This is a genomic window from Lentilactobacillus buchneri (assembly GCF_018314255.1).
GTDB lineage: Bacteria > Bacillota > Bacilli > Lactobacillales > Lactobacillaceae > Lentilactobacillus > Lentilactobacillus buchneri.
The window spans coordinates 57672-115342 of the sequence record NZ_CP073066.1 but is presented as its reverse complement, the minus strand read 5'-3'; the positions used below and the strand labels follow the sequence as shown (position 1 = coordinate 115342).

The 57671-nt window shown below is 43.9% G+C and carries 54 protein-coding genes, 2 tRNA genes and 1 pseudogene (2 of these 57 cut by a window edge); 42 read left to right on the top strand and 15 right to left on the bottom strand.

Features of this window, described 5'->3' with window-relative positions; translation table 11 throughout:
- A protein-coding gene (locus KE627_RS00645; RefSeq protein ID WP_013728069.1) for an acyltransferase family protein crosses the window boundary here: on the bottom strand, positions 1–160 show its 5' portion. The gene continues 869 nt to the left of window position 1, outside the view; 160 of the gene's 1029 nt are visible here — the first part of the coding sequence; the start codon lies at positions 158–160; its stop codon lies beyond the left edge, outside the window.
- 204 nt (positions 161–364) lie between these two features.
- Between KE627_RS00645 and KE627_RS00640 the strand changes: the two genes are divergently transcribed.
- A complete protein-coding gene (locus KE627_RS00640) occupies positions 365–2014 on the top strand; it encodes a putative polysaccharide biosynthesis protein (RefSeq protein WP_013728068.1) in 1650 nt (549 codons plus the stop codon).
- A gap of 93 nt (positions 2015–2107) precedes the next feature.
- On the opposite strand, the gene KE627_RS00635 is transcribed toward KE627_RS00640, so the two are convergent.
- A complete protein-coding gene (locus KE627_RS00635; protein ID WP_013728067.1) occupies positions 2108–2950 on the bottom strand; it encodes an NAD(P)H-hydrate dehydratase in 843 nt (280 codons plus the stop codon).
- A gap of 123 nt (positions 2951–3073) precedes the next feature.
- Between KE627_RS00635 and pepV the strand changes: the two genes are divergently transcribed.
- Positions 3074–4477: a dipeptidase PepV gene (gene pepV, locus KE627_RS00630; RefSeq protein WP_056938746.1), complete on the top strand. Its 1404-nt coding sequence runs from the start codon at positions 3074–3076 to the stop codon at positions 4475–4477.
- 19 nt (positions 4478–4496) lie between these two features.
- Positions 4497–4961 carry a universal stress protein gene (locus KE627_RS00625; protein ID WP_013728065.1) on the top strand — a complete coding sequence of 155 codons (465 nt, stop codon included), beginning with the start codon at positions 4497–4499 and terminating at the stop codon, positions 4959–4961.
- Positions 4962–5049: 88 nt separating this feature from the next.
- Here KE627_RS00625 and KE627_RS00620 read toward each other — a convergent pair whose 3' ends face one another.
- The gene (locus tag KE627_RS00620) at positions 5050–5412 is read right to left on the bottom strand and encodes a hypothetical protein (RefSeq protein WP_013728064.1); all 363 of its coding nucleotides are present in this window, start codon (positions 5410–5412) and stop codon (positions 5050–5052) included.
- A 149-nt stretch (positions 5413–5561) separates the two neighbouring features.
- Between KE627_RS00620 and KE627_RS12490 the strand changes: the two are divergent.
- Positions 5562–5866: pseudogene (locus KE627_RS12490) on the top strand (DUF1835 domain-containing protein); the annotation flags it as partial.
- Positions 5867–5914: 48 nt separating this feature from the next.
- On the top strand, positions 5915–6349 hold the full coding sequence (locus KE627_RS12425) for a DUF3658 domain-containing protein (protein ID WP_375710776.1): 435 nt from the start codon (positions 5915–5917) through the stop codon (positions 6347–6349).
- Between the two features lie 99 nt (positions 6350–6448).
- Here the strand turns inward: KE627_RS12425 and KE627_RS00610 are convergent, their stop codons facing one another.
- A complete protein-coding gene (locus tag KE627_RS00610; RefSeq protein WP_013728062.1) occupies positions 6449–7102 on the bottom strand; it encodes a deoxynucleoside kinase in 654 nt (217 codons plus the stop codon).
- Between the two features lie 154 nt (positions 7103–7256).
- Here KE627_RS00610 and KE627_RS00605 point away from each other — a divergent pair, with 154 nt between their 5' ends.
- On the top strand, positions 7257–8027 hold the full coding sequence (locus KE627_RS00605) for a Cof-type HAD-IIB family hydrolase (RefSeq protein WP_013728061.1): 771 nt from the start codon (positions 7257–7259) through the stop codon (positions 8025–8027).
- Between the two features lie 111 nt (positions 8028–8138).
- Here the strand turns inward: KE627_RS00605 and pgmB are convergent, their stop codons facing one another.
- The 3 genes from pgmB to mscL all read right to left on the bottom strand — a co-directional run bounded on the left by pgmB (position 8139) and on the right by mscL (position 12034).
- The gene (gene pgmB / locus KE627_RS00600) at positions 8139–8810 is read right to left on the bottom strand and encodes a beta-phosphoglucomutase (RefSeq protein ID WP_013728060.1); all 672 of its coding nucleotides are present in this window, start codon (positions 8808–8810) and stop codon (positions 8139–8141) included.
- 16 nt (positions 8811–8826) lie between these two features.
- Positions 8827–11544 carry a glycoside hydrolase family 65 protein gene (locus KE627_RS00595; protein ID WP_013728059.1) on the bottom strand — a complete coding sequence of 906 codons (2718 nt, stop codon included), beginning with the start codon at positions 11542–11544 and terminating at the stop codon, positions 8827–8829.
- Positions 11545–11668: 124 nt separating this feature from the next.
- Positions 11669–12034, bottom strand: coding sequence for a large-conductance mechanosensitive channel protein MscL (gene mscL, locus KE627_RS00590; protein WP_013728058.1), 366 nt, complete (start codon positions 12032–12034; stop codon positions 11669–11671).
- A 153-nt stretch (positions 12035–12187) separates the two neighbouring features.
- Between mscL and KE627_RS00585 the strand changes: the two genes are divergently transcribed.
- The 9 genes from KE627_RS00585 (at position 12188) to KE627_RS00545 (ending at position 21332) form a co-directional block, all read left to right on the top strand.
- Positions 12188–12418, top strand: coding sequence for a hypothetical protein (locus KE627_RS00585; RefSeq protein ID WP_013728057.1), 231 nt, complete (start codon positions 12188–12190; stop codon positions 12416–12418).
- A 20-nt stretch (positions 12419–12438) separates the two neighbouring features.
- Positions 12439–14286, top strand: a complete 1848-nt coding sequence (locus KE627_RS00580; protein WP_056938748.1) for a S53 family peptidase — start codon at positions 12439–12441, stop codon at positions 14284–14286.
- Positions 14287–14297: 11 nt separating this feature from the next.
- Positions 14298–15011 (top strand): CPBP family intramembrane glutamic endopeptidase, encoded by a 714-nt coding sequence (locus KE627_RS00575; RefSeq protein ID WP_013728055.1) that lies wholly within the window; start codon positions 14298–14300, stop codon positions 15009–15011.
- A 22-nt stretch (positions 15012–15033) separates the two neighbouring features.
- Positions 15034–16143 (top strand): P1 family peptidase, encoded by a 1110-nt coding sequence (locus KE627_RS00570; protein ID WP_013728054.1) that lies wholly within the window; start codon positions 15034–15036, stop codon positions 16141–16143.
- Positions 16140–16691, top strand: coding sequence for a C39 family peptidase (locus tag KE627_RS00565; RefSeq protein WP_013728053.1), 552 nt, complete (start codon positions 16140–16142; stop codon positions 16689–16691). The genes KE627_RS00570 and KE627_RS00565 overlap by 4 nt, the downstream gene beginning before the upstream one ends.
- A 139-nt stretch (positions 16692–16830) precedes the next feature.
- On the top strand, positions 16831–18450 hold the full coding sequence (locus KE627_RS00560) for a peptide ABC transporter substrate-binding protein (RefSeq protein WP_056938750.1): 1620 nt from the start codon (positions 16831–16833) through the stop codon (positions 18448–18450).
- A gap of 20 nt (positions 18451–18470) precedes the next feature.
- Complete coding sequence (locus KE627_RS00555; RefSeq protein WP_013728051.1) at positions 18471–19544, top strand: dipeptide epimerase; 1074 nt, start codon at positions 18471–18473, stop codon at positions 19542–19544.
- A gap of 154 nt (positions 19545–19698) precedes the next feature.
- On the top strand, positions 19699–20589 hold the full coding sequence (locus tag KE627_RS00550; protein WP_013728050.1) for a C40 family peptidase: 891 nt from the start codon (positions 19699–19701) through the stop codon (positions 20587–20589).
- Positions 20586–21332 carry a serine hydrolase gene (locus KE627_RS00545; RefSeq protein ID WP_056938751.1) on the top strand — a complete coding sequence of 249 codons (747 nt, stop codon included), beginning with the start codon at positions 20586–20588 and terminating at the stop codon, positions 21330–21332. The genes KE627_RS00550 and KE627_RS00545 overlap by 4 nt, the downstream gene beginning before the upstream one ends.
- A 250-nt stretch (positions 21333–21582) precedes the next feature.
- On the opposite strand, the gene KE627_RS00540 is transcribed toward KE627_RS00545, so the two are convergent.
- Positions 21583–22035: a MarR family winged helix-turn-helix transcriptional regulator gene (locus KE627_RS00540; RefSeq protein ID WP_013728048.1), complete on the bottom strand. Its 453-nt coding sequence runs from the start codon at positions 22033–22035 to the stop codon at positions 21583–21585.
- Positions 22036–22212: 177 nt separating this feature from the next.
- Between KE627_RS00540 and KE627_RS00535 the strand changes: the two genes are divergently transcribed.
- Entirely contained in the window at positions 22213–22911 is a 699-nt protein-coding gene (locus tag KE627_RS00535; protein WP_056938753.1) for a DUF2238 domain-containing protein, read from the top strand.
- Between the two features lie 21 nt (positions 22912–22932).
- Positions 22933–23016 (top strand) — tRNA-Leu (locus KE627_RS00530).
- A 188-nt stretch (positions 23017–23204) separates the two neighbouring features.
- On the opposite strand, the gene KE627_RS00525 is transcribed toward KE627_RS00530, so the two are convergent.
- On the bottom strand, positions 23205–25088 hold the full coding sequence (locus tag KE627_RS00525) for a S53 family peptidase (RefSeq protein WP_056938754.1): 1884 nt from the start codon (positions 25086–25088) through the stop codon (positions 23205–23207).
- Positions 25089–25299: 211 nt separating this feature from the next.
- Between KE627_RS00525 and KE627_RS00520 the strand changes: the two genes are divergently transcribed.
- The gene (locus tag KE627_RS00520; RefSeq protein ID WP_013728045.1) at positions 25300–25740 is read left to right on the top strand and encodes a universal stress protein; all 441 of its coding nucleotides are present in this window, start codon (positions 25300–25302) and stop codon (positions 25738–25740) included.
- 86 nt (positions 25741–25826) lie between these two features.
- On the opposite strand, the gene KE627_RS00515 is transcribed toward KE627_RS00520, so the two are convergent.
- The gene (locus KE627_RS00515; RefSeq protein ID WP_013728044.1) at positions 25827–26060 is read right to left on the bottom strand and encodes a hypothetical protein; all 234 of its coding nucleotides are present in this window, start codon (positions 26058–26060) and stop codon (positions 25827–25829) included.
- A 214-nt stretch (positions 26061–26274) separates the two neighbouring features.
- On the opposite strand from KE627_RS00515, the gene asnB reads away from it, so the two are divergent.
- The 4 genes from asnB to KE627_RS00495 are packed head-to-tail and all read left to right on the top strand — an operon-like array spanning position 26275 to position 31697.
- Positions 26275–28155: an asparagine synthase (glutamine-hydrolyzing) gene (gene asnB / locus KE627_RS00510; protein WP_056938755.1), complete on the top strand. Its 1881-nt coding sequence runs from the start codon at positions 26275–26277 to the stop codon at positions 28153–28155.
- A 29-nt stretch (positions 28156–28184) separates the two neighbouring features.
- Positions 28185–29720, top strand: a complete 1536-nt coding sequence (locus KE627_RS00505; RefSeq protein WP_013728042.1) for a UDP-N-acetylmuramoyl-L-alanyl-D-glutamate--2,6-diaminopimelate ligase — start codon at positions 28185–28187, stop codon at positions 29718–29720.
- A gap of 2 nt (positions 29721–29722) precedes the next feature.
- Positions 29723–30973: a carboxylate--amine ligase gene (locus KE627_RS00500; protein WP_013728041.1), complete on the top strand. Its 1251-nt coding sequence runs from the start codon at positions 29723–29725 to the stop codon at positions 30971–30973.
- A 13-nt stretch (positions 30974–30986) separates the two neighbouring features.
- Positions 30987–31697 (top strand): aspartate/glutamate racemase family protein, encoded by a 711-nt coding sequence (locus tag KE627_RS00495; protein ID WP_211772859.1) that lies wholly within the window; start codon positions 30987–30989, stop codon positions 31695–31697.
- 13 nt (positions 31698–31710) lie between these two features.
- On the opposite strand, the gene KE627_RS00490 is transcribed toward KE627_RS00495, so the two are convergent.
- On the bottom strand, positions 31711–32049 hold the full coding sequence (locus tag KE627_RS00490) for a YisL family protein (RefSeq protein WP_013728039.1): 339 nt from the start codon (positions 32047–32049) through the stop codon (positions 31711–31713).
- 125 nt (positions 32050–32174) lie between these two features.
- Between KE627_RS00490 and KE627_RS00485 the strand changes: the two genes are divergently transcribed.
- The 7 genes from KE627_RS00485 to KE627_RS00455 all read left to right on the top strand — a co-directional run bounded on the left by KE627_RS00485 (position 32175) and on the right by KE627_RS00455 (position 41852).
- Positions 32175–32245 (top strand) — tRNA-Gly (locus tag KE627_RS00485).
- Positions 32246–32554: 309 nt separating this feature from the next.
- Positions 32555–34246 carry an arginine--tRNA ligase gene (gene argS / locus KE627_RS00480; protein WP_056938756.1) on the top strand — a complete coding sequence of 564 codons (1692 nt, stop codon included), beginning with the start codon at positions 32555–32557 and terminating at the stop codon, positions 34244–34246.
- Between the two features lie 189 nt (positions 34247–34435).
- Positions 34436–36523, top strand: a complete 2088-nt coding sequence (locus KE627_RS00475) for a PBP1A family penicillin-binding protein (protein ID WP_014940059.1) — start codon at positions 34436–34438, stop codon at positions 36521–36523.
- A 69-nt stretch (positions 36524–36592) separates the two neighbouring features.
- Positions 36593–36937 (top strand): YlbF family regulator, encoded by a 345-nt coding sequence (locus KE627_RS00470; protein WP_013728036.1) that lies wholly within the window; start codon positions 36593–36595, stop codon positions 36935–36937.
- A 96-nt stretch (positions 36938–37033) separates the two neighbouring features.
- On the top strand, positions 37034–38275 hold the full coding sequence (locus KE627_RS00465) for a metallophosphoesterase family protein (RefSeq protein WP_056938757.1): 1242 nt from the start codon (positions 37034–37036) through the stop codon (positions 38273–38275).
- Positions 38272–40854, top strand: coding sequence for an ATP-binding protein (locus tag KE627_RS00460; RefSeq protein ID WP_056938758.1), 2583 nt, complete (start codon positions 38272–38274; stop codon positions 40852–40854). Before KE627_RS00465 ends, KE627_RS00460 begins: the two co-directional genes overlap by 4 nt.
- Positions 40855–40865: 11 nt before the next feature.
- Entirely contained in the window at positions 40866–41852 is a 987-nt protein-coding gene (locus tag KE627_RS00455) for a 3'-5' exoribonuclease YhaM family protein (protein ID WP_056938759.1), read from the top strand.
- A 67-nt stretch (positions 41853–41919) separates the two neighbouring features.
- Here the strand turns inward: KE627_RS00455 and KE627_RS00450 are convergent, their stop codons facing one another.
- From KE627_RS00450 to KE627_RS00440, 3 genes are all read right to left on the bottom strand, one after another.
- Positions 41920–42804, bottom strand: coding sequence for a peptidylprolyl isomerase PrsA (locus KE627_RS00450; protein ID WP_041805668.1), 885 nt, complete (start codon positions 42802–42804; stop codon positions 41920–41922).
- Between the two features lie 121 nt (positions 42805–42925).
- Entirely contained in the window at positions 42926–43231 is a 306-nt protein-coding gene (locus KE627_RS00445; protein WP_013728031.1) for a hypothetical protein, read from the bottom strand.
- A 2-nt stretch (positions 43232–43233) separates the two neighbouring features.
- Positions 43234–43662, bottom strand: coding sequence for an HIT family protein (locus tag KE627_RS00440; protein ID WP_013728030.1), 429 nt, complete (start codon positions 43660–43662; stop codon positions 43234–43236).
- Positions 43663–43788: 126 nt separating this feature from the next.
- On the opposite strand from KE627_RS00440, the gene KE627_RS00435 reads away from it, so the two are divergent.
- Genes KE627_RS00435 through trmB form a run of 3 tightly spaced genes read left to right on the top strand, consistent with a single transcriptional unit; the run spans position 43789 to position 46415 of the window.
- Positions 43789–44526, top strand: a complete 738-nt coding sequence (locus tag KE627_RS00435) for an ABC transporter ATP-binding protein (RefSeq protein WP_013728029.1) — start codon at positions 43789–43791, stop codon at positions 44524–44526.
- Positions 44523–45746, top strand: a complete 1224-nt coding sequence (locus tag KE627_RS00430) for an ABC transporter permease (RefSeq protein WP_013728028.1) — start codon at positions 44523–44525, stop codon at positions 45744–45746. Before KE627_RS00435 ends, KE627_RS00430 begins: the two co-directional genes overlap by 4 nt.
- 24 nt (positions 45747–45770) lie before the next feature.
- The gene (gene trmB, locus KE627_RS00425) at positions 45771–46415 is read left to right on the top strand and encodes a tRNA (guanosine(46)-N7)-methyltransferase TrmB (RefSeq protein WP_014940053.1); all 645 of its coding nucleotides are present in this window, start codon (positions 45771–45773) and stop codon (positions 46413–46415) included.
- On the opposite strand, the gene KE627_RS00420 is transcribed toward trmB, so the two are convergent.
- Entirely contained in the window at positions 46402–46713 is a 312-nt protein-coding gene (locus KE627_RS00420; RefSeq protein WP_249291332.1) for a hypothetical protein, read from the bottom strand. The two genes, trmB and KE627_RS00420, sit on opposite strands and share 14 nt — an antisense overlap.
- Positions 46714–46837: 124 nt before the next feature.
- Here KE627_RS00420 and KE627_RS00415 point away from each other — a divergent pair, with 124 nt between their 5' ends.
- The 10 genes from KE627_RS00415 to KE627_RS00370 form a co-directional block, all read left to right on the top strand.
- On the top strand, positions 46838–47173 hold the full coding sequence (locus KE627_RS00415) for a thioredoxin family protein (protein WP_013728025.1): 336 nt from the start codon (positions 46838–46840) through the stop codon (positions 47171–47173).
- 24 nt (positions 47174–47197) lie between these two features.
- Positions 47198–47836 carry a YtpR family tRNA-binding protein gene (gene ytpR / locus KE627_RS00410; RefSeq protein ID WP_013728024.1) on the top strand — a complete coding sequence of 213 codons (639 nt, stop codon included), beginning with the start codon at positions 47198–47200 and terminating at the stop codon, positions 47834–47836.
- Between the two features lie 21 nt (positions 47837–47857).
- A complete protein-coding gene (locus KE627_RS00405; protein WP_056938761.1) occupies positions 47858–50038 on the top strand; it encodes a DNA translocase FtsK in 2181 nt (726 codons plus the stop codon).
- 24 nt (positions 50039–50062) lie between these two features.
- A complete protein-coding gene (murC, locus tag KE627_RS00400) occupies positions 50063–51394 on the top strand; it encodes a UDP-N-acetylmuramate--L-alanine ligase (protein WP_013728022.1) in 1332 nt (443 codons plus the stop codon).
- Between the two features lie 143 nt (positions 51395–51537).
- Complete coding sequence (locus KE627_RS00395) at positions 51538–52260, top strand: Bax inhibitor-1/YccA family protein (RefSeq protein WP_013728021.1); 723 nt, start codon at positions 51538–51540, stop codon at positions 52258–52260.
- Between the two features lie 101 nt (positions 52261–52361).
- Complete coding sequence (polA, locus tag KE627_RS00390) at positions 52362–55016, top strand: DNA polymerase I (protein ID WP_013728020.1); 2655 nt, start codon at positions 52362–52364, stop codon at positions 55014–55016.
- A 23-nt stretch (positions 55017–55039) separates the two neighbouring features.
- Positions 55040–55882, top strand: coding sequence for a DNA-formamidopyrimidine glycosylase (mutM, locus tag KE627_RS00385; RefSeq protein ID WP_056938762.1), 843 nt, complete (start codon positions 55040–55042; stop codon positions 55880–55882).
- On the top strand, positions 55875–56465 hold the full coding sequence (gene coaE / locus KE627_RS00380; RefSeq protein ID WP_013728018.1) for a dephospho-CoA kinase: 591 nt from the start codon (positions 55875–55877) through the stop codon (positions 56463–56465). Before mutM ends, coaE begins: the two co-directional genes overlap by 8 nt.
- A 14-nt stretch (positions 56466–56479) precedes the next feature.
- Positions 56480–56968, top strand: coding sequence for a transcriptional regulator NrdR (gene nrdR / locus KE627_RS00375; protein ID WP_013728017.1), 489 nt, complete (start codon positions 56480–56482; stop codon positions 56966–56968).
- Positions 56968–57671, top strand: partial view of a replication initiation and membrane attachment family protein gene (locus tag KE627_RS00370; RefSeq protein ID WP_013728016.1) — the 5' portion only. Its footprint extends 682 nt past the window's final position; 704 of the gene's 1386 nt are visible here — the first part of the coding sequence; the start codon lies at positions 56968–56970; the stop codon falls past the right edge of the window. The genes nrdR and KE627_RS00370 overlap by 1 nt, the downstream gene beginning before the upstream one ends.

The window sequence follows — 57671 nt, the reverse complement described above, 5'->3', positions numbered from 1 at the left end:
GCTTTAAGAAAAAGCCCCCCATGATGAAGAAGATCGGCATGTGCCACCAATAAAGAAAATGGAACATGGTGCCGTGTCGTGTCATGGCGTGACCGAAAACAACGGCGACAATTCCGACCGCTTTGGCAACGTCAATCCACTCGATTCTTTTTTTACTCACAAGTGTTTCACCTCGAAAATTATTAAGACCACATATAAAAATATTCTAGTGCATTTAGGGTGTTCATGACAATACTTTTTCATTACATCTCTATAAAACAATTGATGCTTAAGTAATTTTTAATATATCACCCCGTTATTGCTATTCATTAGCAACTTGATTAAAATGAAGCGAGTGTCAAAGTATACGAAAGTAGGAACAATCATGATTGATAATCATCAAAACCTGACGGAAAAGTCGCGTGACCAGATGTTATCCGGGTCAGCGTGGATGACGGCCGGTAGTATTTTGAGTCGATTTCTCGGTGCAGTCTATATTATTCCCTGGGGGATTTGGTTTGGCAATTATTTCTTCCAAGCCAACGCGCTGTACGGACTCGGGTATAACATTTACAGTTTCTTCTTGATTGCCGCCATTGCCGGGATTCCCTCGGCGATCGCCAAACAAGTGGCTCATTACAATGCCTTAAATGAGTATGGTGTCGGCGTTCGGCTTTATAAACGGGGCTTGGTGTTGGCCATTGCTACAGGAGTTATCTGTGCGGTGATCCTGTATTTTGGTGCGCCCTTAATTGACGGCGGCAATCCCAACGTCATTCCTGTTTTGCATTCATTGGCATGGGCAATTTTGATTATTCCGACGATGAGCCTCACCCGTGGTTATTTCCAAGGTTACCAACAAATGGCGCCATCAGCGATTTCCCAATTCGTGGAACAGTTGGCTCGAGTTGCCTACATGCTTTTGACAGCCTTCATTATGATGCGGGTGCTGCATGGCAGTTGGGTCAATGCTGTTTCTCAATCAACTTTTGCTGCTTTCATTGGTGCGGTTGCCGGCCTGGCGACCCTTGGCGTTTATTACTTCCGCCGCCGCGAAGATTTTCGACAGCTGGTTTTGTCCAGCAATAATGAGATCCACGTTGAAGCAAAACAATTATATCAGGAAATTATTGCGCAGGCAGTGCCCTTTATTATATTGGGTGCCGGAATCACGATTTTTATGCTGATTGACCAGTTTACTTTCTTCAAGATTATGCGGATGGCAACTGATTACAACTACGCGACCCTCTCCGATCTATATGCAATGTTTGCCGTTAACTCAAATAAATTGATTATGATTACTGTGTCGCTTTCCTCTGCTTTGGCGATTACCGCCGTGCCGATGCTCTCAGAAGCGCTGACCAGCGGGGACAACGTCGAAATTCGCAAACAAAACTCCAATGTGATGGCATTATTCATGTTTGTCATGATTCCCGCTGCCCTGGGAATGGCCGCAATTGCCGGACCGCTTAACCGGGTCTTCTATGGCACCACTCATCAGGCACTCGGCGCTAATATTCTAACGTTTTCATCCATTATTTCCATTCCGATGGGATTGTTTGTCGTTATTTCTGCCGTGATGCAGGGATTGTCTCAAAACAGACGGGCAGTTAAGTTCTTTGCTGTTGGAACAGTGGTTAAGTTTGTGCTTCAGTGGCCTTGTACCTATTTTTTGGGTTCGTTTGGGCCACTGCTTTCCACCGGGATTGGCTTGACCGTTGCCAACTGGTTGATTCTTATATATTTGAATCGCCATTTCGGTTTTGAAAAACGGATGTTGGACATTGCTTTTCGGAAGATTTCGAAATATTCATTGTTTATGTATGCTGCTGCATTGTTGACGGTTTATGGATTGAATTTTGTTGTTCAATTGGTTGGTAATCCATTTGGACGGGTTGTCAGTCTGATCGTGACCTTGGCGGCCGTTTTGGTTGGTGGGGTGATTTACCTATACTTAGCCTTGAAGAGTCGAATTGCCGATATGATTCTGGGCCCGCGAAGTGACAAGTTGCGACGGTTGCTTAAAATCCAATAACCAGCTGTTTTCATTCATATTTAGCCAAGATAAAATAAACAAGTCTCCATCACTGACAATTCAGCTGATGGAGACTTTTGTGATTCAATTTAGTTATTTAGCTTGATGCTTATACATAAATTTCGGCAGAGCCTCACTGATTTGGTGGGGCAGGACGACATATTGCTTTTCAGCCAATTTATCAGCAATGGCACTATGAGAATAAACCGCCGCCAACACAGCTTTTTGCGGATCTTTGAACTGGGCGGCAAAGCCCCCGACCATTCCGGCCAAGGTGTCACCCATTCCGCCCGTTGCCTGGGCAGGAGTGCCGCCAGTGTTTTCGTAGACGTGGTTGTCCGCATAAACTTGCGTTCGATGTGATTTAACCACCACAATTGCGTGGAGCTGTTTGGCGGCTGCCTGGTTTTTCTCTGGCGTCTGGTCGGCAATCTTAATGCCGGATACTCGCTGCCATTCCATTTGATGCGGCGTCAAAATATTGATCGAATCCTGTGGCAGCGGCAAGTTGTTGGCAGCAAGCAATGTCAGTGCCGAACCATCAATGACTAACTTTTGTTCGCTGCCGGCAATCCGAAAGACTTTTGTCAACAGGGTCAACGCACTGGGATCGGTTCCCAGGCCAGGCCCAATGACCACCACGTCGGCACTTTTAATGATTGGTTCTGCCTGATCAAAATTGTTCCAATCCACAAACATTGCTTCGGGCAGCCAGTCATGCAGACTGGTTTGATTACTGGGGTCCGTAATCGTGGTGACCAAGCCGGCTCCGGAATAAACTGCTGCCAGTGAGGCCATGATAATCGCACCGCCAAAGTTTTGGCTGCCGCCAATCAAAGCGATTTTGCCGTAAGTGCCTTTAAAACTATCTGCCGGTCGCTTACGAATGACATCTGTTAAAATTTGACTTGTGATTTTTTTGACATTTACCATCATCAGATCTCCCATCCGAATCTGTTTTTCACCCTAATTATAGCATTTCTGGAGTGGACAAATTGCCAACGCCAATTGAATAGTGTGATAAAATTGAACTATAAGAAATGGACAGGAGCGAGAAAAATGACAGTTGATTGGAAAAAGCGCGCACAAAGTTATCAAGACGAGTATTTGAACGATTTAAAGGAATTGATCAGTATTAACAGTGTTCGTGACGATGAGCACAAGACTGATGAATTTCCACTGGGCGAGGGGCCAACCCAAGCGATGCTCAAATTTTTATCATTTGGGGAGCGCGACGGCTTTAAGACGCAAAATATCGACAACATTGTTGGCTATATTGAGTATGGTTCCGGCGATCAGACAATGGCGATGCAGGCCCATGCGGACGTTATGCCTGCTGGAGACGGCTGGGAAACCAATCCATTTGAAATGGTGGAAAAAAATGGCAACGTCTATGGACGTGGAACGTCAGATGATAAGGGACCTGCGTTAGCCGCTTATTATGGGTTGAGAATGCTGAAGGACAATGGGATTATGCCCAAAATGAAGATTCGTTTGATTATTGGAACTGACGAGGAAAGTGACTGGACCGGGATGAAGCATTATTTCCAAGTTGAACCGCAACCGACCTTTGGTTTTTCCCCAGATGCTGAATTTCCTCTGATTAATGGTGAGAAGGGCAATGCCACTTATGTCACGACCTTTGGCCATACAAATGGTTCCGAATTCACTTTGAAGCGATTTGATTCCGGATTGCGATTGAACATGGTTCCCGGATCTGCGGATGCGCTGGTCGAAGTCGGTGATAACGAAAAATTTGTCGATGGCTTTACCGAATTTTTGGATCAAAACCCGATTGCCGGTGATGTCAAATCAACCGGTCAGGGCGTTGCTTTGCACATTACCGGTAAAGCTGCCCACGCGATGGAACCCAAGAACGGCGTCAATGCCGGCACGTATCTCGCCAAGTTTTTGAATGACTATGCATTTGACGGGGCCGCTAAGGAATTTATTTCCTACCTGGCTGAAGACCTGCATGACGATTCCCGGGCAACCAAAATCGGTGCTGCGCACGTCGACGACATCATGGGAGAGTTAACCATGAACGTTGGGATTATGAAATTTGACACGCAGCACGGCGGCAGCGTCAACACCAACTTCCGTTACCCGAAAGGAACTGATGATCAAGAAATTTTGGCTCACTTGCAACAGGCTGCCGATAAACGCCATGGAACCGTTAAGGAAATCAACAATATGGACACCCACTACGTTGATCCAAGTGATCCGATTGTCAGTACCTTGATGCACGTTTACCAGGAACAGACGGGCGATATGGATTCCAAACCGGAAGTCGTCGGCGGCGGTACTTATGCCCGTTTGATGAAACGTGGGGTGGCGTTTGGCGCATTGTTCCCAAACGCCCAAGATACCATGCATCAGGCAAATGAGTTTCAGCCGGTTGCCAATTTAATCAAGGCAATGGCAATTTATGGGCAATCAATTTATGAGTTGACAGCCAAGTAAAAACATTGAGGTGGTTAGTATGTTGGACTTTAATTATTCGAATATTCTGGTTGGGATTGATGGTTCAAAAACTGCCGCCAAGGCCGTTAGACAGGCAATCACGATTGCCGAGCACAACCATGCCAAGCTGACAATTGTGGCAATTATCAACGACCGTGAAATTCTGGGGGTGTCAAAAGCCGCCTTGATCGGTTTTGGCAACGTCAATCAATCAACGATCGATGAGGTCAAATCCAGATTTCAACGGCTCGTTCATAAATACGAATTGATGGCAAAAGACCGAGGACTTGCTGTCAGTGCCTTTGTAACTTCAGGCGATCCCAAAAATCAATTGGCTCACGAGTTGGTGGATGACGAACATGTGGATGCAATCGTTGTCGGGGCCACCGGGGCAAATTTTGTTGACCGGATGACAATGGGGTCAACAGCAGCTTTTGTTATTGCTCAAGCCCCCTGTGATGTGTTTGTGGTCCATCGCGACTAGCCGGTTTCAAGTCGGTTAGAACAACTGAAATGAAAAAAGAGGTGAGCCGGTATTTCGAGAATACCTGGTTCACCTCTTTTGCGGTCCATCATTCAATTTTGGTTGGCTGATTCTTCTGCGGATTGTTAACAATTAATCCCCAGATTCCGGGAATCACGTACAAGAAACTGCCCAAGACGCCCAGCACGATTAAAACAATCGGCCACACGTATCTTTCATTGTAGTGAAGTCGTTTAATACCAAAGAACGCAATGATTTGCTGGATTCCATACACCAGCAAAAGAAAAATGGCGATCATGTGATAGTTCCATGAGTTATGAACGCCTGCAGCATCCGTCGTTCTGGTCAGCATAAAGATTGCCAGCGCCAAAACGACAATGGTGATCACCCACCAGACGATCCAGCCGCAAATTTGAGCGGCAGATAATTTATGTTGTTTTGTATTTTGCAAATCTACATCTCCCCCAATATTGTTTATATCAAGCCTACCAAGAGTGGCCTGATTCAGTCAAATAAAAGTTGCATCCAGGCCACCAAAAAAGTTATACTTTTCGAAGCACGTCATTGAGAAATGACAATTTCGAAGGGTGAGGTTTGGTCATGATTGACATCGTATTCAGTGATAGTTTTGCATCAACATTGAAGTATTACTATCAGAAAAGACATCTTGACGGGCAGGTTTTGGCATTGCCAATGTATCTGAGCTTGGGGACATCAGTCAACGCTCGTTTATGGAAAGCCATCAAACCATTTATAAAATCGAATACGCTCATTATCAAGCCTCTGAACAATTAACTGTCGAAGCGGTAAATGCTTTACGGCAGGGGCTTGATCAACTGAGTCAAAGTGCTCAGGCTGGCGAATCGTTTCGTATTTGGTGGAGTGAGACGGCTGACGACTACTGCGGCTTTTTGTGGATTTGCGATTATTTAAAGGATTTTTCAGTTCAAACGATGAGTGTCAAGGTTCCAATGACCTTGGTCCGAGAAGACAGTTTAATGATTATTTCCAAATTAGGTGAAATCAGTGAAGACGCCATTGATGAATTTCAATTGGCATCACTACAAAGGGACCTGTCTGCTAATTCCCGGAGAGCCTTCAGTTACTATTGGCATGACTTAAGGAGTGAAAATAATCCGATCAGAACGGTGATTAACGGCACCGTTGTCAGTCAATCGATTGACTTTTACGATCGTTTTGTCCTTGCCAATCTCAGTCAACGGCGGTTTAGAAATATTCTGCGGGTAATTGGTGAGACTTTGGGCGATTATCCGTTCACGGCTGACTGGTGGTACCGCCACCGGATTGATTACTTGGTGTCAAAGGGAAGCGTCGATTATAAGGCGGATCCGGACGCAATCGTTGGGAAAATTAAATTGGCAAAATAAAAAGGGGCTGTTTAGCTGTGAAATTATCAGCTGAACATCTCCTTTTAACTCCGTGGCCTTTTCATCGTATCTGGTAGACCTGAAACTTATGACTGTCTGTTAGAGTGTCTCACTTTGTGGTTGGCGAATTTTAGCCAAAGCATCATCAATCTGTCCGAGAACGATTGTGACATTCTTGGGATCGGACAAGTCATACTTCTGCAAGTCGATTTTGATCTTGGGACTGACATCGTATTCTTGGAACCATTTCTTATATGCTGCCCACATCTTGAAGTAGTATTCCTGAAGGCCAGGGTTGTCGTCAAACTGTTCATAGTCGCGACCGCGTTTTTTGATCCGGTGCTTGATGGTGTCAAAGTCACTATCAGCATACACCAGCAAATCAGGAGCCTTTTTTGGCAACTCGTCGAGTTCTGCCATCATGTTATTCAATAACTTGAGGTAAACCGCCAATTCAGTGTCGGTGATGTTTCCCTGAGCATTATTTTCCCGGGTGAACAGTGCATCTTCATAGATTGAGCGATCCAAGACGTTATTATCATCACTCAATGCTTGTTTGATCATTGAGAAACGCTTGTTTAAAAAGTAAATTTGAAGTAGAAATCCGTATTGTTTTGGATTGGAGTAGTAAAGCGGTAAAACGGGATTATCGCCAACGGGTTCAAAAAACGCTTTTGTCCCGAGATGTTCCGCAATTTTTCCGGTTAAAGTGGTCTTTCCGACCCCAATCATTCCTGCAGTTATTATCACCATGGTAGCCCCTCTTTATAATAAAATGACAATATATAGTGTACCACAAAATGTGGTAACACAATATATATAATTTCCCGATTCGGAAGTTAAAATTGGGAATGCCGCACATATTAAGTAGTACAATATAGTTAATAAGTTAAATGGAGGGAATTTAATGTATAAAGCGGTTGTGTTCTTTGACTTAGACGGGACACTTTTTGATAATGAAAAAAACGTGTCCGACGAAAATGTAGCGGCAATCAATGAATTACGTGCCAATAATATTTTACCGGTGATCTCCACTGGTCGAAATATTTTTGAAATTCAGTATGTGATTGATGCCACTGGGATTAACTCGTTAGTCAGCGCTAATGGGAGTTATGTTCAGTATGAAGGCAAAAAACTCAAAGCAGAACAAATTAGTGATGATGTGATTGAGGAAATCCTTGCCTTTGCAAAACAGCAGGGGGATGTCATTTCCTTTTACAACAATAAGGAATTTGCGTTGACTTTTGAAAATGACATGACGAAAGTGAACTATCGTCTGTTGCGATTAACACCACATGTTGACCCAGAATTTTACAAGCATCATGAAGTTAATTTCTTAAACGTCTTTAATTACGATAAGGATAAGCTCTACCAAGACAAGTTCAAAGGGAAGTTGTCTTTGGTCCGTAACAACCCGCGTTGTTTGGATACCATGAAGTGGGGTGTTTCCAAACAAACGGGAATTCAGGCTTTGATGAAGAAACTGAACCTCGGTGACGTTCCATCATACGCGTTTGGGGATCAAATGAATGATTTGCAAATGTTTTCCGAAGTTAAATTTCCAATTGCCATGGGTAATGGTGTCCCAGAAGTTAAGGAAAAGGCGTCCTTTGTCACTAAATCAAATATTAACGGTGGGATTGTGAACGGCCTTAAACATTATGGGCTGATTGATTAATATCTCGTCAAAGGTTGTTCTCGACCATTTAACGACGAAAGGCAACTACCCCGAAACAGAGGTAGTTGCCTTTCGTCGTTAATCATCAGAATTAGGGGGTGAAACGAACCCTTAATTCATTTGCTTTTCAATATTAGCCAACGTCATTTCTGAAGTATCGGCAAAATTAATGTCGGCATCCTTTAAGATATTTTTGTCGCCGATGCCAATCGAGGTTTCGCCAGCTGCGTTAATTGATTCAACACCAGCTGCCGCGTCTTCAACGCCGATGCACTGTTCCGGCTTGAGATCAATCAATTCAGCACCCTTTAAATAAATTTCTGGGTCGGGCTTGCCTTTACTCAATGTTTTTGGATCAACAATCTTTGGGAAATAATCGGTTAAATTCAGCTTTTGCAAGACTTTGGGCGCGTTTTTAGATGCTGAAGCCAATGACAATAGGTAGCCGCCATTTTTGATTTCGTCCAAGAATGCTTTAATCCCCGGTAAGATATTGTCAGGGGTCATTTGATCAACCAACTTCAAGTAGTTGGTATTTTTTTCAGTTGCCAAATCAACCTTTTGCTCATCAGTGTATTTATCTTGAAGATTTCCAGCTTTCAAAATCATTTCCAATGAGTCCATTCGACTGATGCCTTTTAGACCGTCTTCAAGTTCTTTGGACCATGGAGCGCCGACTTTATCGGCAACTTGATGCCATGCCTGGCTGTGAAAAACCGAGGTATCGGTAATCACACCATCTAAATCGAACACGAAGCCTTTAATATCGGAAAATTTTGCCATTATCATTCACTCCTTATTATTTATAGGTAATTGTTGCCATCTTGTTCTTAGTCAGTGAATAAGCCTTTTTCGCAACACTGACGTGAGTATCGGCATCTGCGGTCACATCGATCCGATGATGACCGATGACGAAGTGGTAATTGATTCCTTGGTAAGTTTCTTTAAATGAAATTTTAGACCAAGTGCTTGGCAGGTGAGGATTAATCGTGACCTCGTCGGTATCAAATCGGACACCGCCATAGCATTTCGTTTCAATTTGAAGGGTCGCACCCATTACACCCAGGTGGATTCCTTCGGCAGTCGTCCCGCCTTGAATGTCGTAGTAATCTGAGAACAGGGCAGTTGAAAACAGCTGCCATGACTGGTCCATGTTGCCGTCAATTTCGTCCAGAACCGAATAAACAATTCTGGAAAGAGTTGATCCATGAGTCGTCCGGTCAAGATAGAACCGTAAGTTGCTGGTAAAGAAGTTGGCGGGCAGCTTGTACCCCAGACGGTTGATGACTTCTTGCACTTCGTCAAACGGCAGTTCATAGTAGGCCATCAATGTATCAGCCTGTTTGGCAACTTGGTAGGCGTCCGGTGACTTGCCTTCGCCTTTGAGCAGTCGATCTATTCTGGAAATATCACCATACTTCTTCCGGTATGAATCGAAATTCAGTTTGGATAGGTTGAAGTACCCTGAGAACTGGCCGATAATACCTTCTTCGTTGATGTCCAATCGCAGTTTATGGGCGATATCGTTCATCTTGGCGAGAAGTGCGTCGTCAAAGCCGGCTTTTTCACTGGCTTGCTTTAAAACGGCGCTGTCTTCCTGCGATACCAGGGTATTGACCTTGTCAAACAGCCAGGAAACCATGATATTCGTATAGGCATTATTGGTTAAGCCATGATCGTTGGAGTTAGGGTACTCTTCGTGAAATTCGTCAGGCCCCATGACATGATGGATGTCATAACGGTCGGTTGATTGATCGTAGTCGGTCATGCTGACCCAGAACTTGGAAATCGACAGCAGCATTTCCAATCCGTATTGATCCATGAATTCTTTATCGCCCGTGATGTGGACATAATTGATAATGTCATAGGCAACTGAAATGGAAACGTGCCGTTGTAGGCGGCTGTTATCGGGATCCCATTTGCCGCTAACCGGATTCAAGTGAACAAATTGTGATTGCTCATCGCCATACATCCCTGACTGCCAAGGGTACATTGCACCTTGTTTGTCCTCTGAGGCAGCATACTTTCGCGCCTCAGCTAACCGGTTGTAACGGTAAAGTAGGCACTGTTTGGCAATCGCAGGGTAATGAATTGCATAGAATGGCAAATCAAACGTGACATCCCAAAAAATGTGTCCACGGTAAGCTTCACCATGCAGCCCACGAGCACCAACGGATGCATCCAATTTACCGGACGACAAAGCAGCACTGGTAACTAACATGTGGAAAATATTGACCCTGGTCAACTTTTGGCTGGTAAGATCATTATCGATAATAATGTCGGAGTGTTGCCAAACATTGCTCCAGAATTTTTCACTATCGCTTAACGTATCTTCAAATGAGGAGTCATCAAGTTCTTTTTGTGCATCGGCTTCCAAATGGTTATTTTCGTCTTGGGAAGTAAAGACGGTGACATTCTTTTTGAATTCGTATTCCTTGCCGGGCTCAACGTTAATGCTCAAAGCCTGTTGGACTTTACCTTCCTCAGTCGTGGTATCGATCAATTTTTTGGTATCGAAATCTGGACTGCTGAGTTTGGAGTTGATCACAAATTGAACGTGTGAGGTCTTGGTTTGACCGGTCATCGAGACTTGATTGTCATGAGCTGACATGCCGATGACATCAATGTGGTGCTGATCAAAGTCTTGATAACGTTCCACGTTGCCGTTAATAACGTTGCCATCAATGCCGGCATAGATTTGTAAACTGCCGGAGAAATTGATGGGCTTTAATTCATATTTGATTGCGTAACGGTGCCACTGATCCATGTTGGCAACTTTCGTAGCCCGGACTTGGATGATATGGCCGGTTGAAAGCTGAACGTGCAGGGTGGTTGTCAAAGTACCGGTCTTCAGATCCAAGCTTCGGTAAATATCTTGAATATCGGCTTTCTTAATGGTAAATGGCAGTTGATGGTCAACACCGAAACTAATGTATTGGGCATTCGGTAAGTTCACCAAATCCTCGTTCACAACGTCGCGGTCATTAATCTTAGTCGTCAATTGGTTGTAAACACCGGCAACGTACATACCCGGGTAATTATCCTGATCAGCGTGGGACTCAACGTAGGCCCCCCGGAGACCAAAGTAACCGTTCCCGATTGTCAGCATGGCTTCTTGGCCGTAGTTCCGTTTACCGGCATATTCACCATAGTAATCCAGATGCCACTTAAGGTATTCTTCCTTATCGGCAACGGCTTTTTTCAGCCCAACTTCTTTGATCTTTTGCAGATTAACAACCGGAATATTCATCATGTTGGCAATTGCCAATCCGATATCAATCTTTTGGTGATTAATGCCAATAATCGTATCTGAAAACTCATAGTTTAACGAATTTTCGATAATGGCGGCGTCGATCGGCAGGCCGGTCAGCGCTGCTTTGATATTTTCAAGATTATCGCCAATTGAAAATTTGGGGTTATATGTGATCATAAACTTTCGAAACGGCGGTTTGTTGGAATCTTCTGAATAATTTAATTCCATGACCCCATCGCGGGCCCTAATAGCAAACGTTCTCATAACAAAACCTCTTCTCAATTTTTGGGAAATAAATTAAACCTTCACACTTTTAATTCTAGCCCAGACATCATGCAATCGCAATCAATTACCGTTTTGGAATGGTCTGCGGTGCGTCATTGACGGTTCATTGTTTATTTTTTAACAGATCCCGGATCTCGGAAAGTAGTACTTCTTTGTTATCGATTGCAGGCTTTGTCGGCTGACGCTTGAGGACCTTGTTAATGAGTTTGATTAAGATAAAAACGACAAAGGCAACAATTAGAAAATTGATCAGTGAATTGATAAAGGCCCCGTAACGAAAAGTCGCATCACCGACTTTGAAAATCAGGTTTGACAAGTCAATTTTTCCTAAGAAGATCCCAATTAACGGGTTGATCAAATTATTTGTGAGGGAGGTGACAATTCCAGTAAAGGCGCCACCAATAATCACCCCGACAGCCAGGTCGATGACATTTCCTCTGGCAATAAAAGCCTTAAATTCTTTGAGCATGGTTTTTCTCCTTTCAACTATCTTATTTCCATGATGTATTTATTATATCGACTTTAAATACCCGAAGACAAACTCTAACTTTCCCAATTCAAACGTGAACTCCATTGGCAAAGTATGATAGTATGAAATAAGAAATTTTACAGGAGAATTCATTTGAAAAAGTCTAAATTATTCTTAATCGTCGGCGCCGTCGTATTAGTGTTAGCAGTGGCGTTTTTCATCACAAAGTTCTGGCATTTGTCAGTTCTGTCGTTCGCGCTGATTTGGCTGATTGCAATTATTGTCATTCGCCTGATTTTGACGCCGTTGGTGGTGATGATTGTTCGCCAACGCGATGAAAGAAAAGCCCAACGAGAAGCAGACGACAATAGTCGTGACAAATAAGATTGTTTGAAGGGGATTGTATGAACAAGGATTGGCTCCACAGGATTTTCATAACCGCAGGATTGATCTTGCTTGCCATTGGTGGCTTTGCGGCAACCAGCGGACAGGCAGCTGCCAAGACGACCAACGTCGCTGATTCCAAACAGCAATTGGTTGATATTGTGCTGCGGCCAAAAAGTCAGTCGGCGCTTCACCAATTTGTTTACAACACAGTGACGCCGAGTTCGCCGACTTATCGCAAATTTGTTTCCCCAAGTACTTTTGCCAAACGATTCAGTCAGAGCCCAAAGCAGATTAAAGCTTTGCAGACATATCTCAGACACCATCATTTGAGGGCTCAGACTTACAAAGGTAATTTGATTATGGTGGTCAAGGGATCAACCAAAAACGTCGAGAAGGCGTTTAAAGTTAACCTGGTGAACGTAAATAACGGTGAGGTCAAATATCAAAAGGCCAGCCGAAATCCTCAACTACCCAAGAAACTTTCCAAGGTCGTTTATACCGTCTTTGGGTTATCAAATTACTCACCGTTTTCCTCATACAAAACCAAATTTCAGCCCTCATCGCTGCATACCAGAACTGCCAGCGGGACGACAACCACCAAAAAGTATTCGCCGACGCGATTTGTCCGTCGCTACAATCTGCAGTCCCTATACGATAATGGGTCGACTGGCCGCAGTAAAACCATTGGGATCATTTCATTTGCCAACTTCCATCCTAATGATGTGTACCGCTACTGGGATGATGAGGGCATCAATGTGAAATCTAATCGACTAAGCGTTTATCGGACTAACGGCTTTAAGGGTACCTGGGATGGCTATGATGAAACGACCATCGATGTTGAACAGGCCGGCGCAATCGCACCGGACAGCAACATTCGGACCTACATTGCCCGTCCAAACATTTTGGGAATGGTGAATTCAATTGCTGCCGCAGTTGGTCAAAACGTGGCCGATAGTTTGTCACTCAGTTGGGGCCAAAGTGAAGCCCAAGTGGCCTATGAAATGAAACAGGGGATTACCCCGAAAAAATATAATCAAATCATGAACTTATTATTTGAGCAGGCAGCTGCCCAAGGAATGAGTGTCTTCACCGCGACTGGTGATAATGGTGCCTATGATGGGATTACCACCGGGTTAACGTCAGGATTGTCCGTTGATACGCCGTCTAATTTTCCATATGTGACCGCAGTCGGCGGCACGACACTGCCGAAAACCTATACTGTCAATAAGAAAAAAGTCACCATTCACCAGGAACGCACCTGGGGGGCTGACTTTTTATACCCCAACTATAAACACCAACGATTTTTCGGAACTTTGGACATGCTTCAAAGCTTCTTTGCCGGAGGTGGCGGCGGTTTTAGTAAATATAATGCCAGACCCGCCTATCAAAAAGGGATCAGCGGTGTCGGGACGTATGATGCGACTAATCTGTGGAAATTTAAATATGGTCGGCCGGAATTGTTGAAAAAGCCGATTAATCTTAGCGGCAAATCCAGCGGCAGAAACCTGCCCGACATTTCAGCGAATGCCGACCCCAATACCGGTTACAGCATGTTCATTACGCCGAAGAACAATCGAAATTCCAAGGGGCAATGGCTGATTACCGGTGGGACCAGTGTCGTCGCCCCACAGATGGCCGCAGCCAGTGTTTTAATGTCTGATTTCACTACCAATGGCCGCTTGGGCTTTTGGAATCCACAGATCTATCGATTTGCCAAACGATCAACTTCGCCGTTCAAACCGTTGGACAGTCGGACAAATAACACCAACTTGTACTATACCGGACAACCGGGGAAGATTTATAACCAGGCGACCGGACTTGGAACCGTTGATTTTACAGCTTTGAACAAAGCTTTTAATAGTTAAGGAGACGCTGCATGGAAGAGCAAAGAAAGTTAACTTTTGGTGACTACTTTGAACGATTAATGATCTTTTTTGGGCTGATTATTTTGGTCGGCTCAGTTCAGCTGCCACTGATGTTCATTGTCCAAGGCAAGCTGTCAGCAGTTGCCAATTACGCTGTTGGAGCCTTGTACTTGTTGGGCTTTCTAATCGCCATTTGGCTGGCACAGTATGCCTACCGGAAGTATGGCCGCTACGAAGTCAAAAAAATGACCTGGCAAAATGTCAAAACAATTGTCATTGCTTGGATTGCCTTTTTGGTAATTGAGTTCTTATTGGGAAACCTTAATAAACTGGTCTACCACGTCACTCAAACGGACAACAATCAGGAAATTCAATCATTGTTGTCCAGCAATCATCTTACCCTGATTTTGATGGGATTTACGGCAATCTTCTGTTCGCCGATTCTTGAGGAAACCATTTTTCGGGGATATTTGATGACTGCGTTCTTTCGGTCGACCGAAAAATGGGCACCGATTATTGTCAGTGGGATGGCTTTTGCCCTGCCGCATATGGATCCTGATCTTTCCCATTTTAATATCATCAGTTTTTTGACGTATGCGATCTTGGGTTGTATTTTGGCCTATTTGTATGTAACAACTAAAAATTTGAAGGTATCAATTGGCCTCCATTTTTTGAATAATTTAATCGCAGTCGGCGGAATGATTGCGATGATTTTTGCCGTGTAATTAATTGTGAGAGGTGTTAATCATGGGATTATCGGTTGAATTGATGAATGATCTTTCGGATGGCGTCAAGGGTCGGCGAAATCTGATTACAGATGTTGGCGGCGTCAAGGTCGGGCAGGTGACTATTGATGATGGTGACGTTCATAGTGGTGTGACCGCAATTCTGCCCCATACCGGCAACCTTTTCCGGCACAAGGTACCAGCTGCCTCTTGTGTGCTTAACGGCTTCGGTAAAAGCGTCGGCCTCGTCCAAATTGATGAATTGGGAACCATTGAAACTCCGATTGTGATGACGAATACCTTTGGCGTGGGCACGGCCCTAAATGCCCTCACCAAACAAATGCTGGCTGCTAATCCCGAAATTGGGGATACCACCAGTACAGTTAATCCGATTGTTGCTGAGTGTAACGATGGCGACGTGTCCAATATCCGCAAAATGGCGATTACTGAACAGAATGTGTCCGATGCTTTGGCAGCTGTTAACGATGACTTTGAAGAAGGTGCCGTCGGTAGTGGCCGGGGGATGATGTGCTATGACCTCAAGGGCGGTATTGGCTCTTCCTCGCGGATTGTGACCGTTGATAAGAAGCACCAATACACTGTTGGTGCACTCGTCATGACCAACTATGGTTATTTAACCGACTTTATTGTCAATGGGATGCCTATTGGAGCCCCCTTGGCCAAAATGTTGGCCAAGGATAAGCAAAAAGAAGAAAAGGGGTCCATTATCACGATCCTGGCCACCGATGCGCCATTGAATGCCCGCCAACTCAAACGAATGGCTAAGCGGGCAACGGTTGGGATTAATCGTTCCGGTGGCTACATTGGCAACGGCAGCGGAGAAATCGTTTTGGCATTTTCAACCGCCAATCAGGTGGACCATTTCGAAACCAGCGAGTTTGATACTGTTACTCGGTTTAACGATAACCAAATTGATTTATTCTTCAGAGCTACGGCAGCGGTTGTCGATGAGTCGATCTTAAGTTCAATGGTCCATGCCGAATCAGTCGTTGATCGAAAGGGACGGCTTCGGTTAAATTTAGTTGATGCATGCAAGAAGTTGATTTCTCAGCAACCTGATTATACCGATATGGTTGAGCAGGTCTTTTCACAGCTTGGGGTGGTTAAATGAGTGCGAAGATTTTATTAGGTGCTGAAAACATTCGCCAACTTGCTTGGGGTGCCATTAACGGCTGTGAGGCAGCCAGCTTGCTGGAGGGGCTCCATTATCAGGGCCGAGCTTTAGACCTGAATTATGGCCAATTTCTCCTTCAGATGCCAATTTCACCAGATAGCAATCCTTACCACGGCTTTGGTGGTTCACCTTTCACCAATCGGCCCGGCAAGTTTGAGGCAATCTTTACCCGACCCCTGATGTGGTGGGGAAATCGTTATGGTAATCTGCAAGAACTGAGTGGGGCAGATCCCCAGTGGTTGTATGACTTTGTGGCAAAAGGGGAGCCGGTGTTAACCTCTGTGACCGTTCATTTTGAACAACCTGAGTGGGATTCGTATCCATTTGGTCAGGTTCCGGCTAATAATCACGCGGTTCTGTTGGACGGGATCGATGACCACCAGGTCCACGTGAGTGATCCGATTGACGGTCAATACTGGCTGCCAAAAACCAAATTTGAGCCGATTTATTTGTCTCGTAAGATGGCAATCGCAATTACTAAGTAAAATTCACAGCAAAATCGCATATTCTAACAGGCTTTCTGAACTCAATATTAGAAAAGGCCTGTTTTTTTGACACTTTTATGCTAAATTAGAACCAAGATGAGTTTGTTACGCGTCTTACATATTAGAGGAGGATTATATCATGCATTTATCTCGAGGAGTGGCTGCACTCGCAGGTGTAGCAAGCATTGCATTAATTCTGGCAGGTTGTGGTCAAAAGTCTGGTCAAGCTAACAAGACGATTAAGACTTCAACCGATTCTGAACTGACGACTGTTGATCCATCGAAGACCACGGCTGTTGGAACTTTCAACGTTTTAAACAACGTCGATGAAGGGTTGGTTCGTCTAGGCAAGAATAGTAAAGTTGAACCGGGAATCGCCAAGTCATGGACGGTTTCAAAGGATGGTAAGACTTACACTTACAACTTGCGTAAAGGTGCCAAATGGAGTAATGGCGATCCGGTGACTGCCAAAGACTTCGTTTATTCATGGCAGCGAACCTTAAATCCTAAGACGGCTTCACAGTATGGTTACCTGTTCTCAGGAATTAAGAACGCTGACAAGATTCAAAACAAAAAAGCCAAAGTTTCTTCATTGGGAATTAAAGCAGGTGGTAATTATAAACTGACTGTGACCTTGGAACAGCGAATCCCATACTTTAATTTGCTGATGGGCTTTCCTGTCTTCTTCCCACAAGATGCCAAGGCAGTCAATAAATACGGCAACGATTACGGCACTTCGGCCAAGACTCAAGTTTATAACGGACCGTTTACGCTGACTGGCTGGACTGGAACCAATAACAAGTGGACTTTGAAGAAGAACACCGATTATTGGGACAAGAAGGCTGTTAAGCTTGATGACATCAAGTTTAGTGTCCAACCAGATTCTTCAACGTCGTTGAACCTTTACAACCAAGGTAAACTTGATATGTCGCAACTGTCAGCTACCCAGGCCAAACAAATGGGTAACAAGAAAGATATGATTTCACGAAAGCAGTCTTCCAACTACTACATTGCTGTTAACCAAAAGAACAAGGTCTTCAAAAACCTGAAAATTCGCCAAGCAATGTCAATGATCATTAATCGAAAGACATTAGCCAACAAAGTCATGGGTGGCGGCGCAATCGATAACAATAGCTTTGTTTCAGAGGGATTGGCCGTTTCACCGAAGAACGGAACTGACTTTACGAAAGACACAACCGCTCCCGCATCAATGACTTATAACCCAACCAAGGCTAAACAGCTCTTTAAGGAAGGCCTTCAAGAAGTTGGTCGTTCGTCATTACACTTTACTTTGTTGAACTCTGATGGCAGTGACCAAAAGCAATTGAGTGAGTATCTGCAAAGTGCCTTACAAAAGTTACCTGGCTTAACGGTTACTTTGAACAACATTCCTGGTCGTTCAATTTTATCTCGACAAGCTGATGGTCAATTTACTGTGACCGTTGCCAATTGGTTTGCCGACTTCTCCGATCCAATCACATTCTTGAACATTTTGACTTCCAATAACCCAAGCAACATTTCCGGTTGGAAGAATTCAGAGTATGATTCGTTAATCAAAGCCAGCAACGCTGACGATGGCAGCAATGCCAACGCTCGTTGGGATGACATGGTTAAGGCTCAGAATTTGGCCTTGAAAGATCAAGCAATCATTCCACTTTACCAATCTGGTGAAAAATGGATGGTTAATTCAAAAGTTAAGGGAATTGTTTACAACACTGCTGGTGCCAACTACAATTTCAAAGAGGCTTACGTTAAATAATTAATGAGGAGTGACACTTATTGGAACCCGTGATTAAAAAGATTGATGTCCAGGAAGCTGCTGTGCCACTCAAACGGCCGTTCAAAACTGCATTAAGAACTGTCACCACTGCCCAGACGCTGATTGTTAAAATAACTGCCAGTGATGGTAAAGTCGGTTATGGCGAGGCAGCACCGACGCCGGTGATTACCGGAGATACCCTCCCAAGCATTGAAAGTGCCGTTAACGATGTGATTGGCCCGAAATTGATTGGCAAACCATTGTTTGACTCAGCGGATATTAAGGCGACTATCGATCAGTCAATGGTCCATAATTCGAGTCCGAAGGCTGCTTTGAATATTGCCGTTAACGATTTACTGGCTCAATCGTATGGGGTGCCACTATATCAACTGTTGGGTGGCCACTCGGATCACATCACGACCGATTATACTGTCAGTGTCGGGACGATTGAGGATATGATCACCCAAGCTCAAGACTTGATTACCAAAGGATTTACCACTTTGAAAATCAAGGTGGGGGATGATTCTGAAGAAGCCGACCTCGATAAAATTGTGGCCATCAGAAAAGCAGTTGGGCCAGCCATTCAAATTCGTTTGGATGCCAACCAGGGCTGGCATCCAAAACAGGCTGTGGCCGTTATTAATCGGATGCGGGAACTGAATCTGAACGTTCAACTGGTTGAACAGCCGGTTAAAGCCACTGACTTTGATGGTCTGGCTTACGTGACCGCCAACACCACGACGATGATTATGGCTGATGAGAGCATCTTTTCAATTGAAGATGCCGCTCGCATCATTAGTATGCGTGGTTGTGATATTATCAACCTTAAGTTGATGAAGGCGGGCGGGATTGATAATGCGGTTAAAATCAATACCCTTGCCGAGGCTGCCGGAATTCCCTGCATGGTGGGTAGTATGATTGAATCGTCGGTTTCCGTTACTGCTGCGGCTCACTTGGCCGCTGCCAAACGAAATATTCAGTATGTAGATTTGGACGCATCGATGATGTTCTCCAGCAACCCAATTGCCGGTGGGATCATCAATCAAAAAAACGAAATCTCTTTTCCAGATTTACCGGGATTAGGATTTAAGTAACCCAAGAGGCTCGGACATAAGGATTCCTCATGTTCCGGCCTTTTTTGAGTAGGGTGAACAAGCCAGCAATGCTTTTTATGCTATCTGGCAGGTAGTTGGTGGCTAATGAGGTATAATATATGTATACTAAAATTTAACGAATGGAGGTGCCCAGATGGAAACAAGACGAGTCAAAGTTCCAGTGGCAACTATTTGGAAGTCTAAAGAATCACCAAGAAAAGTTGATCAACCAGCCTTAGACGGCGATGGTAAAAAATGGGTTGAACAAATGAGTGATGAGCAATCAGTTGCGCTTTCCGATGATGACTTATTAGAAACGCAGGCTTTGTTTAACGATGAAGTCATTATTGATCATTTCGACGGTGACTGGGCCAAAGTCTATATTCCCAGTCAACGAGATGATTCTGATTCAAGGGGCTATCCTGGTTGGGTGCCAAGTAAATTATTAAGCGATCAGCAGATTAGTTATCCACCGGTTACCTCAATTGTGAGAATTGCTGTTCGGACAGCCAATTTGTATGATGAAAACAAAAAGCCGGTCCTCGAAATCAGCTTGGGAACTGTGCTGCCACAAACAGGCACCAGTGGTGACTACATTGCCGTCGTGACCCCGCTTGGAAAGGGTTTCATTGACAAATCAGCAGCAGTACTGCCATTCGTTGGTAGCAATGCTGGTGAAACGATGGTTGAGATGGGACGCCAATTTTTAGGCGAGCGTTATCTCTGGGGCGGAACCAGTTCCTATGGTTTTGACTGCTCTGGATTTGCGTACACGCTTCATCGGGTACTTGGATTTGATATTCCCCGGGACGCTGACGATCAACAAGAAAACGGTTTACCTTTAGCACCGGAAGAAATCCTACCGGGTGACTTGGTATTTTTCGCGTATGATCACGGCAAGGGCTACGTGCATCACGTTGGCATGTACATTGGTAATGGAAAGATGATTGAATCAAGAACGCCAGGCGCCAAAGTCGATATTGCAGAACTGACTGAACCAAAATTTGCGGCCGAGTTCGCCGGCTTTAGGAGATATTGGCGATGAGTGAGTTTTCTGAAACAATTGAACGGGTGATGGCTGACAGTTCGTTTAAGTATGGCTTGTTAATTCAAAGCAACGGTCAGACCTTGGTGGACCATGATAGCCACGAGGCCTTCCCATCGGCTTCTTTGATCAAATTGGCCATCTTAAACGATGTTTTGGACAGCAACGTTGATCTGGATCAATCCGTTGATGTTTCGACGGATGAGTTGGTAGGCGGTGCCGGAATCTTACAATTGATGTCTGTTCGGCCATGGAAGCTTCGGGACTTGTTGGCGTTGATGATTAGTGTGTCCGATAATTCGGCTACTAATGTGGTGATCTCCTTGATGGGAATGAATCATATTCAGCATTATCTTCAAACCCATGATTTCCACGAGACCGGGCTGGAACGTTATCTGATGGACGGTCGGGCACTTGCCAGTGGCAAAAATAACTATACCAGTGCTGCTGAAAGTTTGCGGCTGCTTCAGCAAGCACTTCATAATGGTTCCGAAGTCCAGAGCTGGTTCGCCAATCAGCAGTTCCGATACAAACTACCAGGTAATTTTGATGAATCAGGCGAGAATGTTGCTGTATACAATAAGACTGGTGAGGGCAATTTGATTGACCATGATGTCGCTCAAATTGTATATAACAACCATTCTGTTGACATTGCCATGTTGACTGCTGGATCCTTGAACCGAATGGAAACGATCCAAAAATTTAATCAAGTTGGCCAGTCAGTGGTTGATTGGTTGGCATGAACAAAAAGTGAGCGTGAACCAATAAGTGGTTTGGCTCTATAAGGGGATTACCCGAATTCCAGTTGGATATTTCGATAATCCCCCTTATACGGTCGGAAGCTGCTTATTGGCCCACAATTATACTAGGTAACATTCAAACACAAATCGAGGCTGGGACAAAATCTTTCATTTTGTCCCAGCCTCGATTTTAAATTGGATTTATGATTAGATTATACTCTGCACCAAAATCTTAACATTTTGGTCAGAGCGTTTAGATCTGTGTTTGATTGTACAAATCAAGCTTTTGTTCAATGGTCGCCATCGTCTGAGAACAAGTTTCTTTTTCAGCTGGGGTTAATCCCAAAACATCAAAGCAGCTGTTCACACGACTGAAGACATTGTCCTGTTGCTCTTTGGCTTTATCGGTTAACTGGATGACAACGGTTCGCTCGTCTGCTTCGCAACGGGAGCGGGTGATCCAGCCATGATTTTCCAGCCGCTTGAGTAATGGGGTTAACGTGCCGCTGTCCAGGTGGAGGTATTCGCCCAATTGCTTCACTGAGAGCGGTGCATATTGCCACAGAGTCAGCATCGCAATATACTGTGGGTAAGTTAAATCAAAAGGCTTCAGTGCCTGCTGATAAAAATGATTAAATTTTTTGTTCGCTGAGTAGACTTGGAAACACAATTGGCTGTCCAAGCGAATTGGTTGGGTTTGAGGCATAATTTCAACTCCTATTATTTTTGCACATACTGCCGTGAAACACGGACAGCACTAGTCGAATCAATTTAAATACTTTATGTTATTATTGTAATGTATTTATATTTAAAAGCAAGACTTAACACAGGGAGTCAATTTAATTGCGGACAATTAATTTGACATAAAAGGGGATTGTTACATATGAAAATTGGTAAACTTAGATTTAGTACTTGGTTATTTTGGATTACGGTGGTCTCAATGGCTGCTTATATTGGTTACTATGGTTATTGGTTAATGAAAGGACAACCAAAATTTCACGGGCAGACGTTGCTCTTGGTGGAGGTCTTTATTGGGATCCTCATTGCCAGCTTGCCATTTTTAATCGAGAAGTTGGGCCGGTTTTATTTTCCACAGATTGAATTGGTTTTCTTCTATATTTTCCTATACATGTCCATTTTCCTTGGATCCGGATTGCAATTTTACAGTGTACCGTTTTGGGATAAGTATGAACACGTTTTTTCCGCAATGATGTTGGCTGGACTGGGGTTTTCAATTTTTCAAGGATTGATGAGTGCCAGAGATAATGCAACCCACAAACCATTTTTGATGAGTCTGTTTGCCTTTACGTTTGGAACGACTTGTGGTGTTTTCTGGGAAATGTATGAGTTTACCGCTGATGGACTGGGTGGTTTGAACCTGCAACGGTACGAAGAAGCTGGCAAGTTGTTGCTCGGCCGAGCAGCCTTGATGGACACGATGACTGACCTGATCGCCGATTTGGCGGGGGCTTTCCTCATGGCTTTGATTGGTTACCTGATGATGAAACATGATCCAAGTTCCAGTCGATATCTGGTTTTCAAAACAAAACGACAAAACTTCTTTTCAAGTTACTACTTTTAGTGTAAAATAAAACATGTTGTTGCCCTCGTGGCGGAACTGGCAGACGCGCAGCGTTCAGGTCGCTGTTTGAGCAATCAAGTACAGGTTCGAATCCTGCCGAGGGCATCATATAAAGTTAAGAGGTTGAGATCACTATTGCACGATAGCGATCTCAACCTCTTTTTTGATCCGTTTTTTTTAAAAATTAGTCGGCCGATTATCCATAAGCAGGATTGGCCGACTAATTTTAAGTTATCAACATGTTAAAGCTTGAGTGTTTCGTTGGCGAATCTCGAGTTAAAACAACGATTGTCTTAATGGGCACCCTCTGACGAGAACTTGGTATACAATTTGGCGAAGTTGACGGTTCCTAGTCCAGTGGCTTGATTGTAAAGTTTACCAGGTTGGCCGGTGTAATACAGGTTATTATTGTTGTCAGCATCGTCAAGCACAGTAAAGGGTGAATCAGCTTGCACCGCAAATTGATAGATTTGTGGGTTCCAAAAGCCGATTGGCGAAGTTGTCCCGCTGTTCATCACCGCGTTGGCACCAGCCATTTGTGGCGATACAAAGCTGGTGCCGCCGTTGACTGTCCATTGTTTGACTGGAACGCTGATGACCGTTTTGCCATCCTTGGCATAGGCGAGGTCTTGCCCGGAGACGTAGGTCGCGTAACCAGTGTAACTGTCGGCATTGGCTGAAACATCGGGAACGTTTCGACCAGACCCCTTGCCAATGATAATTTGCGGATCTTTATTCACTAAGAAACCACCGCGCTTATATTTGAGCAGATCGATTGCCCGGAAGGTGTTAACGCCGGAAAATCCTTGCTGGTAGCGGGGAGTCGGGTTCAAAATTGAAAATCCGCCGCCGCTGCCGCCATAATTCGCCGGTTTGGTTTGTGGATTGCTGTATGTGTCGCCCCAAGCCCGTTCCTTATCAATGGTGATTAAGCGGCCATCGGTAATTCTAGTATAGGGTAATGTGGTGCCGCCGGTAATGACTTGATATGGCGAAGTTGAGAAAACGTGGTTGAATTGTTTAAGGGCCAATTCACGCGGACCATAGTCGCCACTTGCCCGAAAGACTGAGATGCCCTGAACAGCTGCTTGTTCCAACAGCAGATTAAAGGCGTCGTTGTACTCACCCAAAGAGGCACTGGCACCTTGTTCCCATTGACTGGCAAGCTCCGTGTTGGGTGAAAAGCTGGTTGAAATTTGTTTATCACGATCATCCGAAACGGCCTGCATAAAGGCGGTGTAATAAGATGATGTCGTTGAAGTGACGTTTTTTAATGATAGGCCGATATAAGCATCGATTTTGGCATCGGGTGCGACGGCCCCAGACTGGTTAACATCCAGCGTTGATTCAATTTGAGCTGGGTTCAATCCCATCGACAGGATCAAGTGACCAGTCTTGGCACCGTCAATTGAATAAATTTTATTAATCCGGCTGGGGTCGGCGTTGACACCGGTTTGCTGCCAATATTTGAGCACGTCTTTGGCATTAAAGTCGTCCATGGCAATAATGCCAATTCGCTGTCCTTGACCGGTCAAACCTTGTTTATATAAATCACTAACCTGATAATGATCAGCAAATTTTAAAGCACCATACTTTTTAGCAAAACTGGTTTTACTCAAATCGGTATTTGGAGGAGTCGGGTTTTGTGGGAGAGATGGTGTTACTGCAAGACTTGTCTTCTTACTTTTTGGTTTCGTTGCGTACACACCGATGACACTGACTGTTTGGGCCGAAAGCTTTGCCGGTAATTTAACTTTGGTTCGATAATCTTTTTTACTGACCTTCACTTGTTTGGCGTTAAATGCCCGAATCAAATTCTTCCGAGTGCCAACGACTTTGATGGCCAAGTTTCCCGGATAGACGGATGCCTTGAGATGATATTTCCCTAAGTAACTTTTAAAATCGTTGATGTCTGTCGTCGGGCGGCCAAATTGACTGGCAAATTCGCCCGGCGTTAAGTATTGATGATAATTTGGTGAACTTGGATCGACGGTGTCATAGACATAATCCGTCAGTTGGGATGAGCTTTGTGGTTTTAAAGCAATATTTGCCACAACTGTTTTCGATAGTGAAACTTTTGGCATCGTGTACGTGTTGGATTTTGCACTGGTCGACACACTGCCAGCAATCACAAAAATCCCGCTCAATATGCCCACAACTAATCTTTTGCCCCTCATGAAAACCACTTCCTCCATAATTTGATAACATTTAAATTATAACATTAATTAGTCCATTGACTGAATTGGAAAGCGGTCATACCGGAAAATTGTACCTGCTTGTGATTAAAAATATATCTTCAGACTTATTAATTGCTTTTCGGATATAAACGTAGCATTATAGTGGTGTAGACAGTAATGTGTCCGCTTACAAGAAAGAAGGGTGATATTTATGTATGACAACATTTTGGTACCACTTGATGGAAGTAAAAATTCTCAACAGGCACTGGAAGAAGCTTGCAAGTTGGCCAAACAATTTGATTCAAAGCTCCAGTTGGTAACGGTTATTAACAACACCAACTTCTACTATGGTGCAGGGGCAGCCGGCATGCCGCCAAGCATGTATGACGACCAGCACAAGATCGCCGAGAACATTATTGACGAAGCCAAGAAGTATGCTGATTCACAAGGTGTTAAATATGAAACAGCCATTGATATCGGCAACCCAAAGAACATTATCGCGCACGTTTACCCGGATGAGCACGATGTAGATTTGATTGTGATTGGTAAGTCAGGTGTCGATGCGATTAACCGACTGTTGATTGGTTCTACCACGGCCTTTGTTGTTCGAAACGCAACAACGAAAGTTTTGGTTGTTAATACTAAAGGCTAAAGATAAATTTATCTATAAACTAAAAGGGATTCAAAATTGTTGGAAGCAATTTTGAATCCCTTTTTCTGATGAAATTTACATAATTACTAAATCCGATCAGAAATCTTATAAGGCTTTTGAATCGCGTTTCTTTCATTGTCGTGACTAATGATGTCGTCGGCCATAAAAATATCGAAGTTCTTGTTGTCGACACCATGAACAACTAAAACCTTTTTGTTGTGTTCTTTTTCCTTGTAAATTTGAGCGGTTTTGACAGCTTCATTGTGATCATGGAAGTTGCCGATAGAATCTCCCGGGTTGAAAAATACGATCTCGTCCATTTGTATCTCTCCCTTCAAAAACAATTTGATACTCTATCTAAAGTATAACTTAAAAGAATGGTAAAATGAAATTCGAAAGTGTTTTAATTTCCTTTAGGCAAGCCGTTCTTTAAGAAAGGTTTATACTACTGGTAGCAATCTATGTAATCTGATAAAATATAAAACGTTATTAATTTCAGACTAACCAAGAAGATTTGATAAAGGGGTATAAAATATGTGCGGATTTGTTGGTTACGTTAACCAAAAAGATGTTCCAGAAGGTACCATTAACAGCATGGCTGATCGGATCAAGCATCGTGGCCCCGATGACGAAGCTTATTTCTCCGACGACAATGTTTCAATGGGATTTCGTCGACTTTCAATCATTGATTTAGCACATGGCCGTCAGCCAATGTTCAACGCTGACCAAACTAAAGTACTGACTTTTAATGGTGAAATTTACAATTATAAAGAAATTCGTGAAGAACTTCGCGATTTGGGATATGTTTTCAAGACTGATGTTGATTCAGAAGTTTTGGTATACGGCTACGAAGAATGGGGCCCAGCCTTATTAGACAAGCTTCGCGGCATGTTTGCATTTGTGATTTATGATAAGAAGAACAATGAGGTCTTCGGTGCCCGGGATCACTTCGGAATTAAGCCACTGTACTATTACGATGATGGTGATACGTTCCTTTGGGGATCTGAAATCAAAGCATTTCTGGAGCATCCCAACTTCAAAAAGGAACTGAATTTGCGCTTACTGCCAATTCACTTGAGCTTTGAATTTATTCCTTCCAGAGAAACCATGTTCAAGCACGTCTACAAACTTTTGCCAGGCCAATATTTCCTTCATAAAAACGGCAAAACTGAAACCCATCGTTACTACAAATTCAACTACGATCATATTGACAATAGCCAAACCATTGAAGGAGACGCCGACAAAATTGGTAAGTTGATTGATGATTCTGTTAAGGCCCACATGATTGCCGATGTCGAAGTTGGTAGTTTTCTGTCCAGTGGAATTGATTCAAGCTACGTATTAAACGAAGCTGCCAAATTAAAGCCGATCCAGTCCTTCTCGATTGGTTTCCACCACTCCAAATATAGTGAGTTGGCTTGGTCGACTGAGTTTGCCAAGACCATTAACCAAAAGAATACGCCAATCTACATGAATGGCGATGATTACTTCAATTTCCTGCCAACTATGATGTACTACATGGATGAGCCGCTTTCTAATCCAGCGGCCATTCAGCTGTATTATTTATCAAAGGACACTTCTAAGCACGTCAAGGTTGCTTTGTCCGGTGAAGGGGCCGACGAATTCTTTGGTGGCTACAACACCTATCTGGAAGCTATCCCATTCGATCGTTATCAGAAGTATGTGCCAAAGCCGGTTCGTAAGGGGCTGGCTGCAGTTGCCAAACGGCTGCCTCGTTTCCACGGTAAACGCTTCTTGGTTCGTGGTGCCCAGCCGTTGAGTGAACGGTACTATCGTGTGAACTACGTCTTTAATTACGACGACCGCAATCGCGTGTTAAAAGATCCTTCAATTAACACAGATTCAGGCGCCTACACCAAGCACATCTTTGATGATGTCAAGGGCAAAGACGAAATGACCCAAATGGAGTACTTTGATATTAACACTTGGCTGCCATTCGACATTCTCCACAAGGCAGACCGGATGAGTATGTGTAATTCATTGGAAGTTCGGGTGCCATTCGTTGATAAGGAAGTTGCCAAATTTGCTGAAACCATGCCAGTCAAGACACGAATTACACCGGATGAGACCAAAATTGCGTTGAGAACTTCAGCAGAACGGGAAATGCCTAAGAAGACTGCTCTTAAAGAGAAGCTCGGATTCCCATCTCCAATTGCCAGCTGGATTAATGATCCTAAGTATCACGAACGAATTGTGAATGCTTTCCATTCTGATACAGGTAAAAAGTTCTTCAATACCAACGAATTGGATCGTCTGTTGAAGGAGCATGCTGAAGGTAAGTCCAACATGCAGAAGATTTTCACCATCTATACCTTTATCCTCTGGTATCAAGTTTACTTCCCAGAAGATACAACTGAGAACACGGTCAGCTTGGTTCATCGTACCCAGATTTAGAAATATGCAAAGAATGGAAGGTGCACATATTGGCACAAATTACTGTTGCTGAGGTTTTAGTTTTACTCAAAGAACATAATTTATTGCTTGAAAGTCAATTGAGCAGCTCAAGTCATCCCTTTGACCAGATTTCATATAACTCTAAATCGGTCACTGACAACTGTTTGTTCTTCTGTAAGGGGAACTTCAAATCTGCGTATCTGGATGATGCCAGACAGAATGGCGCCACCGCGTACATGTCCGAAAAGACATACCAAAATGCCGGCATTCCAGGCATTATTGTTAAGAATATCCAAAAAGCAATGTCGCTCGTAAGTGCGGCATTTTTTGGGTTTCCACAAGATCAATTGCCAACGATTGCCTACACTGGGACAAAGGGGAAAACGACATCTGCTTACTTTACCAAAGCAATTCTGGATCAAACTTATCAGCGAAAGGTTGCTTTATCCTCAACCATCAATACGGTTGTCGGATTAAAGCCCGAAGATGTTGTTAAATCAAATTTAACGACTCCTGAATCGTTGGATTTGTTTACCATGATGCGAAAAGCCGCTGATAATGGCATGAGTCATTTAGTGATGGAAGTTTCATCTCAAGCCTACAAGAAGAATCGGGTTTATGGTCTGCATTACGATGTTGGGGTTTTTCTCAACATTTCACCTGACCATATTGGTCGCAACGAGCACCCAACTTTTGCTGACTATTTGCACTGCAAAGAACAGTTGTTGGTTAATTCCGACGTTTGTGTGCTTAACGCTGACGGGACACATTTAACCGACATCTTTTACGCGGCTAAAGCAACCACCCAACCTGAAAATATCTTTATTTATGGACGGGCTGGGCAGAATCAGGAAACTGAATTTCCAGTAGATGTCGAGTATCGATCGTTAAAGGATTCGCTGACGGAAAATCAAATCCAAGTGACTGCCCGAACCGCCAAGGCGAAGCAATTGAACATTGACGGTGTATACCGGATTGGAATTCCTGGAGATTATAACGAAGGCAATGCAGTTGCCGCTGCGATTACCAGCGCCTTGATGGGGGCCAAACCGACCGAGATCGCTTATGGTCTGGCCAATACCACGGTTCCCGGGCGAATGGAAATTTATCAGACCCATGATCACGGAACGGTTTACGTTGACTATGCCCACAACTATGGCAGTTTACATTCCGTTCTCGATTTCTTGAAAAAACAGGCTCCTAACGGTAAAGTGACGGTTATCACCGGCAGCACGGGTGATAAGGGAATTGATCGTCGCGAGGGCCTTGGCAAAGCAATCAACGAGGCTGCCGATCAGGCTTATTTAACGACCGATGACCCGGCAACCGAGGATCCGCAACAAATCGCCAAAGAAATTGCTGCTCATATCGATACCTCAAAAGTGGCTACAACCTACATCCCCGACCGCAAGCAAGCCATTACCAAGGCCGTTTCCGAAAGTCAGAAGGGTGACTTGGTAGTGGTTGCCGGTAAAGGTCATGATCAATATCAAAAGATTAATGGCAAAAACGTTCCGTATGAAGGCGATGCGGCAATTGTTAAAAATCTTGTGAAAGGACTCTAGTAATGAAAAATAAGCAGCTTGATTTTACGCCCGTTCTGTTAGGCAGTGACTTTAACGCCTACGGGATGGCCAGAAGTTTATACGAAATTTATGGCAAGCCGGTCAAAGCATTTGCCCAAACCCAGTTGGCACCGACGCGCTTCACCAAAATTGTTGATTTGGAACTGATTCCCGGTTTTAGTGAGGATCCAGTCTGGATTGATACGATGAAGCAGCTTAAGAAACGTTATGCCAATCATCAAGAACCGGTGATTTTAATTGGTTGTGGGGATGGCTATGCGGAACTCATTGCCAAACATAAAGCAGAATTAGAAGATGTCTTCATTTGTCCATACATTGACTATGATTTACTTAAGAAGCTCAACGACAAGGAAAACTTCTACAAGATGTGTGATCAATACGACCTGCCATACCCGAAAACGAAGATCATTTCCAAAGCCATGTATGCTTCGGGCGAGCCGATTGAACAGCCATTTGGCTATCCGGTTGCGCTGAAGCCGGCCAATAGTGTTGAGTGGCTTGATATTCACTTTGAAGGACGCAAAAAGGCGTTTATCATTAAGAGTGAAGCAGAATTTCAGGAGATTGTTGCCAAGAGTTATGATAACGGTTATACATCCGACTTCATTCTCCAAGACTTCATCCCTGGTGACGACAGTAATATGCGCACTTTAAACGTCTATGTCGATAAGAATCATCAAGTTAAATTGATGTGTCTGGGTCATCCACTACTGGAAGATCCAGCGCCGGCAGCGATTGGGAATTATGTCGCAATCATTCCTGAATTTAATCAGGAAATCTACAACAAAGTTCAGGCGTTCCTCGAAAAAATTAATTTCCACGGTTATGCCAATTTTGATTTGAAATTTGACCACCGAGACAATTCTTACAAATTGTTTGAAATCAATTTGCGGACTGGCCGGAGCAGTTTCTTCGTAACCTTGAACGGCCATCATTTAGCTGATTGGGTGATTCAAGATTACGTCTTCGATTCACTGAAGGACCAGTCGACCTTGTATGCCAACAAGGACCCACGCCAATATTTCCTGTGGCTTGGTGTCACGCCAAAGATCTTTGAAAAGTACGCCAAAGACAATGCTGCCAAAAAGCAAGCCATGGAAATGATCAACGAAGGCCGTTATGGCGACACTTTCTGGTACGCCAAGGACAAAAATATCAAACGTTTTGCATTATATAAGTGGATGATGCACAATTATGCCAAGAGCTTTAAGACATACTTTGTCGAAAAATAAGGGACTGATTTAGTTGAAAAATTTCTTTACACTTATTGGTGGTATGGGCACCGAAGCAACTGAAACCTTCATTCATATTTTAAATGAGCGGACTCAGGCAACCAAGGATCAGGACTATCTGAACTATATTTTGGTCAATCATTCGACCGTTCCCGATCGGACAGACTACATTTTGGATCACTCAAAGCCCAACCCATTGATTCCGCTGGCAGAAGACGTCAAGCAGCAGAGTGCCCTACATCCCGATTTTTTTGCGATTCCTTGCAATACTGCTCATTACTTCTATGATGAGCTCCAGAAACTCACGGATGTGCCGATCTTGCATATGCCAAAGGAAACCGTTGCAGCCATTAAGGATTACGCGCCGAATGCCAAACGGGTCGGTTTAATCGCCACAGAAGGCACCTTACATGATCAAATTTATGATCATGAAATTATTAATGCCGGCTATGAATTAGTTAAGCCAACCGACAAGATTGCTGATCAGACGATGACCTTAATCTATGATGATATCAAGGCCAAAAACGAGGTCGATGAGGGATTGTATCACCTGATTCTTTCTCAAATGGTTGAATCGTTAAAATGTGACATCGTTATTTTAGGCTGTACTGAACTGTCAGTTGCCCAGCAGCGGGCGGGTAATCACGATTATCCAGTGATTGACGCCCAGACGGTTTTGGCTGATAAGTGTATTGAGTTGGCCGAGGCAAATCGGGCAAAATAAATAGCCAACTAACTTAATAGTTGACCAAAGTTTGTAGGCATACGGCGATTAGCGTGGCGAGCATCAATAACCACAGCAGTTTGGGGCTGTAGTTGACGTCTTGCTTTCGGCCATAAGCGGTTTCGGTTAATGCAATCACTGCCAGCGTCACCACTGCACCAATGATAACCAGCAGTGGATGACGGTGAAATGAACGAAGTGAAATGACGACTTGGCTAATCATGATGAGCCAGTAGAAGACGCGGGCGATCATCATCGAATCGATGACGTGCTTTTTCATGGATCGGGTCAATCCCCAGATAAAATTGACGAATAGAATTGCCCAACAGCTGTAGTTCAATATGATCCACATTCAAATCACCTCTTAAGTTAAGTATCTGTATTTTGGGACGAAAAAGCAATCTTTTCCAAAATTCTTTAGAGATTTCAAATCTTTATGACAAAGATAATTTAAAATGATATAATTGTTTTTGTTATGCGGGTATAGTTTAGTGGTAAAACACAAGCTTCCCAAGCTTGCGTCGCGGGTCCGATTCCCGTTACCCGCTTAGTGTTGGTTGTCTCAGCACTCCGGTGTGGTGATAAATGTTGACATATACCGGGTCAACAAGTTATTATACACATTGAACGTTATAAATATTCAACAATAAAAGAACAGTAGCTGGTCACTGAATTGTCAGCGATTTCGGGATGGTGGGAGCCGAAAAATTGAGTCAGCGAAGCGCGCTTTTTAGAATATCAATTTAATACTTTGAGCGGATATTTTTATCAAATAGAGTGGTACCGCGGGTTTACTCGTCTCTTACAATTATTTTTGTAAGAGTTTTTTTGTATATTTATAGATGGAGGGAACATTAATGGACTACAAAGCACAGGTTACGAACTCAATTTTAAGTGTTTTAAATGACGAATTGTCGTCAGCTGAGGTTTATGAAAAGCTCGAAAAGCCTAAGACCTTAGCAATGGGTGATTTGGCATTTCCAGCATTCTCATTGGCTAAAGTTTTCCATAAGGCACCAAACGCCATTGCGCAAGAATTGGTTGAGAAAATCGATCAATCCTCTTATGAGAAGGTTGAGGCAAAGGGCGCCTATCTGAACTTCTTCTTGGATAAAGGAAACTTCAGTAATGAAATTTTGAATGAGGTTTTGGAAGAAGGCTCAGCCTATGGTCAAAACGACAGTGGTAAGGGTGGCAATGTCCCAATCGACATGTCATCACCTAACATTGCCAAGCCAATTTCAATGGGACACCTGCGTTCAACTGTGATCGGGAACTCAATTGCCAAGTTATTGGTTAAAAACGGCTATCATCCAATCAAAGATAACCATTTAGGTGACTGGGGAACCCAATTTGGTAAGCTGATCGTTGCCTACAAGAAGTGGGGTAACGAAGAAGACGTCAAGAAAGATCCCATCAACAACCTGGTGAAGTATTACGTTAAGTTCCATAAGGAAGATAAAGAACATCCTGAATTGGATGATGAAGCCCGTGAAACTTTCAAGAAGCTGGAAGACGGCAATGAAGAAGAAGTCTTTCTGTGGAAGTGGTTCCGTAAAGTTTCCCTGGAATCATTTAACAAGATCTACGAAAAATTAGGCGTGACTTTTGATACCTACAACGGTGAAGCCTTCTATAACGATAAGATGGACGAAGGAATTCAAATTCTCAAAGACAAGGGTCTGCTCGTAGAATCCCAGGGTGCTCAAGTCGTTAAGCTCGATAAATATAATTTGAATCCAGCCCTTATCTTGAAGAGTGATGGCGCCACATTGTATATTACCCGTGATATCGCCACTGCCATTTACCGTGATCGAACTTACAAACCAGCCATGAACTTATACGTTGTGGGTGCCGAACAGACTTATTACTTCCAGCAGTTGAAGGCCGTTTTACTTGAAATGGGCTTACCATCTGCCGAAAACCTGCATCATATTCCATTTGGTCTGATTACGGTTAATGGTAAGAAACTGTCAACTCGTTCCGGCCGGATCATCTTGTTGGATGAAGTGCTGGATGATGCGATTGACTTGGCCAAGAAGCAAATCGAAGCGAAGAACCCTGATTTGCCTAACAAGGATGAAGTTGCCAAAGAAGTCGGGGTTGGCGCAATTATCTTCGGTGATTTGAAGAATGAGCGAACTAACAACATTGACTTTGTGCTTGAAGACCAACTTCGCTTTGAAGGCGAAACCGGTCCTTACGTTCAATATTCACACGCCCGTGCCGAAAGTATTTTGAGAAAAGCCGGGGACATTGATCTCCACGGTGCCAACAAGCAGCTTGATGATCCAGCGGCTTGGGAAACGGTCACCGCTTTGAAGGACTTCCCAGACGTCGTTAAGAGTGCCTGCAAGGACTTTGAGCCATCAGAAATTGCCAAGTATGCCTTGAGACTTGCTAAATCCTTTAACAAGTATTATGCGCACTCAAAGATCTTGGTGGAAGACGATCAATTGGCAGCTCGTTTGTCACTGGTCAAGGCGGTTTCAATTGTTCTCAAAGAATCATTGAACTTATTGGGCGTCAAAGCACCGGACGCAATGTAATCTAATTGTATTTGAAACCAAGGCTCTCTACCAACCAGGTAGGGGGTCTTTTTATTTCGAAAAATTTCAGATTGATCAATAGCTTGTGGCGGGCACTCTTTTTTAAATCCTCGTTAAATTTTTCCACCCTGAATTTCGCCACTTTTCAGATATGATACAATATTGAGGTATTCACAAAAGGAGTATCGCATGAATAAGAATTCTACCAACTCATTTAGAAAATCGGTCGGGACCTTTTTGAAACGTTTCAACCGATTTTGTCGAAGATTCCACTTGGTTAAGTGGCTTGTGGTCATTTTTCTGAGTATTTCACTTGTGACCAGCACCTATTTGGTGTTCCTTGCCAAAACCGCCCACGTCCAGAACTTGGAATCCTCGCTCTCGAAGACAACTGAAATTTTTGACGTTAATAATAAAAAAGCCGGCGAATTATACGCTCAAAAGGGGACTTATGTTCATTTAAATCAAGTCTCGGCAAACATTCCAAAGGCCGTGCTATCCACCGAAGACCGTAACTTTTATCATGAATACGGTTTCTCGTTCAAGGGAATCGCCCGGGCAATGTTTTTACTTGTTAAGAACAAGCTGCTTCATCGCAATTATATTAGTGGTGGTGGAAGTACCTTGACCCAACAACTGGTCAAGAATGCTTACCTGTCTCAAGAGCAGACGATGACTCGAAAACTGAAAGAATTATTCCTCTCAATTCAAGTCGAAAATGTATACTCGAAGAACGAAATCCTGACCATGTACCTGAACAATGCCTACTTTGGTAACGGCGTTTGGGGGGTTCAGGATGCTGCCAGAAAATATTTTGGTGAAAATGCTGTCAATTTATCTGTGCCTGACTCTGCCGTCTTGGCGGGGATGCTGACATCACCAAGTGCCTTTAACCCGATTGATCATCCAAAGGCCGCCAAGTGGCGACGAAACGTCGTCTTACAGCTGATGGTTGAAAATAATAAGCTGACCCAGGCGCAAGCAAATTACTACAAGAAAACGCCAATCACACTGCGGGATACCTATGTTCGAAAAGACGGTTACAAGTATCCATATTACTTTGATGCCGTCATTGATGAAGCCATCAGTAAGTATGGGATGACGGAATCTGAGATCATGAACCGTGGCTATCGGATTTACACCAATTTGAACCAGGCTCAGCAGCAGGCGATGCAGAACAACTTTAATAACAATGCTATGTTTCCGGCCAACGCGGCTGATGGCACCGAAGTTCAAGCAGCATCAATTGGCGTTTCACCGACCACTGGTGGCGTGACTGCCGTTGTCGGTGGTCGTGGTAAGCACGTCTTTCGGGGTTACAACCGGGCCACTCAGATTACCCGCCAGCCTGGATCGACAATGAAACCGCTGGCTGTCTACACGCCGGCACTTGAAGCCGGCTACAAGTTCGATTCGGAGCTGGTTGATAAGAAGAAATCTTATGGCACCAATCATTACACACCGAAGAACTATAACAATGTTTATCAAGGAAAAGTGCCGATGTATGAAGCCTTAGCGCAAAGTATGAACGCACCGGCGGTTTGGCTGCTGAATCAGATTGGCGTCAACCGCGGTTATCAATCAGTCAAAGACTTTAACATTCCGGTCACCAAGAAGGACAAGAACCTGGCGCTCGCTTTGGGCGGAATGTCCGGCGGCGTCTCGCCTCAACAAATGGCCGGAGCCTATACGGCCTTTGCCAACGGCGGAAAGATTGTTAAACCATTTTACATTCGCAAGATTGTTGATTCTACGGGTAAAGTGGTGGTTGATAACACGGCCAAGCAGGAAGGCCGTCAAATTATGTCCAGTTCGGTTGCCAAACAGATGACCAGCATGATGCTTGGGGTATTTAACAATGGAACCGGTGCTGACGCCAAGCCGTATGGGTATCAGGTTGCGGGTAAGACCGGAAGTACCGAAGCCGATAATACCGGCTCTGCTGACGCCACAAAAGATAAATGGATCATTGGCTATACGCCAGATTTGGTGGTGGCGACTTGGGAAGGATTTGATAATACCAGTCAGGCCCACCATTTGGAAAACTTGAGTGGGACTGGTGTCGGGCCACTGTTCAAAAACGAAATGCAGACCATGTTGCCATATACCAAGAATTCCAGCTTTAACACCAAGGATGCCCAATCCATTGTTCAAGGTGAAAGCAGTAATGACAATCTTTGGGATACCATTCAAAAGAAAACGAACCAATATGGTAATCAAATCGAACAAAAAGCCAAAGATTTAATTGATGATGCCAAAAGCTGGTTCAAACACTAACTTTGGCAGGAAGCCATTTCAGTAATGTGTTAGAATTAAGTAAATAAAATTGTTAGGGGACCCTATTTAATGAATGAAAAAATGACCGCAACAACCAACCAGCTTCAAGCCGAATTGATTGCATCCGATGAATTTACGGAAATCAAAGCTGCCTATGACGCACTCAAGAAGAGTTTGGATGACTACAAATTATTCAATGATTTTCAAGATGCTCAACAGAATCTTCAGCAAAAACAAATGCAGGGCGTTCAACCAACCCAAGACGAGATTCAGAACATCCAGGCGATTGCTGGGAAAATGCGCGAGAGTCAATTAATTTCCGCATTAATGACCAAAGAAAAGGCACTGAGCCAGTTATTATCAGATATTAATGAGACCGTGACAAAACCAATCAGCGACTTGTACAAATCATAAGCAGATCAAGCACGGGACAAAAGGGGCCGAGACAAAAAGTGTGTGCACTTTTGCCTCGGCCTTTCCTTTATACATAAGTTGAAGAAGGGATCTATCATGAAATTTATTCACACAGCAGATTTACATCTTGACAGCCCGTTCTTGGGGCTCAAAAGTCATGTTTTACCCAGTGAACTCTGGGAGAAAGTTCATCAATCAACTTTTGATTCCTTTCAAAGAATTATCGATAACGCGATTGCGCAGCAAGTGGACTTTGTTTTGCTGGCCGGTGACTTATTTGACCGAGAAGAACGAAGCGTCGCCGCCGACGCGTTCCTGATCGCTCAGCTTAATCGATTGAACGAACATGGAATTGAAGCCTTTATCAGCTTTGGCAACCATGATTACTCTACGGCGGATCCGGCTTCATTTGGCTACCCAGCGAATACACTGGTTTTTGGCAACCAGGTTGAAACCAAGCAGTATACCTTGAATGATGGGGAAGTAGTGGCCGTCAGCGGTTTTAGCTTTGATAAGCAGTGGATTACCCAACCCATGATTCAAGACTACCCAACGGCGGTTAGTGATGTGAATTGGAATATTGGCATGTTACACGGAAGCTTAAGTTCACTCAATTCTCCGGAGGCCAATTACGCACCGTTCACACTGTCTGAACTTGAGGAAAAAGGTTATGACTATTGGGCATTAGGGCACATTCATAAGCGCCAGTCGTTAAATGAGCAGCAAACCATCAATTATTCTGGGAACACCCAAGGCCGCCATATTAATGAATCGGGTGAGAAGGGCTATTTGCTGGTTCAAAGTGACGATCAGCACCTTCGAACCAAATTTGTGCCAACCGCACCGATCGTTTGGGACCGGGTCGCCATTTCTCTTGATGAAATCTCTGCAGACCAGATTGTTGAATCAATTTTGGAAAAAGTTGCCGACCTGCACTACGACAAATTACATTTCATTCGGATCCAATTGGCCAGCCAAACGGCGATCGATGCCGACTTACTGGCCAAAATTAATAATGGTGATCTCTTGGATGACCTGCAGGACATTAATGCCGACAAGTGGCAGCAGCTCAACTGCTGGATTACTTCAATTGAAGCGCCACAAGTAAAAAGTCTGGTCTATAGCAGCATTGACCAGGATTATTTTAATCAAGCCAAGGCGGCAACCTTGAATGACGAAGTTTTTGATCAAATTCTCAAGGACTTTAATAAGCAGCCAACTTTCATCAAGGACGAAGTCGGATCTGAAGAATCCAAACAGGAGATCTTTGATCAAGCCGGGGCAATTCTTCAGGAAAATGTCGTTCATGAAGATACTGAGGAGGATAAATCCAAGTGATAATCAAACAACTCAACATTTATGGTTTTGGCCGCTGGATTGATCAAAAAATTGATATCAAAAATCCACTTCAGATGATTTATGGTCCTAACGAAGCCGGCAAGAGTACCATCATCGCGTTTATCAAAGGGATCCTGTTTGGATTCACTGATAAAAAGCATTCCATCCACGGTCAGTACCAGCCCAAGGGCAGTGCCCCATATGGCGGTGAAATTATTTTTTCAGCTGATCAACATAACTATAAGGTTGTCCGAACTGGTTTAAAATACGGCGGGACGGTAAAATTCTACGATTTGGATAACGATACTGAGCTTACCGCTGATGACTACCAGCAGCTCATTGCGCCAATTGACCGGACCGCTTATGACCAATTGTTTTACTTTGGCAGCGTTGATCAGACGGCCTTCTACAAAATAGGTCGAGACGAATTACGGCTGCGAATCCAATCACTTGGTGTCGCCGGGGCAGGCGATTGGATGGACCTCCAGGCCAATTTGGATAAGCAGTCGGCAAAAATGTATGCGCCCCGCGGTCGTACAAAAAAGATTAATATTCAGATTGCGGAATATAAAAAACTCGAAGATCAGGTTGGCGCTGCCAAGGACCACTTCCCACACTACCAGGATCTGCAGGTTCAATTGAAGCAGGACCAGGTGAAATCAAGGGACCTCCAGGCTGACTTAAAAACTGCTAATCAGCAGTTGGATAACAAACGCCGTCTGCAGACGGTCTTGCCGCTGGTTAACAGGCTAAACGATCTCAACACGGTCGATTCATCTCAGGTGAAGCCACAATTCGGTAGTGCTGATCTCAATGAGCTTAATAAATTAAACATGTCACTGACAGCTGAAAGCGCGGATGTTAAAAAGGCTCAAACAGCTGTCGATGAAGCGGCCCGCCAGTCATCCAGAAAACCGGTTCAAACTTTCTATGAGGCTCATAGCGACACGATCGAACGGTTATACCAAGAGCTGCCAGACGCCAGAAAGGTTGCTTTGGCCATCGAATTAGGCGATTCTCAGCTGCAGGACGTTCAACGACAAGTCCAGACCCAGTCTGCCTCAATTGCGAAAAATGCACAGGGGAATCTGCCCCAAGCATTTGATGACCAGACCTTTTCTCGGGTGAACGAACTGCTGCGGGAGCAACAGAATCTCCAAGAGAAACGGGCGGAGGTAACTCGAAAGAAAACCCAGTCTGCCGAACAGCCTCATGGTAATGGTGGGCTAATCTGGTATGGTGTGGCAGCCGCTCTGGTGGTATTAGGGTTCTTATTAGGCTCTAGTTCGTTTGGATGGATTGGATATATTCTGGCGGTCGCTGCTGCCGTTTGGGGATGGTATAGTGCCAAAGGGAGTTCAAAGTCCCAGCCAAGCCCAAGTCATGAAGATCCAGTTGAGATCGATCAGAAACTTGAGCAAATTCGAACAGAGTTGACAGCTGTTCAACAGCAATTTGGACTGCAAGGAATTGATGAAGCCAAATGGCTGCCGATGCAAAGTTCGCTTCGAGAAATTCAGCGCCTGCAACAGAGTTATCAACAGCAAAAAACAGCACTCAATGAACAGCAGGCCAAGTACCAGGATTACCTTGACCAATGGCAATTTGCCAGTGATTGGCTGAAATTTGATCAAACAAAGCATTCGACCGCCATTGAAACCATCGGCAAGACCGTTGCTCATTGGCAGCAGTTGTCTACCGATTATCAGCACCAACAAGCAGTACTCACTCAGGAGAAGAAGACACTGGCTGCCGCAAAGGCCAAGCTGGTCGAACTGACCCAGCAAAAACAAACCTTCTTGAAGGATCGACATGTTGAAAACGACGAAGCATTTCAAAAAGGTGTTGCCTTTCAGGCTGAACTGGCCAAGCAACTGGATCAAAAGGCCACGCTTGAAAGTCAAATTAAGGCAACCAAAATTTCAATTCCAGAAAATATTGACCAAGATGCCTTGAACACCGACGTTCGTGAAGCTACCGAAAAAGTGCAGTCCTTACAAGATCAACTGAATGATTTGAGCCGGGAAATGACCCGGGTTCAGACTGAAATTGCCGGTTTAATCAAGAATGGCCAATACTACGATTTGCGGCAGGAGCTGGCCAATCAACAAACTGAAATTGTTGAGAATGTTCAGAAGTACCTGGCTTTGAAGCTCAGTTCCCAGTGGATCCAATCAGTGTTGGACATTGCCAGCAAGGGTCGACTGCCAAAGACACTGGCATTGGCAAAGCAATATTTCGCCACTTTGACGAATGATGCCTACAAGGAGATTATTTTTAAAAAAGAAATTTCTGTCGTTCGAAAAGATGATGTCTCCTTTCCAATCAACGAATTGTCAACCGGGACGTTGGAACAGCTTTATTTGGCACTGATCTTTTCGATGGCGGTTGGCTTCAGCAGTCAATATCCAATGCCAATTATCATTGACGATGGCTTTGTGAACTTTGACCAGCGTCGAAAAGCGGCAGCTCTGACAATGCTTCAACAGGTGAGTGAGAAGACCCAAGTGCTTTACTTCACCGCTAATCTCAATGCAAATACTGATTCCAAGCTCGTCTTAGATCTTAAAACGCTTTAGGAGGCGATTTTATGGCAAAACAATTGATGGATATCAAGTTGGATGAAGAATTTGAGATGTATGTTTTATTAAAAGACGCCTCCAAGCGGGTGGCTAAAAATGGTAAGCCATTTCTGTCGTTGGTTTTTCAAGATAAATCCGGCCAAATCTCAGGCAAATACTGGGATGCCTCGCCAACAGATGTAGAGCAGTTTGTTTCAGGCAAAGTCGTTCTGTTGAAAGGTAAGCGGGAGAACTACATGAATTCTCCTCAAATCAAGATTCTGGCAATGCGGCTGGCCAACCAAAGTGAGCCCCACGATCCGGTTAATTTTGTCAAACGGGCGGGGATGTCTCGCGATCAGATGGAAGAATACATTGACCAAACCATCTTTGAGATTACCAACGCAATCTATAATCGAATCGTCCGCAGCTTGATTTCCAAGCACGCCAACGCGTTTTATACCTTTCCAGCCGCAAAATCCAATCACCATGATTTTGCTGGAGGGTTAGCTTTTCATACCATTTCAATTCTCAAACTGGCCCATTCGATCGTGAATCAGTATGAGGGCATTAATGCCCCATTATTGTACGCAGGGGCCATTTTACATGATCTCGGTAAAACCATTGAGCTGTCCGGCCCAATTGCCACAGAGTACACCTTAGCAGGGAATCTGTTAGGGCATCTCAGCATTATGGATGCCGAGATCGTTGAAGCGGCCGATAAATTGGGAATTGATCCCAAATCCCAGGATCTGATTTTATTGCGGCATATGATTCTGTCGCACCACGGATTACTGGAGTATGGTTCACCGGAACGGCCGAAGATATTGGAGGCAGAAATTCTGCATCATTTGGATGAGTTAGATGCGACGATTATGATGATTCAAAGCGCCACTAAGAATATTGAACCCGGCCAATTCAGTGATCGGGTCTTTGGATTGGATAATCGACGATTCTACAAACCTGAGAATTCAATTGACCCCAAACAAAAACCGACGCAAGGGGAATTGTTATAATTGACGAGATACAAAAAGGATTGGACAATTAATTGTCCAATCCTTTTTTGTATGAATGATTTAAAAATTACTTCTTAGCTGATGAGCTGGTTGAAAGGTAGTCTGATAAGACGTTTTGCAGGTCTTTATCTTGGATGGTAACTTTACCCTTCTTAAGAACCTTAGAAACAACTGAATGTAAGGTATTGCTATCAGACATCTTGCTGGTAACGATTTGATCCTTTAATTCAGATTCGTGTTGCTTCCAAGTTCCCTTTGATGGATGGTTGACCATTTGGATTACTTGGTAACCATACTGAGTCTTAACAGGGGTCTTGGTATATTCACCGTTCTTCAGCTTGAAGGCAGCTTTCTTGAAGTTGGCATCAAGTGATGTGTTGGTGTTGTCGAATGCTGCGATTCGGCCGCCCTTGTTCTTAGTTGCTGTATCAGTTGAATACTTTTTAGCTAAGCTTGAGAAGCTCTTACCGTCTTTAAGTTCACTGATAACTTTTTCAGCAGTTGATTTCTTTGAAACCAAGATTTGGTTAACAGTTACTTTTGGTTGGTAAGACTTGAATTGAGTTTCAAGTTGTGCGTCGGTAATCTTGACGTTGTCCTTAACGGCTTGCTTCAATAAGAGATTGGAACGAATTGAATCTTTCAATTGTGAAGCAGTCATACCGTTTTGTTGGAGAACTGAGTTGAATGATGAACCGTATTGTTTCTTGTATTTAGCGAATTCACTATTAACTTGAGAGTCCTTAACATCTTTGCCGTATTGCTTTTCCAAGACCTTGTTCAAGATCATTTGCTGCAATACTTGTTTACCGCTTGAAGTACTCTTCAAACTGCTGTAATAAGCACTTTCAGTAATCTTACCACCATTGGTTGTTGCAACAGTTTTGCTGCCACAAGCTGCAAGGGTAAAACTCATCATAATGCCGGCTAAAACGATTAGCCATTTTTTCATACAAAAACACATCCATTCCTAAAAGTATTCGTCTGCAAAGCAAACGTTCCCGATAATAATAACATAATCTGCGTCGTTTATATAATGACCTCAAGAATTTAAACAAATATTCATATTTTACTTACTTTAATTTGTCGGTATACTTGTTGATTTCGTCAAGCCGTGGCTGAATTTTGAACATCGCTTTATCCACATCCCGTGAGATGTCGTTAATGGTCTTCTCAAGGGCCGGCATCTGTGCTGTGAAAGCATTCATCAACTTCTTAAAGTCATCATAAGCAGCTTTCCAGTCAGCGGCCTTTTGCTTTCGATCATTAAATGTCGACTTGGCTTGTTCAACGAACTCTTGGGGAGTTTCTTTTCGGCTGTATAAATAAACTCCGGCGACAACGGCAGTTGCACCAACAATTTTAAAAACGGTTTTCATGATTAATCACCCATATGTTGTTCAATGGATTCTTGAATCGCCTTTAACTGTTCCGGTGAATATTTGTTGGAGTTATCCTTGAAGATCATCTTAAAGTCGTCGTTACTGGTATATCGGGGAACCAGGTGGAAGTGTGAATGAAAGACGGACTGATAAGCGACTTGGCCGTTATTATTTAAAATGTTCATGCCTTTGATGTCGGGATTTGAAGCTTTGACTGCCCGAGCAATCTTTGGGATTCTGGCAAAAACTTCACTGGCTAATTCTTCATCATATTCAAAGATATTGGCGATGTGCTTCTTTGGAATCACCAGCGTATGTCCAGGAGTCCCTTGAGAAATATCCAGGAATGCTTTGACAATGTCGTCCTCATACACGGTGTAGCTGGGGATCTCATTTCTTACGATTTTACAAAAAATACAATCTTTCAAAATTTCTACCTTCTTTCTGTGAATACTAATGATATTATACCATTATTGCGTTTTTGACCCAGCTCAAAGGCTAATTTTGTATGGTATAATCTTGTTTGTACATTTATCATGATACGGAGGTAAACAATGACCTTACAAGTTTCGAATCTGGTTGGGGGCTATTCCCAAGTACCAGTGTTAAAGGACGTCAATTTTGACGTTAAGGATGGCGAGTTGGTTGGGTTGATCGGCTTGAACGGTGCCGGCAAGTCAACGACCATCAATCATATTATCGGTTTATTAACGCCATTTAAAGGCTCAATCAAAATCAACGGCGTCGGCTTAAACGATGACGTTAAACAATATAAAGAGCAGATTGCTTATATTCCCGAGCAGCCAATTGTCTACAAGGAATTGACGCTAAAGGAACATTTGGAAATGACCATGCTGGCCTATGGACTTGATCAAGACGAATCTTGGAAACGAGCACATGACCTGCTCAAACTTTTCCGGCTGGATAATAAATTAGACTGGTTCCCGGACAACTTTTCAAAAGGGATGCGCCAAAAGGTGATGATTGTCTGTGCCTTTTTGACTAACGCCAAACTCTTTATTATTGACGAGCCGTTTCTTGGCTTGGATCCGCTGGCCGTTAACGACTTATTGAACCTGATCTCTGAAAGAAAGCAACAGGGAGCCAGCATTTTGATGTCGACTCACGTGCTGGATACCGCGCAACGTTATTGTGATCGGTTCGTTTTACTTCATGACGGTCAAGTTCGCACCGAAGGAACGATTGAAGAGCTGCGGAAATTATTCCCAGATGCCGGCGATTCTCTCAATGATATTTACCTGACTCTGGCAAGGGAAGGCGATGCCTCATGAAGCAGTTATTCAGGCAGCGTTTAACGACGCATCTAAAGGAAATGATGCGCTATCTCAGATTGGTTTTTAACGACTACTTTGTCCTGGCTTTGTTGTTTGTTATTGGTGGGTTGGGATACTACTATTCCAATGCACTTAAGCAGCTGCACACCGGTCTGTGGTGGGCACCAATTGTGATTATCGGTATTTTGTTGGTTAGCGTTCAGCTGGGCAGGTTTGCGACCTTGATTGAAGCCCCAGACTATGTTTTTTTGTTGCCCAAAGAAGCTGAACTTTATAACTATCTTCGAAGCGGCTTTCGGTATAGTTTTTCGATTGCTGTCGCAATTCAAGTTCTGTTTTGGATCTTGTTGATGCCGTTTGTTCAAGTTACCATGCGCGCCACATCGACGGAGTTGTATCTGCTTTTGGCAACCATTTTAATCTTGAAAATAACGTGGCTAAATACAGACTTTGCCCGCAAATACCATTTGCAGCAATCCTGGTTGGCCAGTCGGCTCATCTTTCGATTGCTTGTCCCAGTGATTGCATTGGGATCGTCTATCTACATCAACTATTGGCTTGGGTTGGGCATTGCTGTGGCTGCGCTTTTCGTCAGTTATTTTTCCCGCCGGAATTGGGTCAGCCGATCACTTGACTGGACGACGATGATTACCGATGAAAACAGTCGGATGCACACCGTCTATCAATTCTTTAATTTGTTTACGGATGTGCCAACTCTGCAAGGGTCTGTCAAACGCCGCCGTTACGTGGACGGGGTCTTGAACCGAATCAAGCTGATTCCAAAAAACACCTACTTATATCTCTACGCTCACGGAATTGTCCGTGACAATGAGATGAGTGGGCTATACGTTCGTCTGCTGGTGATCGGAACCTTATTTCTGGTATTCGTCAAAGGCGAGCTGTTACCCATCTTTTTGAGCCTGCTGTTTGTCTACTTAATTGGGTTCCAAATGATTCCGTTTTATTTTCATTTCTCGGATAACGCCTTCGTCCACATTTATCCAATTACCAATCAGTACCAATTGAAGAGTTTTCAAAGGGTTCTGCTGTACTTGTTGACTACGGTTGGCGTCGTTTTTGCGGTGGCAGTTCTGACCGTTAATTTGGCCACGCCGGTCACGATCATTGACGTGATTGTCGGCGAAGCACTCGAAATCTGGGCATTTGTCTATCTGTATTTACCCAGACGTTTGGCTCGAAGCGAGCGAACCAGATAAATCGTTGAATAATAGGAGAATGATATGCGTGTAAGAAAAAAGCCGTGGGCTGATAAATATATCAAAAACCACGGCGACTATATTGTGACCGATCCAAAGAATTGGTTGGGTAAATGGCAGGACCGGTTTGCCAAAGTCCAACCCTTAAACGTTGAGGTTGGGATTGGTAAGGGCCGGTTCATTATTGAGACTGCTCGAGCCAACCCCGACATCAACTATATTGGCATTGAACTGCAGACTTCAGTCATTGCCACGGCACTACGGTCGTTTATGGCGGATCCGTTGCCAAACGTGCAGTTTGTTCTGACTGATGGTGCCAATCTTGATGAATTGTTTTATGAAAATGAAATTAAAAAGATTTTCTTGAACTTCTCCGATCCTTGGCCAAAAAAGCGGCATGCCAAACGTCGTTTGACATCACCACTGTTTTTGAAGACTTATAATCATGTGCTGGATCAGGACGGGGATATCGAATTCAAAACTGATAATCGCGGTTTATTCGAATACACCCTGGTCACCATGAATAATTTCCCGATGAAGTTCGATTATGTTTCGTTGGATTTACATCATTCTCCTGAAAATGAATCGAATATCGAAACGGAGTATGAGCAAAAGTTCAGTCCCAAGGGACCCATTTATAAGCTGATTGCGCATTTTACAGCGTCATGACTTGATGCTTAACCACTTGTTGTGAGGTTTGGTCGACCCAGAATTCTTCTGTTTTGCGATCACCTTCAGGGTTCAAATAATTGAAGCCAAAGTGAAAAAGCGGCGTGGAATCAGTGGTCGGTAGAATGCTCCAACTGCCAATATATTTGAAGCCTTTTAATGCGGCTGATTGTTTGGTATCCTTGACGATAGCTGCTAAAAACTTTTCGTGTTTGCGATCGGACTTGGCCACGAAATAGGCACTGCCGGCAAAGGCTGCGAGTGCCAGGCCATAGAAGACGGTTTGTTTTTTCATCATTTCACCTTTTTTGTATATGATATGTATACTTTAGACTATTAGCAGCGGATGAGCAAACTGATTTGGCTGGTCGGAAATTTGTGCTATGATGTACTTTACATTAGTAAGTGAAAGGATGATAATTTTGCAAAATTTACCTAAAACCAATTTAAAAGATTTAACCAAACAACTTGAGAACGGCAAGTATATGCTGTTCTTCACCGCTGACTGGTGCCCGGACTGCCGCTTCATCAAGCCGGCAATGCCTGCAATTGAAGCCGAATATCCAGAGTACACATTCTTACAGGTTGATCGTGATGAAAATATCGATCTTGCCGGTAAAATGGGCATTATGGGCATTCCAAGTTTTGTTGCCTATTCAGACGGTCAAGAAATCGGCCGCTTCAATAATGGCGACCGCAAGACTAAAGCCGAAGTTGAAAACTTTATTAACTCGTTAGCAAGTACCGTAGCAAAATAATTAATTGTTGGAAGGAATTTTGAAATGTTAATAACCAGTTATAACCCAAACAGCACAGGTGACACAATGGTCCTCATTATGAACCCGGATGTGGGTGAACAAAGTGTGACAATTCATGATAAGGTTGCCCGGATTTTTGCCGCTGATAGCAATCAGACGTTGGGGTACAACTTTTTAGAAGCAAGTAAAGTCCTTCCAGAAATTGTCCATGAAAATGGCCAAGTTCATTTAACCGAAGACCAGGTTACTCGCTTGAACCAATATTTGGGCGATCACGGTTTTCCGGCAGATATCCGTTATGATAATCAACCCAAATTTGTTGTCGGCTATGTCAAATCAGTGGAAGACCACCCCAAGGCAAATCATTTACAGATTACCAAAACTGACATTGGCACCGGTAAGGACGTCCAAATTGTCAGCGGCTCGCCAAACATGCGTGAGGACATTAGAGTGGTTGTTGCGTTAAGTGGAGCCATGATGCCTGACGGCCAAATTATTTGGCCTGGTAAATTACGTGGTGTTGAAAGCGATGGCATGATTTGTTCCGGCCGCGAGTTGGGGCTGCCCAACGCACCGCAAGTTCCCGGGGCACTGATTTTACCTGATGATTACCAGGTAGGGGATGCCTTTGATTTTCACAAGGCACAGCATTTATTTGATTAAAGGACTTTGGGTGGATGAGTAATGAAGCATTATGATGGACCCGCATTTTTTCGGCGGAAGGGCATTACCCGAAAGCCTCATCAAGAGCGGGAAACAAAACAGAATAATCAGCCGGTGGCACCGAAAATCCAAGCTACAAGGTTAAGCAAGGTCCCTGATTCCAAGTTTGATCGTCGGGATGAGACCCCGGCTTTTTTGAAAGAAATTAAAAATTTCAAGCCGCAAAAGCGGTCAAAATCCGATAAACGGAAACAGCAAATTCAAACGAATTATTTTCTCAGCCAAGAGCATCGTCGTCACCGTCTGTACGATGAATTGACACGCCGGCTGAGGATTACATATGATGATCTCATTGTGATTGCCAATAAGCAACCAACAATTGATCAGCCTCGTGAGCAGCATCTAAAGCACCCCGTTCAATCAACAAAGCCCGTCAAGCCGACTGAAGGTCAACCTCAAAATTCATCTGTGAAATCCTTTGAGAAATCATCAGTGACAGATCAACCACAGATCAGCTCAGACCAAGGGGTTCGGCATTTAAATCGTCAACCGCGGAAGGCTTTGAATCACCATGGGTTGGGACAGTCATTCAATTCAATTATGCATAACCAAAGGGCCAGCGAATCTGACCTTTCTTTGTTTAACGCTCAACAACTGAGTCACAATGCCCAGGTTAAAAAAGTGAATCACGTTAATCAACCCACGAAGGGTGTTCAACATTCATCGGCTGAACCAAACGTCTCAGAGAAGCCGACTGAAGACAGAGGTTACCAATTTCCGCCGCTGTCTTTGTTGGCCAAGCCGCAGCAAGCTGAATCAGATTCAATTGATGACTGGATTATTCACCAATCTGAAATCCTGAATCAAACTTTCTCAGCCTTCAAGGTCAATGCGCAAGTGGTTGACTGGACAAATGGCCCAACGGTCACGCAATTTCAAGTCAAATTGGCACTGGGCGTCAAAGTCAGCCGGATTACCAACTTAACCGATGACTTAAAGCTGGCGTTGGCAGCCAAGGATATTCGAATTGAAGCGCCAATTCCTGGTAAAACGACAGTCGGAATTGAGATCCCTAATCCCAATCCGAGGCCGGTGGTCCTTTCAGAAGTGATTTCAACCAAGCATTTTCAAGACAGTCAATCGCCACTCACCACTGCCTTGGGTGTTGATTTGTCGGGAGTTCCCAGAACGACAGACATTAAAAAGATGCCTCATGGTTTGATTGCTGGGGCAACTGGATCCGGCAAAAGTGTTTTCATCAACAGTTTGTTGGTTTCTTTGCTGTACAAAGCGACCCCGGCGGATTTACGATTACTGTTAATCGATCCAAAGGAAGTTGAACTGGCACCTTATGACGGGATTCCTCACTTGTTATCACCTGTTATTTCCGATCCTAAGACGGCCGCAGCTTCCCTTAAATGGGTCACTGAGGAAATGGACCGGCGTTATGAAAAGCTCGCAGCTGCTGGTGCTAAAAATATTGAACAGTTCAATCGACAGGCAAGTGAGGCTCACGAGTATGGGCTGAAAATGCCTTATATTCTGGTGATCATTGATGAATTGGCTGACCTGATGATGGTCGCTTCCAGTGAAGTTGAAGATTACATTGTCCGCATCACTCAAAAAGCCCGCGCAGCCGGCATCCATTTGATTGTTGCTACGCAGCGTCCAAGTGTTGATATTGTGACCGGGACCATCAAGAATAACATTCCGACTCGGATTGCTTTCATGGTATCCAGCCAAGTCGATTCCAGAACGATTTTGGATTCCGCCGGAGCAGAACGTTTACTTGGCCGCGGAGATATGCTATATCTAGGGAGTGGTGCAAATCAGCCGGTCCGACTCCAAGGTGCTTTTGTCACCAATCAGGAGCTTGACGGAATTGTTGATTATGTCCGCCAACAGGGAGAACCTAAATACTTATTTACTCCTGATAGCTTGAAACGAGCCAGTACTGAAACCAGTTCTGAGGATCGGTTGATGCCCCAGGTTTTAAAATATATTGGCAATGAAGAGACAATTTCCACTTCAAAGCTTCAACGGGTATTTTCAATCGGGTATAATAGAGCTGCAAACATTATTGATCATTTGCAGGAAAAGAACTTGGTTTCAGAGCAGCAGGGGTCCAAGCCGCGGACAGTGTATTACAAGCCGGCGGCAGATGAATCCGCTCGGGAATCACAGCAGAATCATCAAAAATAACATAATGGATAGGTAGGATGTCTAATGAATTCAGATACGGTATATTATTTTGTAGGAATTAAAGGAACCGGGATGGCCGCCATGGCCTTAATCTTGCATGACCGTGGTGAGAAAGTGCAGGGGTCAGACATTGACCAGTACACGTTTACACAACGCGGGCTTGAAAAGGCTGGTATTAAAATTTTACCTTTCGATGAAAACAACATTCACGAAGGATTAACGGTGATTGCCGGTAACTCCTTTACTGATGATCATCCAGAAATTAAGAAAGCCAGAGACATGGGGTTGACGGTTTATCGTTATCACGAGTTTCTTGGCAAGATCATCAAGGGTAAGACCAGCATCGGGGTTTCTGGTGCCCATGGGAAGACCAGTACGACTGGCCTGTTAGCCCACGTGCTTTCAGGAATTGCACCAACCGATTATTTAATCGGTGATGGTTCTGGGAAAGGTGTTCCCAATGCCCGGTTCTTCGTCTACGAAGCTGATGAATACCGTCGTCACTTTTTGGCAACCGAACCGGATTACGCCATTATGACTAACATTGACTTTGATCATCCGGATTACTACAAGAGCATCGACGATGTTGCCGATGCATTTCAAACGTTTGCGAACCAGACGAAGAAGGGCATCTTTGCCTGGGGTGATGATAAACGTCTCCGTCAACTAAAAGCCAAGGTACCAATCTATTATTATGGCCTCAAGGATACTGATGATTTCCAAGCGGTGGATGTTAAGCGGACGACCAGTGGTTCGAGCTTTGATGTCACTTATAAAGGTAAAAATCTGGGAAACTTTTCAGTGCCATTGTTTGGTGAGCATAACATTTTCAATTCACTGGCTGTGATTGCCGTGGCTTACTTTGAAGATGTTGATTTGGATGAAATTCGCAAAGAATTGAAGACTTTCCAAGGCGTTAAGCGTCGGTTCGCCGAACGTAAGATTGCCGGGATGACGATCATTGACGATTATGCCCATCATCCAACTGAAATTAAGGCAACCATCGATGCTGCCCGTCAGGAATATCCAAGCAAAAAGATTGCCGTGGTCTTCCAGCCGCATACTTTCAGCCGAACGATCGCTTTAATGGATGATTTTGCCAAGAGTTTGAACTTGGCCGATGAAGTTTTCCTGACCTCGATTTACAGTTCGCCGCGAGAAAGTCACGGAAAAGTTTCCAGCGAGGACCTGTCTAAGAAGATCACTAAGGGTGGCCGCATTTTGTCCGTTGACAATATGTCGCCACTATTGGACTACGATAACGACGTGGTTATTTTCATGGGTGCTGGCGACATTCAAAAGTATGAAAAATCTTACGAAGATCTGCTAAGCCATTTAAGCAAAAAAATTAATTAAGATATCTTATAAAAGCTGTTAGTTGAGTCCTAAATACTTGATTAATGGCTTTTATTTGGTAGAATTACTTAACAGTATAAGTATAAATACTGCAAATTGTTTGAGGCAATATTTGAACTTACAAACAAAAGGGAGCGGATTTAATGAACAATTATCCAAATGAACAACAGGAAGCTCGACGAGTCGTCAACAACGCAGCCGGGTTGAATGCTTTTTTAACTAAAATGTATGGCTGGATGAGTTTGGCCGTTTTAGTTTCTGCAGCAACAGCATTTTTAGTTAGTGGGTCTGTTGCTGGTGGAATGGCGGCTTACATTGCAGGTCACCAAGGTGTGATGTGGGGATCAATGATTTTGTGGTTTGTTTTGCCATTTGTCATCTCACTTCAAGCGTTGAAACGGCCGACCCTCGCGTTTACAGTACTGATGTTGTATTCAATTCTAAGTGGTTTTGTTTTCGCCACGATTGCGTGGGCGTATACAGGTGCCTCAATTGCGGCAGCTTTTGTTTCCGCTTCGGCAATTTTCATCACAATGACAACCGTTGGATTAGTCACCCACAAGAACCTTGATCGTTGGGGTGCCCAAGCAACTGCTGCTTTAATTGCGTTAATCATTGCCATGATTATTAACATCTTCCTGCGCAGTTCAGTGATTTCATTTGTTTTCTCGATCATCGCAGTGTTAATCTTCACGGTCTTAACCGCCTATGACACCCAAAAGATGAAGCAGATGTATAACCAATATTCTGGTAATGGTGATGTTTCCATGACCGGTTTGGCAGTCTTTGGTGCTTTACAATTGTACTTGGACTTTGTGAACCTGTTTCTCCAATTACTCTCGATTTTCGGCAACAACGACCGTTAATTCACACTTCGTCACAACGATTGGCCATTGATTTGGTTGATCGTTTTTTGTTATCTGTCGTGGTAAAATTAAAGTAACAGTTTTCACCAGAGGAGAAGTTAATGACTAAAAAATTATTATTAATTGATGGTAATAGTATTGCCTTCAAAGCGTTTTATGCTTTATACACGGCCATGGACAAATTTACCAATCCATCTGGCCTACATACCAGCGCCATTTATGGCTTTAACCGGATGTTGGACAAAGTATTAGCAGACGAGAAGCCCACCGATGTGCTGGTCGCATTTGATGCCGGCAAAACCACTTTTCGAACGAAAATGTACGCTGATTATAAAGGCGGTCGAGCTAAGACACCAACTGAACTTTCCGAGCAATTTCCCTTCTTAAAAGAATTGATCAACGCCCGCGGCATTTCCACCTATGAATTACCGGATTATGAGGCCGATGATATTATTGGAACGCTCGCCAAAAAGGCTGAAGAAGCTGGTGACTACCAAGTTGTGATTGTCACCGGCGATCGAGATTTGACCCAGTTAACTTCAGATAAGACCACGGTTCAGGTTTCTAAAAAGGGTGTCACCGAACTGGAAACATATACCCCCAAACACGTCGAAGAAAAGCTGGGTGTTAAACCGAGCCAGATTATTGAAATTAAGGGTCTGAAAGGCGACAACTCCGACAACTATCCCGGCGTTGAAAAAGTCGGTGACAAGACAGCTGTCAAGCTGGTTCAACAATTTGGCACGATTGACAATCTCTATCAAAATATCGACCAGGTTTCCGGTAAAAAATTAAAGGAACATTTGATTCATGACCAAGCCCAGGCCGAGCGCGCCCACACGTTGGCAACAATCAACCGCGACGCGCCGGTAACAGTCTCTTTGGATCAGTTGAAGTATCAGGGAGACAATATCGATAAACTGACCGATTTTTACGAGAGAATGGGCTTCAAATCGTTTCTGGCCAAGTTATCTGTTGATGATCAGGATCATGCCGACGATCAAGCAGATATTCAATACACTGTCTTGTCCGCCAAGAATGCGGCTGAGCTGGATCAGTTCACAGATGAAGTGACTTTTCACCTGGAAATGTCAGAAGAAAACTACCACACATCGCCATTGGTTGGCTTTGCGATTGGACAGGGTAACAAATGGTATGTGACCAACGATCCTGAATTGCTTCACAATCAGCATGTCAGTGACCTCCTGACCAGCAAGACCATCAAAAAGAACCTTTTTGATGCCAAACGAACCTATGTCGGTCTTTATCGACAAGGGATTGAGCTTGCCAACGTGGACTTCGATATGCTGCTGGTATCATATTTGCTTAATACAACTAATAATAGCAACGACGTCGGCACCGTTGCCCATTTACACGGATTCTATAATGTTAAAACCGATGAAGAAGTCTATGGAAAGGGTGCCAAGCGACACATTGACCCGCAATCACCTGCCTTTTTGGCCCATTTGGTTCATAAGGTCAAAGCGATTGATGCTCTTCACGACGGGATGTTTAAGGATCTGGATGCCCATAATCAATCCAAACTGTACTGGGATATCGAAATCAAGATTGCCTTTGTCCTTGCCCACATGGAAATCAATGGCATCAAAGTTGATGCAGCCACTTTGGAGGGCATGGGCAGTAAGTTTAAAGAGCGGCTCGCTGAAATTGAACAGACCATTTTCCAAGAAGCTGGTGAAGAATTTAACATTGGTTCTCCCAAACAACTGGGAAAGATTCTGTTTGAAAAGCTCCGCCTGCCGATTCTAAAGAAGACCAAAACCGGCTATTCGACCTCGGTTGATGTTTTGGAGAAACTGGCTCCGGATGCACCAATTGTTCAAAATGTGTTGGACTACCGTCAGATTTCCAAACTACAGTCGACATATGTTGATGGGCTATTAAAGGTCATTCATCCAGATGATTCCAAAGTTCACACCAGATATCTGCAGACGTTAACCCAGACTGGTCGATTGTCTTCAGTCGATCCCAATCTGCAGAATATTCCGGTTCGCTCCGAGGAAGGCCGACTTATTCGCCAGGCCTTTATTCCATCACATCCAGGCTGGCAGATTTTCTCCTCTGATTATTCTCAAATTGAACTGCGGGTGTTGGCGTCAATTACCGACGACCAAAATATGCAGGACGCCTTTAAAAATGGCGAGGATATTCATGCCACCACGGCACGGAGAATTTTTGGACTGCCGTCAAATGAAGAAGTCACCCCGGAACTTCGGCGTCAGGCCAAGGCAGTTAACTTTGGGATTGTTTATGGGATTAGCGATTTTGGTTTAGCGTCCAATACCGGCATTACCAGAAAACAGGCGCATCAGTTTATTGAACGTTATTTTGAAGAATATCCCGGCGTTAAAAAATATACCGAAGACATCGTTGAATTTGCCCGTAACCACCGCTACGTTGAGACGATTGCCCATCGACGCCGTTATTTGCCGGATATTAATTCCAAGAGCTTTAATCTGCGTTCATTCGCTGAACGGACTGCCATGAACACACCAATCCAAGGCAGTGCGGCCGACATCATCAAAATTGCGATGATTAATATGGCCGATGCAATCAAGGATATGAAAACCCGCATGCTGCTGCAGGTTCACGATGAATTAATTTTTGAAGTTCCTGACGAGGAATTGGACACCGTCAAACAACTGATTCCAAGCGTCATGGATTCAGCGATCCACTTGAATGTGCCATTAAAAGTTGAAAGCCACTGGGGTAAGACCTGGTATGATGCAAAATAAGTTGAAGCAAATGGGGGATCTCAATGCCTGAATTACCTGAAGTTGAGACCGTTAGACGCGGCCTGACCCAATTGGTTAAAGGAAGCACCATCCAATCGGTGGATGTGTTGTATGCCAAAATGATTAATTTACCACCAAACGATTTCAAAAAAGCCCTCCGTGGCAAAACGATTGAAAAAATTGATCGACGTGGTAAATACCTTCTGATTCGACTGAGCGATAATCTGACGATTGTTTCTCATCTGAGAATGGAAGGCAAGTACGATGTGGAGCCTGAAGATGCACCGGTCGGTAAGCATACCCATATCATTTTTCATCTGACCGATGGGCGCCAGTTGCGTTACAATGATACGCGAAAATTTGGCCGAATGAATTTGGTTGATACTGGCACTGAAATGCAGGTTGCCGGTCTGAAAACGATTGGACCGGAGCCCACCGAAGATGATTTGACCGTCGATTACATGCAGAAAATTTTTGGTAAGAGCCGCAAAGTGATCAAACCATTTTTACTAGACCAGAGTAATATTGCCGGGTTGGGTAATATTTACGCCGATGAGGTCTTATGGCTAAGCAAAATTAATCCTCAACAGCCTGCCAACACGTTGACGTTGAGACAAATTAAAGAGTTGCGAAAAAATATTATCGTCGAATTAGCCAAGGCGATTGCCGGTCATGGAACGACCGTCCACTCATATTCAACTGCATATGGGGAAGCCGGCAGTTTTCAAAATCAATTGAATGTTTACGGCCGTGAAGGCGAACCCTGCTCGAGATGCGGCACAAAGATTGTTAAAATCAAGTTGGCTCAGCGGGGCACCCACTTTTGCCCAAAATGCCAACCTTTACGTGGTGTAAAAAATGACTAAATTAATTGGCTTAACCGGCGGGATTGCCACCGGAAAATCAGTGGTCAGCGATTACCTTCATCAGCAGGGGATTCCTGTGATTGACGCTGACATCGTGACCCATCAAGTTGAACAAACCGGGACTCCTGGGCTCCAAGCACTGGTGGACGCATTTGGACAGCGGATTTTGCTGGCTGACGGCGCACTTGACCGCCAGGCACTCGGCCGGATTGTGTTTAACAATCCAGCTGATCTCAAACAACTGGTTCGAATCATTGACCCATTCATTCGCGAAGAGATTCTTTCTCAGTTGAAACGTTATCGGGATACTGAAATGACCGTCTTGGACGCACCAACTTTATTTGAAAATGGCTATGTCCACTTAGTCGACGAGGTGGTGGTGGTTTACTGTGATCCGGTCACTCAGTTGCAGAGATTGATAAAACGCAATAAACTGAGTATTGTAAGTGCAATTAAAAGAATCGGAAATCAATGGCCATTGCAGACAAAATGCGATTTGGCTGATACAATTATTTATAACTCAGGAACAATGACAACAACGCTGACACAAGTCGACAGATGGTTGGCGAAGGAAACGAAATAGACGAGGTGAACACCATGCAATGTCCTCATTGCGGATACAATGGTTCCAAGGTTGTCGACAGCCGGCCAACTGATGACGGTCGGGTGATCAGACGAAGAAGAGAATGTGAACACTGCGGTTTTCGATTTACCACATTTGAGCGGGTCGAAGTAACACCGTTATTAGTGGTGAAGAAAAATGGTAACCGCGAAGAATTTAACCGTGAAAAACTGTTAAAGGGGATCGTCAGGTCCGCTGAAAAACGGCCGGTTTCGATGGATGCCATTACCAATTTGGTGGATCGGGTTGAAAATAAATTGCGGTCACTAGGCGAGAATGAAGTTTCCAGCCAACAAATTGGTGAATACGTCATGGAAGATTTGGCCAATTTGGATGAAATTGCCTATATCCGGTTTGCCAGTGTTTACCGTCAATTCAAGGATATGTCGGTCTTTTATAAAGAGCTTAAGGAAATTATGGAAAAGGATAAGAAAAAGGGTCAGGATCACTCGGGGGACAAATAATGGCAGAGTCGTTCGATAAATTAACACCCGATACAAAATATCTCACGACCAATGCCCATATTAATCGGAGCCTTGATCACAGTGTTCTAACCAATTTGTATCTACCAATCATTGGTGAAAAAGCATTGGGATTATACAATTTGTTGTGGTCGATGAGCTTAAATGATCATAATCAGTTGGTTTTGCATAAGCATTACGAAATTCAGAGCATGTTAAATTGCAAAATTGACCAGCTGGTGGCGATTCGAAAGCAATTGGAAGGCGTTAAACTGATCAATACTTTGGTTTCCCAAAACAAACCGGATGTCTTGATCTACTCGTTGAATCTGCCGCTAACTGCTGAACAGTTTTTACGAACCGATATTTTGTCGATTATTTTATTGAGCAAAGTGGGCGAAACAACCTACAAGCAGATTGTCGACCGACTAGTGCTGCCACTTCCGGATCTCGGGGAGACGACCAATATTTCGGCTTCACTGCTGGATTTATTTGCTGTGCCCCAGAACCTGATTAAAAACATTCCGGGCGCAGTCAACGACGCCAAGCAGACCATTGTTCGATCAGCTGCAAATGTCAGTGAGAACAGTTTCGAACCGGATAGTCACCAGTTTAACTTCAAACTCCTATTAAGCATGTTGGAAAATTCATACGTCGATCTTAACTCTGTTAAAGCCGCTCGTGATTTGATTTTGTCAGAGAATTT

Excerpts from the sequence above, each read along its gene's own strand:
- KE627_RS00640 (WP_013728068.1), top strand. The coding sequence starts at position 365 with ATGATTGATAATCATCAAAACCTGACGGAAAAGTCGCGTGACCAGATG.
- KE627_RS00635 (WP_013728067.1), bottom strand. The coding sequence starts at position 2,950 with ATGATGGTAAATGTCAAAAAAATCACAAGTCAAATTTTAACAGATGTC.
- pepV (WP_056938746.1), top strand. The coding sequence starts at position 3,074 with ATGACAGTTGATTGGAAAAAGCGCGCACAAAGTTATCAAGACGAGTAT.
- KE627_RS00625 (WP_013728065.1), top strand. The coding sequence starts at position 4,497 with ATGTTGGACTTTAATTATTCGAATATTCTGGTTGGGATTGATGGTTCA.
- KE627_RS12425 (WP_375710776.1), top strand. The coding sequence starts at position 5,915 with ATGAGTGTCAAGGTTCCAATGACCTTGGTCCGAGAAGACAGTTTAATG.
- KE627_RS00610 (WP_013728062.1), bottom strand. The coding sequence starts at position 7,102 with ATGGTGATAATAACTGCAGGAATGATTGGGGTCGGAAAGACCACTTTA.
- KE627_RS00605 (WP_013728061.1), top strand. The coding sequence starts at position 7,257 with ATGTATAAAGCGGTTGTGTTCTTTGACTTAGACGGGACACTTTTTGAT.
- pgmB (WP_013728060.1), bottom strand. The coding sequence starts at position 8,810 with ATGGCAAAATTTTCCGATATTAAAGGCTTCGTGTTCGATTTAGATGGT.
- KE627_RS00595 (WP_013728059.1), bottom strand. The coding sequence starts at position 11,544 with ATGAGAACGTTTGCTATTAGGGCCCGCGATGGGGTCATGGAATTAAAT.
- mscL (WP_013728058.1), bottom strand. The coding sequence starts at position 12,034 with ATGCTCAAAGAATTTAAGGCTTTTATTGCCAGAGGAAATGTCATCGAC.
- KE627_RS00580 (WP_056938748.1), top strand. The coding sequence starts at position 12,439 with ATGAACAAGGATTGGCTCCACAGGATTTTCATAACCGCAGGATTGATC.
- KE627_RS00575 (WP_013728055.1), top strand. The coding sequence starts at position 14,298 with ATGGAAGAGCAAAGAAAGTTAACTTTTGGTGACTACTTTGAACGATTA.
- KE627_RS00570 (WP_013728054.1), top strand. The coding sequence starts at position 15,034 with ATGGGATTATCGGTTGAATTGATGAATGATCTTTCGGATGGCGTCAAG.
- KE627_RS00565 (WP_013728053.1), top strand. The coding sequence starts at position 16,140 with ATGAGTGCGAAGATTTTATTAGGTGCTGAAAACATTCGCCAACTTGCT.
- KE627_RS00560 (WP_056938750.1), top strand. The coding sequence starts at position 16,831 with ATGCATTTATCTCGAGGAGTGGCTGCACTCGCAGGTGTAGCAAGCATT.
- KE627_RS00550 (WP_013728050.1), top strand. The coding sequence starts at position 19,699 with ATGGAAACAAGACGAGTCAAAGTTCCAGTGGCAACTATTTGGAAGTCT.
- KE627_RS00545 (WP_056938751.1), top strand. The coding sequence starts at position 20,586 with ATGAGTGAGTTTTCTGAAACAATTGAACGGGTGATGGCTGACAGTTCG.
- KE627_RS00540 (WP_013728048.1), bottom strand. The coding sequence starts at position 22,035 with ATGCCTCAAACCCAACCAATTCGCTTGGACAGCCAATTGTGTTTCCAA.
- KE627_RS00535 (WP_056938753.1), top strand. The coding sequence starts at position 22,213 with ATGAAAATTGGTAAACTTAGATTTAGTACTTGGTTATTTTGGATTACG.
- KE627_RS00525 (WP_056938754.1), bottom strand. The coding sequence starts at position 25,088 with ATGAGGGGCAAAAGATTAGTTGTGGGCATATTGAGCGGGATTTTTGTG.
- KE627_RS00520 (WP_013728045.1), top strand. The coding sequence starts at position 25,300 with ATGTATGACAACATTTTGGTACCACTTGATGGAAGTAAAAATTCTCAA.
- KE627_RS00515 (WP_013728044.1), bottom strand. The coding sequence starts at position 26,060 with ATGGACGAGATCGTATTTTTCAACCCGGGAGATTCTATCGGCAACTTC.
- asnB (WP_056938755.1), top strand. The coding sequence starts at position 26,275 with ATGTGCGGATTTGTTGGTTACGTTAACCAAAAAGATGTTCCAGAAGGT.
- KE627_RS00500 (WP_013728041.1), top strand. The coding sequence starts at position 29,723 with ATGAAAAATAAGCAGCTTGATTTTACGCCCGTTCTGTTAGGCAGTGAC.
- KE627_RS00490 (WP_013728039.1), bottom strand. The coding sequence starts at position 32,049 with ATGTGGATCATATTGAACTACAGCTGTTGGGCAATTCTATTCGTCAAT.
- argS (WP_056938756.1), top strand. The coding sequence starts at position 32,555 with ATGGACTACAAAGCACAGGTTACGAACTCAATTTTAAGTGTTTTAAAT.
- KE627_RS00475 (WP_014940059.1), top strand. The coding sequence starts at position 34,436 with ATGAATAAGAATTCTACCAACTCATTTAGAAAATCGGTCGGGACCTTT.
- KE627_RS00470 (WP_013728036.1), top strand. The coding sequence starts at position 36,593 with ATGAATGAAAAAATGACCGCAACAACCAACCAGCTTCAAGCCGAATTG.
- KE627_RS00465 (WP_056938757.1), top strand. The coding sequence starts at position 37,034 with ATGAAATTTATTCACACAGCAGATTTACATCTTGACAGCCCGTTCTTG.
- KE627_RS00455 (WP_056938759.1), top strand. The coding sequence starts at position 40,866 with ATGGCAAAACAATTGATGGATATCAAGTTGGATGAAGAATTTGAGATG.
- KE627_RS00450 (WP_041805668.1), bottom strand. The coding sequence starts at position 42,804 with ATGAAAAAATGGCTAATCGTTTTAGCCGGCATTATGATGAGTTTTACC.
- KE627_RS00445 (WP_013728031.1), bottom strand. The coding sequence starts at position 43,231 with ATGAAAACCGTTTTTAAAATTGTTGGTGCAACTGCCGTTGTCGCCGGA.
- KE627_RS00435 (WP_013728029.1), top strand. The coding sequence starts at position 43,789 with ATGACCTTACAAGTTTCGAATCTGGTTGGGGGCTATTCCCAAGTACCA.
- KE627_RS00430 (WP_013728028.1), top strand. The coding sequence starts at position 44,523 with ATGAAGCAGTTATTCAGGCAGCGTTTAACGACGCATCTAAAGGAAATG.
- trmB (WP_014940053.1), top strand. The coding sequence starts at position 45,771 with ATGCGTGTAAGAAAAAAGCCGTGGGCTGATAAATATATCAAAAACCAC.
- KE627_RS00420 (WP_249291332.1), bottom strand. The coding sequence starts at position 46,713 with ATGATGAAAAAACAAACCGTCTTCTATGGCCTGGCACTCGCAGCCTTT.
- ytpR (WP_013728024.1), top strand. The coding sequence starts at position 47,198 with ATGTTAATAACCAGTTATAACCCAAACAGCACAGGTGACACAATGGTC.
- KE627_RS00405 (WP_056938761.1), top strand. The coding sequence starts at position 47,858 with ATGAAGCATTATGATGGACCCGCATTTTTTCGGCGGAAGGGCATTACC.
- murC (WP_013728022.1), top strand. The coding sequence starts at position 50,063 with ATGAATTCAGATACGGTATATTATTTTGTAGGAATTAAAGGAACCGGG.
- KE627_RS00395 (WP_013728021.1), top strand. The coding sequence starts at position 51,538 with ATGAACAATTATCCAAATGAACAACAGGAAGCTCGACGAGTCGTCAAC.
- polA (WP_013728020.1), top strand. The coding sequence starts at position 52,362 with ATGACTAAAAAATTATTATTAATTGATGGTAATAGTATTGCCTTCAAA.
- mutM (WP_056938762.1), top strand. The coding sequence starts at position 55,040 with ATGCCTGAATTACCTGAAGTTGAGACCGTTAGACGCGGCCTGACCCAA.
- coaE (WP_013728018.1), top strand. The coding sequence starts at position 55,875 with ATGACTAAATTAATTGGCTTAACCGGCGGGATTGCCACCGGAAAATCA.
- nrdR (WP_013728017.1), top strand. The coding sequence starts at position 56,480 with ATGCAATGTCCTCATTGCGGATACAATGGTTCCAAGGTTGTCGACAGC.